The following is a 57,671-nucleotide window of genomic DNA, read 5'->3' as shown; positions in this document are numbered from 1 at the left end:
ATCGGCCTGGAGTGCCCGCGCTCCGGTATCGCCCACAGCATGGAAGAGGCCAATGCGGTCCTCGAGAAGCTCGGCTTCCCATGCATCATCCGCCCGTCGTTCACCATGGGTGGCACTGGCGGTGGTATTGCTTACAACCGTGAAGAGTTCGAAGAAATCTGCACCCGTGGTCTGGACCTGTCGCCGACCAAAGAGCTGCTGATCGACGAATCGCTGATCGGCTGGAAAGAGTACGAGATGGAAGTGGTCCGCGACAAAAAGGACAACTGCATCATCGTCTGCTCCATCGAAAACTTCGACCCGATGGGTGTGCACACCGGTGACTCGATCACTGTCGCTCCGGCACAGACCCTGACCGACAAGGAATACCAGATCATGCGCAACGCCTCGCTGGCGGTGCTGCGTGAAATTGGTGTGGAAACCGGCGGTTCCAACGTGCAGTTCGGTATTTGCCCGAACACTGGCCGTATGGTCGTGATCGAGATGAACCCGCGCGTTTCGCGTTCGTCCGCCCTGGCTTCCAAGGCTACCGGCTTCCCGATCGCCAAGATCGCCGCCAAGCTGGCCATTGGCTACACCCTCGACGAGCTGCAGAACGACATCACTGGCGGCCGCACCCCGGCTTCCTTCGAGCCGTCGATCGACTACGTCGTCACCAAGCTGCCACGCTTCGCCTTCGAGAAATTCCCGAAAGCCGACGCCCGCCTGACCACCCAGATGAAATCCGTGGGTGAAGTCATGGCCATCGGCCGTACCTTCCAGGAATCCCTGCAGAAAGCCCTGCGCGGCCTGGAAGTCGGTGCTTGCGGCCTCGACCCTAAAGTCGACCTGGCCAGCCCGGAAGCTGCCAGCATCCTCAAGCGCGAGCTGACCGTGCCGGGTGCCGAGCGTATCTGGTACGTGGCTGACGCCATGCGTTCGGGCATGACCTGTGAAGAAATCTTCGCCCTGACCGGCATCGACATGTGGTTCCTGGTGCAGATGGAAGATCTGATCAAGGAAGAAGAGAAGGTCAAGACCCTGGCCCTGTCGGCGATCGACAAGGACTACATGCTGCGCCTCAAGCGCAAGGGCTTCTCGGATCAGCGTCTGGCTGTGTTGCTGGGCATCACCGACAAGAACCTGCGCCGTCACCGCCACAAGCTGGAAGTGTTCCCGGTGTACAAGCGCGTCGACACCTGCGCCGCCGAGTTCGCCACCGACACCGCCTACCTGTACTCCACCTATGAGGAAGAGTGCGAGGCCAACCCGTCGACCCGCGACAAGATCATGATCCTGGGTGGCGGCCCTAACCGTATCGGCCAGGGTATCGAGTTCGACTACTGCTGCGTACACGCTGCCCTGGCGCTGCGTGAAGACGGTTACGAGACCATCATGGTCAACTGCAACCCGGAAACCGTCTCTACCGACTACGACACTTCCGACCGTCTGTACTTCGAGCCGCTGACCCTGGAAGACGTGCTGGAAGTCTGCCGCGTCGAGAAGCCGAAAGGCGTGATCGTTCACTACGGCGGCCAGACCCCGCTGAAACTGGCCCGCGCTCTGGAAGAAGCTGGCGTACCGATCATCGGTACCAGTCCTGACGCCATCGACCGCGCCGAAGACCGTGAGCGCTTCCAGCAGATGGTTCAGCGCCTGAGCTTGCTGCAGCCGCCAAACGCCACCGTGCGCAGTGAAGAAGAAGCCATCCGCGCTGCGGGCGGCATCGGTTACCCGCTGGTTGTGCGCCCATCCTACGTACTGGGCGGCCGCGCCATGGAAATCGTCTACGAGCTGGACGAGCTGAAGCGCTACCTGCGTGAAGCGGTTCAGGTGTCGAACGACAGCCCGGTACTGCTCGACCACTTCCTCAACTGCGCCATCGAGATGGACGTGGATGCGGTGTGCGACGGCACCGACGTGGTCATCGGCGCGATCATGCAGCACATCGAACAGGCCGGCGTTCACTCCGGTGACTCGGCGTGCTCGCTGCCTCCTTACTCGCTGAGCAAGGAAGTGCAGGACGAAGTCCGCGTACAGGTCAAGAAAATGGCCCTGGAGCTGGGCGTGGTCGGCCTGATGAACGTGCAGCTGGCCCTGCAGGGCGACAAGATCTACGTGATCGAAGTCAACCCGCGTGCCTCGCGTACCGTGCCGTTCGTGTCCAAGTGCATCGGCACTTCCCTGGCCATGATCGCCGCCCGCGTCATGGCTGGCAAAACCCTGAAAGAGCTGGGCTTCACCCAGGAAATCATCCCGAACTTCTACAGCGTCAAGGAAGCCGTCTTCCCGTTCGCCAAGTTCCCAGGGGTTGACCCGATCCTCGGCCCTGAGATGAAATCGACCGGTGAAGTCATGGGTGTCGGTGACAGCTTCGGTGAAGCCTTCGCCAAGGCTCAGATGGGTGCGAGCGAAGTGCTGCCGACCGGCGGTACCGCGTTCATCAGCGTGCGTGACGACGACAAGCCACAAGTGGCAGGCGTTGCTCGCGACCTGATCGCCCTGGGCTTCGAAGTGGTTGCAACTGCTGGCACCGCCAAGGTTATCGAGGCGGCTGGCCTGAAAGTACGCCGTGTGAACAAGGTGACCGAAGGTCGCCCGCACGTGGTCGACATGATCAAGAACGACGAAGTGTCGCTGATCATCAACACCACCGAAGGCCGCCAGTCGATCGCCGATTCCTACTCGATTCGTCGCAATGCGCTGCAGCACAAGATTTACTGCACCACGACCATTGCGGCCGGTGAAGCCATCTGCGAAGCGCTGAAGTTTGGTCCGGAAAAGACCGTTCGTCGCTTGCAAGATCTGCATGCAGGACTGAAAGCATGAGCATTACCAAGTACCCGATGACCGTCCAGGGCGCTCGCGCCCTGGAAGAGGAGCACCTGTTCCTGAGCAAGACCGAGCGCCCACGCCTGAGCCAGGCGATCGGTGAAGCACGTGAGCTGGGTGACCTCAAGGAAAACGCCGAATACCATGCTGCCCGTGAAGAGCAGGGCATGGTCGAGGCGCGTATCCGCGATATCGAAGGCCGTCTGCAGAATTCGGTCGTGATCGACGTGACCACGATCCCTCACACCGGCAAGGTGATTTTCGGTACCACCGTGGTACTGGCCAACACCGAAACCGATGAAGAGGTGACCTATCAGATCGTCGGCGAGGATGAAGCCGACGTGAAACAGGGCAAGCTCTCAAGCGGTGCGCCGATTGCCCGTGCCATCATCGGCAAGGAAGAAGGTGATACTGTCGTCGTCAAGACGCCTAGCGGCACGGTCGAGTACGAGATTGTCGAAGTCAAGCACATCTGACCGGCGCCTGCGGGCGCCATCCCTCGAGGGGATCCTCTGGCAATTGGCCCAGGTGTTCTGGGTCGGTGGCCTGTGGGTGTTCCATGTGGGGCTGGTGCCTGCGCTCAAGGTCAGTGGCCTGGCGCCGCTGCTGGTGCAGGATATCGCCGGGCAGATCGACCGCTGGTTGATCGGCGTGGCGTTGCTTGGTTTGTTGACCCAGCTTGCGGTGCTGGCGAGGGTGGACGGCCTGGCGGCCTGGTGGCGGCAGTTTCGTGGCCAGATGTTGTTGCTCGGTTTCGGTGCGTGCGTGGGGTATTACACCTTGCGCTACGGTATTTCCGTAGGCGAGCGCTGGCAGATGTTCTGTTTCCTGGTGCTGGGTTTTTCCGGCATCGTGCTGGTGGCCCAACCGGTCCCGGTCAGGGCGCGTTCACCGCGCCACTGATCGGAGCTACCGTTACTTGTAACGGTGGATGTTGGACAGCTGCTTGTTCGGCTGTGGGTTCTTGCGGTAGATCAGGGCTTTCTTGCCGATGGTCTGCACCAGCTCGGCACGGCCGGCCTTGCACAGTTCTGCAATGGTTTCGGCACGTTCTTCGCGGTCTTCCGAGCGAATTTCGACCTTGATCAGCTCATGGTCGACCAGCGCGCGCTCCAATTCGGCGATGACGCCTTCATTCAAACCGTTGCCAGCAACGATCAGGACCGGCTTCAGGTCATGACCAATGGACTTGTATTGCTTCTTCTGCTCGTTATTGAGCGGCATAATCTGACCCTTTCCGTCTGATTCTGTAAAATTGACCGGCATTTTACCCGAGGGCCACCGGCTCCGCCCAGTCAATCACGACGCATATCATCGAGGTGCCCCGTGGTACAACGTTCCAAAAGCAGCGCCAACTGGCTGCGAGAGCATTTTAACGACCCTTTTGTGAAGCAGGCGCAGAAGGATGGCTACCGCTCGCGTGCGAGCTACAAACTGCTGGAGATCCAGGAGAAGGACCGTCTGATCCGCCCTGGCATGAGTGTGATCGACCTCGGCGCCGCGCCTGGTGGCTGGTCCCAGGTGACCAGTCGTCTGATTGGTGGCCAGGGTCGCCTGATCGCTTCCGACATTCTGGAAATGGACTCGATCGCTGATGTGACCTTCATTCAGGGTGACTTCACCCACGATGAAGTGCTGCAGCGCATTCTCGAGGCTGTCGGCGATTCGCACGTAGACCTTGTGATTTCCGACATGGCCCCCAATATGAGTGGTACGCCCGCGGTGGACATACCGCGTGCCATGTTCCTCTGTGAGCTGGCCCTCGATCTGGCGACCCGCGTACTCAAGCCCGGCGGCGACTTCCTGATCAAGATTTTCCAGGGCGAAGGTTTTGACGTGTACCTGAAGGACGTGCGCAGCAAGTTCGACAAAGTGCAAATGCGCAAGCCATCTTCGTCGCGGGATCGCTCCCGTGAGCAATACCTGTTGGGCAGAGGCTTCAAAGGGGCATGAAAGGTGTGAAGCGGGGTGGCCGATAGTTAATTCCAATCGGCCACTGCGTCAGGATCGTCCGAACTTCGTGTAGTCTAGCTTTCACAAAGGGTTACAGACGGTGCCTGCGGCTGCGTAGGTAATGTAGTAAGTTAGGGCGATGAATATCATGCGAGGCACGGCTGCGTCGTGCGCCGGCCTCAGAGGGTAGCGAATTGAACGACATGGCAAAGAATCTGATCCTGTGGTTGATCATCGCAGCTGTCCTGGTGACAGTGATGAACAACTTCTCCAGCCCTAACGAGCCGCAGACCCTCAACTACTCCGACTTCATCCAGCAGGTCAAGGATGGCAAGGTCGAGCGTGTGACCGTAGACGGCTACATCATTACCGGCAAGCGCGCCGACGGCGACAGCTTCAAGACCGTGCGTCCGGCCATTACCGACAATGGCCTGATCGGCGACCTGGTCGACAACCATGTGGTTGTCGAAGGCAAGCAGCCTGAGCAGCAGAGCATCTGGACGCAGCTGTTGGTGGCGAGCTTCCCGATCCTGGTGATCATTGCCGTGTTCATGTTCTTCATGCGCCAGATGCAAGGCGGCGCAGGCGGAAAGGGCGGGCCGATGAGCTTTGGCAAGAGCAAGGCGCGCCTGCTGTCCGAAGACCAGGTCAAGACCACGCTGGCCGACGTTGCCGGCTGCGACGAAGCCAAGGAAGAGGTTGGCGAGCTGGTCGAGTTCCTGCGCGATCCAGGCAAGTTCCAGCGCCTGGGTGGCCGCATTCCACGTGGTGTGCTGATGGTTGGCCCGCCCGGTACCGGTAAGACCTTGCTGGCCAAGGCCATTGCTGGCGAAGCGAAAGTGCCGTTCTTCACCATTTCCGGTTCGGACTTCGTGGAGATGTTCGTCGGTGTCGGTGCCAGCCGTGTGCGCGACATGTTCGAGCAGGCCAAGAAGCACGCCCCGTGCATCATCTTCATCGACGAGATCGACGCCGTTGGTCGCCACCGTGGCGCCGGCATGGGCGGCGGTCACGACGAGCGTGAGCAAACCCTCAACCAGTTGCTGGTGGAGATGGACGGCTTCGAGATGAACGATGGCATCATCGTTATCGCTGCTACCAACCGTCCGGACGTACTCGACCCTGCGCTGCTGCGTCCGGGTCGCTTCGACCGCCAGGTGGTGGTCGGCCTGCCGGATATCCGTGGTCGCGAACAGATCCTCAAGGTGCACATGCGCAAAGTACCGGTTGGCGAGAACGTCAACCCGGCGGTCATTGCCCGTGGTACCCAGGCTTCTCCGGTGCCGACCTGGCCAACCTGGTCAACGAGGCTTCGCTGTTTGCCGCACGCTCCAACAAGCGCCTGGTCGAAATGAAAGAGTTCGAACTGGCCAAGGACAAGATCATGATGGGCGCCGAGCGCAAGACCATGGTCATGTCCGAGAAAGAAAAACGTAACACTGCCTACCACGAGGCTGGCCATGCCATCGTTGGTCGCCTGGTGCCAGAGCACGACCCGGTCTACAAGGTTTCGATCATTCCGCGCGGTCGTGCCTTGGGCGTGACCATGTTCCTGCCGGAAGAAGACCGTTACAGCCTGTCCAAGCGCGCGCTCATCAGCCAGATCTGTTCGCTGTACGGTGGTCGTATCGCCGAAGAAATGACCCTGGGCTTCGATGGCGTGACTACCGGTGCGTCCAACGACATCATGCGTGCCAGCCAGATCGCCCGAAACATGGTGACCAAGTGGGGCTTGTCGGAAAAACTCGGCCCGCTGATGTACGCAGAAGAAGAGGGTGAGGTATTCCTCGGTCGTAGCGCCGGCAGCCAGCACGCCAGTGTGTCCGGCGAGACTGCCAAGCTGATCGACTCCGAAGTGCGCAGCATCATCGATCAGTGCTACGCCACTGCCAAGCAGCTGCTGATCGAGAATCGAGACAAGCTTGAAGCGATGACCGAAGCGTTGATGAAGTACGAAACCATCGATGCCGATCAGATCGACGACATCATGGCTGGGCGTACGCCACGCGAGCCGCGTGACTGGGACGATGACAAGGACTCGGGTACGCCTGCGGCCCAGAATGATCGTCCGGAATCGCCAATCGGCGGCCCAGCAGCTCAACACTAAGGGCATCTATGAGCTCAGTGCAGTACCCGACCCGGTTGCCTTGCGGCAACCGGGTTCTTGATTTGTCACGTACCCATGTCATGGGTATTCTCAATATCACCCCCGATTCCTTCTCCGATGGCGGGCGCTTCAGTCAGCGTGACGAGGCCCTGCGCCATGCCGAGGCAATGGTTGCCGCCGGCGCTACGCTGATCGACATCGGCGGCGAGTCCACGCGGCCGGGCGCACGCGCAGTATCGGTGACCGAAGAGCTGGAGCGGGTGGCGCCAATGGTTGAGGCGATCAATAGTCGCCTTGACGTGGTCATCTCGGTCGATACCTCGACGCCTGCCGTCATCCGCGAGTCCGCGCGTCTAGGCGCCGGGCTGATCAATGACGTGCGCGCCCTGGAGCGCGATGGCGCTCTGGACGCCGCGGCCGATACTGGCCTGCCGGTGTGCCTCATGCACATGCGTGGCGAGCCGGGTAACATGCAGGATGACCCGCATTACGAAGATGTGACCGCCGACGTTGCGCGTTATCTTGAGCAGCGGATGGCCGCCTGTTCGGCGGCGGGCATCGATTCAAACAGAATCATTCTTGATCCGGGCTTTGGTTTCGCCAAGACACTGGCGCACAACCTGAGCCTGTTCAAGCACATGGAAGCGCTCTATCGCCTTGGGCGCCCACTGCTGGTGGGTGTTTCACGAAAGAGCATGATCGGCCTGACGCTGGAACGTCCGGTCGGCGAGCGCTTGTACGGCAGCCTTGCGCTGGCGGCGTTGGCCATGACCAAGGGGGCGAGCATACTTCGTGTCCATGATGTGGCCGAAACTGTCGATGTAGTGCGCATGATCGCTGCGGTGCAAAACGCCGAATAAGAACATTGGAGTCCCTATGAGCAGAAAATACTTTGGTACCGACGGCATTCGTGGCCGCGTCGGCGAATACCCGATCACGCCTGACTTCATGCTGAAGCTTGGCTGGGCGGCTGGCATGGCGTTCCGCAAGCAGGGCCATTGCCGGGTGCTGGTGGGCAAGGACACGCGTATCTCTGGTTACATGTTCGAGTCCGCGCTCGAAGCCGGCCTGGCCGCCGCGGGTGCCGATGTCATGCTGCTGGGGCCAATGCCTACACCAGCCATCGCCTACCTGACGCGCACATTCCATGCCCAGGCGGGCATTGTCATCAGTGCCTCGCACAACCCGCACGAAGACAACGGCATCAAGTTCTTCTCCGGTCAGGGCACCAAGCTGCCTGACGAAGTCGAGCTGATGATCGAGGAACTGCTCGACCAGCCGATGACGGTTGTCGATTCGAGCAAGCTGGGCAAGGTGTCGCGCATCAACGACGCGGCGGGCCGCTACATCGAATTCTGCAAGAGCAGCGTGCCGAGCAGCACCAGCTTCGATGGCCTCAAACTGGTGGTCGATTGCGCCCACGGCGCCACCTACAAGGTCGCGCCAAGCGTGTTCCGCGAGTTGGGTGCCGATGTGACCGTGCTGCATGCGCAACCAGACGGCCTGAACATCAACGAAGGCTGCGGCTCGACCCACATCGAATCGCTGCAGGCTGCCGTGCTGGTGGGCCATGCCGACCTTGGCATTGCCTTCGATGGCGACGGTGATCGGGTGCTGATGGTCGACCACACCGGCGCCATCGTCGACGGTGACGAACTGCTGTTCATCATTGCTCGCGACTTGCACGATCGTGGCAAGCTGCAAGGTGGGGTAGTCGGCACGCTGATGAGCAACCTGGGCCTGGAGCTTGCACTGAAAGACCTGGATATCCCGTTCGTGCGGGCCAAGGTCGGCGACCGTTATGTCATGGCTGAGCTGCTGGAGCGCGAGTGGCTGGTTGGTGGCGAAAACTCCGGCCATGTCGTGTGCTGCAACCACACCACCACCGGTGACGCGATCATTGCCGCTTTGCAGGTGCTGATGGCGCTCAAGCGCCGTGGCGAAACCTTGGCGCAGGCCCGTCAGGCGCTGCGCAAGTGCCCGCAGGTGTTGATCAACGTGCGCTTCGGCGCCAGCAAGGTCGACCCGCTGGAGCACCCGGCCGTCAAGGATGCCAGTGCCAAGGTCACTGAAGCGTTGGCCGGTCGCGGTCGTGTGCTGTTGCGCAAGTCTGGTACCGAGCCGCTGGTGCGGGTCATGGTCGAAGGCGAAGACGAAACCCAGGTGCGTGGCCATGCTGAAGCACTGGCCAAACTGGTTGGCGAAGTTTGTGTCTGATGGCGCTTGCCAGCGCAGATCTGGTTGGGTAAGATCTGCGCCCACTTTGACCGACGAGGTAAAGCATGCGTCGCCCTATGGTAGCTGGTAACTGGAAGATGCACGGTACCCGCGCTAGCGTCGCTGAGCTGACCGAAGGCTTGAGCAATCTCGCCTTGCCGAGCGGAGTGGAAGTCGCGGTATTTCCACCAGCCCTGTTCATCAATCAAGTGATCGATGGCTTGGCGGGTAAAGAAATTACTGTCGGCGCACAGAATTCTGCTGTACAACCCGAACAGGGTGCGCTGACCGGGGAAGTTGCTCCGGAGCAGCTGGTTGAAGCAGGTTGCAAGTTGGTGTTGATTGGTCACTCGGAGCGTCGCCAAGTCATTGGTGAAACCGACGAAGTGCTCAATCGCAAGTTTGCAGCGGCCCAGGCCAAAGGTTTGAAGCCAGTGCTTTGCATCGGGGAAACCCTTGAAGAGCGCGAGGCTGGCAAAACGCTTGAAGTTGTCGGGCGTCAACTAAGCAGTATCATCGAAGCATTCGGTGTTAAGGCTTTTGCCAATGCAGTAATCGCCTATGAGCCTGTATGGGCCATCGGCACTGGCCTTACGGCCACGCCACAGCAGGCCCAGGATGTGCACGCCGCCATCCGCGGCCAGCTGGCGGCAGAAGATGCTGAAGTAGCTGCGAAGGTGCAGTTGCTCTACGGCGGCAGCGTGAAGGCGGCCAATGCGGCCGAACTGTTCGGCATGCCGGATATCGATGGGGGTCTCATTGGTGGGGCTTCCCTGAACGCAGACGAATTCGGTGCAATTTGTCGCGCCGCAGGAAACTGAACAAATGCTGGAAACAGTCATCGTTGTTTTTCATCTGTTGGCAGCGCTGTCGCTTGTAGTGCTGGTTCTGTTGCAACAGGGTAAAGGTGCTGAAGCAGGTGCATCTTTCGGCGCGGGTGCCTCAAACACCGTGTTCGGGAGCCAAGGCTCTGCAACGTTCCTAAGTAAATTAACTGCTATACTCGCTGCCACTTTCTTTTTGACAGCACTTGGGTTAGGATACTTCGCGAAGCAACAAGCTCACCAGCTTAGCCAAGCAGGTCTTCCAGATCCAGCAGTGCTAGAAGTGAAAGAGCAGCAAAAACCGGCAGTTAATGATGATGTACCGGTGCTCCAACAGCAGGAGAGCGAAACCACCAATAACACGGGTGATGTACCTCCTCCGGCAGAAGAGCAGAAGTAACGGGTTTCAAGTAGTAGTATTGCCGAGGTGGTGGAATTGGTAGACACGCAACCTTGAGGTGGTTGTGCCCATAGGGTGTAGGGGTTCGAGTCCCCTTCTCGGTACCAATTAAAGCTTGAGAGCCCGCTTTAGCGGGCTTTCTTGTAGGTGAATGTTTGGATTTGACCCTCAGTAGGGTTCGGTCTTATACTTTTGCCCCAGCTTTGTCGCGGGGTGGAGCAGCTTGGTAGCTCGTCGGGCTCATAACCCGAAGGTCGTTGGTTCAAATCCAGCCCCCGCAACCAGCTTCAGCGGAGCCCCTTTTCAGGGGCTTTTTGCTAACCGAACAGTTTTCGGCGTCGTTGTCCAACGGCGCTTTCAGGGATGGGCGCTTCGCCCATTTTTTATTTGCACAGCATGCACGAGGGGGTTCAGGTGTCGAGCAAGCTAGAACAGTTGCAGGCCTTGTTGGCCCCGGTTGTCGAGGGTCTGGGCTATCAGTGCTGGGGGATCGAATACGTTTCCCAGGGTAAGCATTCGGTACTGCGCATCTACATCGACAAGGAAGGCGGCATTCTGGTGGAGGACTGCGAAGCGGTCAGTCGTCAGGCCAGCGCAATCCTCGATGTGGAAGATCCAATCAGCAGTGAGTACACCCTCGAGGTGTCTTCTCCAGGCATGGATCGCCCACTGTTCACTCTGGAACAGTTTGCCTCGCATGCCGGCGAACAAGTGAAGATCAAGCTGCGCTCACCCTTCGAGGGTCGTCGTAACTTCCAGGGCCTTCTCCGTGGTGTGGAGGAGCAGGATGTGGTGGTCCAGGTGGACAACCAAGAGTTCCTGTTACCGATCGACTCGATCGACAAGGCCAATATTATTCCCAGTTTTGACTGAGACGTGCCGGGCCCGGCGGACTATCCGGGCCCAATGGCTTGCGCAAGGCGAGGCGTACGATGAGCAAAGAAGTACTGCTGGTTGTTGAATCGGTATCCAACGAAAAAGGTGTACCGCCCGGCGTCATTTTCGAAGCGCTGGAAGTGGCCCTGGCCACTGCAACCAAAAAACGTTTTGAAGACGAAGTCGACCTGCGTGTGGAAATCAATCGCCACACCGGTAGCTACGAGACTTTCCGTCGTTGGACCGTGGTCGACGAAGCCGATCTTGATGATCCGGCAATCGAGACCTGGCTGGACAAGATCAAGGACACCCACCCTGAAGCCAAGGTCGGTGACGTGATCGAGGAGAAGATCGAGTCCATCGAGTTCGGTCGTATCGCCGCCCAGACCGCCAAGCAGGTCATCGTGCAGAAGGTCCGTGAGGCCGAGCGCGCCCAGGTGGTCGATGCCTACCGCGAACGCGTGGGCGAGATCATCTCCGGTACCGTTAAAAAGGTTACCCGCGACAACGTCATCGTTGACCTGGGCAACAATGCCGAGGCCTTGCTGGCTCGCGAAGACATCATTCCGCGCGAAACCTTCCGTGTTGGCGTGCGCCTGCGTGCGCTGCTCAAGGAAATTCGCACTGAAAACCGTGGCCCACAGCTGATTCTGTCGCGCACCGCGCCGCAGATGCTGATCGAGCTTTTCCGCATTGAAGTGCCGGAAATCGCCGAGGGCCTCATCGAAGTCATGGCTGCTTCCCGTGATCCGGGTTCGCGAGCCAAGATCGCCGTCCGCTCCAAGGACAAGCGTATCGACCCGCAAGGTGCCTGCATCGGCATGCGTGGTTCGCGCGTCCAGGCCGTATCCGGGGAGCTGGGTGGTGAGCGTGTGGATATCGTCCTGTGGGACGATAACCCGGCGCAGTTCGTCATCAACGCCATGTCGCCGGCCGAAGTCGCGGCGATCATCGTTGATGAAGATGCCCATGCCATGGACATCGCCGTCGCCGAGGACAACCTGGCCCAGGCCATTGGCCGTGGCGGTCAGAACGTTCGCCTGGCCAGTCAGTTGACCGGCTGGACCCTGAACGTGATGACCGAGAAGGACATCCAGGCCAAGCAACAGGCCGAAACCGGTGACATCCTGCGCAATTTCATCGATGAACTGGAAGTCGACGAGGAGCTGGCCCAAGTGCTGGTCGACGAAGGCTTCACCAGCCTCGAAGAAATTGCCTACGTACCGTTGGAAGAAATGCTCAACATCGATGGCTTTGACGAAGATATCGTCAATGAGCTCCGCGCTCGAGCCAAGGACCGTTTGTTGACCAAGGCCATCGCTACCGAAGAAAAACTGGCAGACGCCCACCCGGCCGAAGACCTGCTCTCCCTCGAGGGCATGGACAAGGACCTGGCGGCTGAACTGGCGGTGCGCGGCGTGGTTAACCGCGAAGACCTGGCCGAGCAGTCGATCGACGATCTGCTCGACATCGACGGCATCGACGAAGAGCGTGCCGGCAAGTTGATCATGGCCGCCCGAGCCCACTGGTTCGAGTAATTAGGCGCGGCCTGAGGAGAGAAGTGCATGACGCAAGTCACGGTGAAAGAACTGGCCCAAGAGGTCGAGGCACCGGTAGAGCGCCTGCTGCAGCAGATGCGTGAGGCAGGTCTGCCGCACACCGACGCCGGTCAGGTAGTGACCGACAATGAGAAGCAGACCCTGCTGACTCATTTGAAAAGCAGCCACAAGAGCAAGGCGGAAGAGCCGCGCAAGATTACCTTGCAGCGCAAAACCACCAGCACCCTGCGTGTCGCCGGTAGCAAGAGCATCAGCGTAGAAGTACGCAAGAAGAAAGTTTTCGTGCAGCGCAGCCCGGAAGAAATCCAGGCTGAGCAGAAGCGTGAGCTGGATGAGCGCCGCGCGGCTGAAAATGCCGCTCGCGACAAGGTCGAGGCCGAAGTTCGCCAGCGCAACGAAGAGCAAGCCCGTCGTCAGGCGGCCGACTCCGCTGTAGCCGCCCCTGCGCCTGCCGCCAAGCCAGAGCCGGCTCCTGCCGCTGCCCCGGCCCCGGTAGTCGCCGACGCTCCGGCCTCCGAAGACGCTGCAGCCCGTGCTGCCGAGCGCAAGAAGGACGAGACCCGTCGCAACGAAAGCCGTACTCGCGATGACGACCGTCGTCGTGGCGAGGCGCCTCGTGTGTCGATCAAGGTCAAGGTCAAGGAGAAGGAAAAGGCGCCGACTCCGCGTGCTGCTCCGCGCACTACCGACGAAGAGAGCGATGGCGCTCGTCGTGGTCGTGGCGGCAAGGGCAAGCTGAAAAAGCGTAATCAGCACGGCTTCCAGAACCCGACTGGCCCCGTCATCCGTGACGTGACCATCGGCGAGACCATCACGGTCTCCGAGCTGGCCAACCAGATGTCCGTCAAGGGCGCTGAAGTGGTCAAGTTCATGTTCAAGATGGGTACTCCGGTCACCATCAACCAGGTGCTCGACCAGGAAACCGCTCAGCTGATCGCAGAAGAGCTGGGCCACAAGGTCACCCTGGTCAGCGACACCGCGCTGGAAGACTCCCTGGCCGAATCGCTGAAATTCGAAGGCCAGACCGAGTCGCGTGCACCGGTGGTTACTGTCATGGGTCACGTTGACCATGGTAAGACCTCGCTGCTCGACTACATCCGTCGTGCCAAGGTTGCCGCTGGCGAAGCCGGTGGTATCACCCAGCACATCGGTGCCTACCACGTGGAAACCGACCGCGGTATGGTCACCTTCCTCGACACCCCGGGCCACGCAGCTTTCACCCAGATGCGTGCACGCGGTGCCAAGGCGACCGACATCGTCATCCTGGTGGTGGCAGCGGACGACGGCGTGATGCCTCAAACCCGCGAAGCCGTTCAGCATGCCAAGGCAGCTGGCGTTCCGCTGGTGGTTGCGGTGAACAAGATCGACAAGCCAGGTGCTGACCTCGATCGCATCCGCAACGAACTGTCCGTCGAAGGCGTAACCTCCGAGGACTGGGGTGGTGACACTCCGTTCGTTAAGGTTTCGGCGAAGATGGGTACCGGCGTCGACGAACTGCTCGAAGCTGTCCTGCTGCAGGCCGAGATCCTCGAACTGACTGCAACCCCGACCGCTCCAGGTCGTGGCGTGGTCGTCGAATCGCGCCTGGACAAGGGCCGTGGCCCAGTGGCGACCATCCTGGTTCAGGACGGTACCCTGCGTCAGGGCGACATGGTTCTGTGCGGTTCCAACTATGGCCGCGTGCGTGCCATGCTCGACGAGAACGGCAAGCCTGTGAAGGAAGCCGGCCCGTCGATCCCGGTCGAAATCCTCGGCCTGGACGGTACCCCGGAAGCCGGTGACGAGCTGTCCGTGGTTGCCGACGAGAAGAAAGCCCGTGAAGTTGCCCTGTTCCGTCAAGGCAAGTACCGCGAGGTCAAGCTGGCCCGTGCTCACGCCGGCAAGCTGGAAAACATCTTCGAGACCATGGGTCAGGAAGAGAAGAAAACCCTCAACATCGTTCTCAAGACCGATGTGCGTGGTTCTCTGGAAGCACTGCAGGGCTCGCTTGGCGGCCTGGGCAACGACGAAGTGCAGGTGCGTGTGATTGGTGGTGGCGTCGGTGGTATCACCGAAAGCGACGCCAACCTGGCACTGGCTTCGAACGCAGTACTGTTCGGCTTCAACGTGCGTGCCGATGCCGGTGCGCGCAAGATCGTCGAGCAAGAAGGTCTGGATATGCGTTACTACAACGTGATCTACGACATCATCGAAGACGTCAAGAAGGCCCTGACCGGCATGCTCGGCAGCGATGTTCGCGAGAACATCCTGGGTGTCGCCGAAGTGCGTGACGTGTTCCGTTCGCCGAAGTTCGGCGCCATCGCTGGCTGTATGGTCATCGAGGGTACCGTTTACCGCAACCGTCCGATCCGCGTACTGCGCGACGACGTTGTGATCTTCGAAGGCGAGCTGGAATCGCTGCGTCGCTTCAAGGACGACGCCTCCGAAGTGCGTTCGGGCATGGAGTGCGGTATTGGCGTCAAGAGCTACAACGACGTCAAGGTCGGCGACAAGATCGAAGTCTTCGAGAAAGTCCAGGTGGCTCGTACCCTTTAAGGGCGAGCGAGCCGCAAGCGCCCGCTACAGGGCGGCTTGCGGTACCTCTTCAGGTAGCGCCCGGTCAGGCATTCGTCTGTCCGGGCGTTTGCCGCTTTAAGTTACAGGTAGCAAGAATGGCCAAAGAATATAGCCGTACCCAACGTATTGGCGATCAGATGCAGCGCGAGCTGGCCGAACTGATCCGTCGCGAAGTCAAGGACCCACGCGTCGGTCTGGTGACCATCACCGCCGTGGACGTCAGCCGTGACCTGGGCCATGCCAAGGTGTTCATCACCGTCATGGGCGAGGAAACCCCGGACGCCGTGCAGCAGTCGCTCAAGGCATTGAACAGCGCTGCCAGCTTCCTGCGTCTGCACCTGGGGCGTTCGATGCAACTGCGCAGCGTGCCGCAGCTGCACTTCCACTTCGATGAAAGTGTCAGCCGTGGTGTGCACCTGTCGGCGCTGATCGAGCGTGCAGTGGCCGAAGACCGCCTGCACAAGGATGCCGACGAGTCGGGCACCAAGGAGTAAGTGGTGGCCCAGGTCAAACGTATCCGCCGCAATGTCAGCGGCATCATCCTGCTCGACAAGCCGCTGGGCTTCACGTCCAACGCCGCCCTGCAAAAGGTGCGCTGGCTGCTCAATGCGGAAAAGGCCGGCCACACCGGTAGCCTCGATCCGTTGGCAACCGGCGTGCTGCCGCTGTGCTTCGGCGAGGCGACCAAGTTTTCGCAGTACTTGCTCGATTCCGACAAGGGCTACGAAACCGTCATGCAGATGGGGCAGACTACCAACACCGGCGATGCCGAGGGCGAGGTACTGCAGACCCGCGACGTGACCGTTGGTCGCGCCGATATCGAGGCGCTGCTGCCACGTTTTCGTGGCCCCATCAGCCAGATACCGCCCATGTACTCGGCGCTCAAGCGTGATGGCCAGCCGCTGTACAAACTGGCGCGTGCAGGAGAGGTAGTGGAGCGCGAGGCGCGTTCTGTTACTATTAACCGCTTGGAGTTGCTCGAGTGCGAAGGCACCCGTGCACGGTTGAGCGTAGGATGCAGCAAAGGCACCTATATCCGCACCCTGGTGGAGGATATCGGTGAAGCCCTAGGCTGCGGCGCTTATGTCGCCGAGCTGCGCAGGACCCAGGCCGGGCCCTTCGCGCTGGCACAGACGGTTACCCTCGAGGAACTCGAACAGGCCCATGCCGACGGTGGCAACGAAGCGCTCGACCGCTTCCTGATGCCATCTGACAGCGGGCTGCAGGACTGGCCGATGGTCAGCCTGTCGGAACACAGTGCGTTCTACTGGCTGCATGGGCAGGCGGTACGCGCGCCGGACGCGCCACAATTTGGCATGGTCCGGGTACAGGATCATAATGCGCGCTTCATCGGTATCGGTGAAGTGAGCGAAGACGGGCGCATTGCGCCGCGTCGGCTGATTCGGTCGGAATGACCGAAACCGCGGGGCCAGGCTGTTGCCGGGTCTCACGGAATCAAGGGTGGCTGTCAGTAGGCACGGTCACACCTTTTTTATTAATACAGGGATTTGTCCCTGGCCTATTGGACCCCGCATGCGGGATCCGTTATCAGGAGAAGCCAAATGGCCCTCAGCGTTGAAGAAAAAGCTCAAATCGTTACCGACTTCCAGCAAGCCGCTGGCGACACTGGTAGCCCAGAAGTTCAGGTTGCTCTGCTGACCGCGAACATCAACAAGCTGCAAGGCCACTTCAAGGCCAACGGTAAAGACCACCACTCGCGTCGTGGCCTGATCCGTATGGTAAACCAGCGTCGTAAGCTGCTGGACTACCTGAAGGGCAAAGACACCACTCGTTACAGCGCCCTGATCGGTCGCCTGGGCCTGCGTCGCTAATAGCGGCCTGGTCAGTGGTGTGCATGGCGTGTCTCATGCATTGGCAACGCTGCCTGGCAGCGTTGTCTATGAGCATGTCATGCGTATCTCCGAGGTTGGCAGCCTGGTGAAGTTGAGCGGTTTTCCGCTCTTCAGCCAGGCTCCCAACCTCGTGTTGTATCTGGACGGTCAATGGGGCCGATTCCCCGTTCTGCCCAAGAATTCGCAAGAAACCAGTTCCCCCAAGAGCCACTGAAAAAGGTAGGAAACCGTGAACCCGGTAATCAAGACTTTCCAGTTCGGTCAATCGACCGTTACTCTCGAAACGGGCCGTATCGCCCGTCAGGCAACCGGCGCCGTGCTGGTTACCGTCGACAACGACGTCACCGTGCTGGTGACTGTGGTAGGCGCCAAACAGGCTGATCCAGGCAAGGGCTTCTTCCCCCTGTCGGTTCACTACCAGGAAAAGACCTACGCCGCCGGCAAGATCCCGGGTGGCTTCTTCAAGCGTGAAGGCCGTCCTTCCGAGAAAGAGACGCTGACCTCGCGCCTGATCGACCGTCCGATCCGTCCGCTGTTCCCGGAAGGCTTCATGAACGAAGTGCAGGTTGTCTGCACCGTGGTTTCCACCAGCAAGAAGACCGACCCGGACATCGCTGCGATGATCGGTACCTCGGCTGCCCTGGCCATTTCCGGCATCCCGTTCGAAGGCCCGATCGGCGCCGCTCGCGTTGCTTTCCACGAAAGCACCGGCTACCTGCTGAACCCGACCTACGAGCAACTGGCTGCCTCGAGCCTGGACATGGTCGTTGCCGGTACCGCCGACGCCGTACTGATGGTTGAATCGGAAGCTCAAGAGCTGACCGAAGACCAGATGCTGGGCGCTGTACTGTTCGCCCACGACGAATTCCAGGCTGTGATCCAGGCTGTCAAAGAGCTGGCCGCCGAAGCTGCCAAGCCGACCTGGGACTGGAAACCTGCAGTTGCCAACACCGAGCTGTTCAACGCTATCCGCGCCGAGTTCGGCGAAGCGGTTTCGCAGGGCTACACCATCACCGTCAAGGCCGACCGCTATGCGCGTCTGGGCGAGCTGCGCGATCAGGCGATCGCCAAGTTCTCCGGTGAAGAAGGCCAGCCTTCGGCTTCCGAAGTGAAAGAAATCTTCGGCGAAATCGAATACCGCACCGTTCGCGAAAACATCGTAAACGGCAAGCCACGTATCGACGGTCGCGACACCAAGACCGTTCGCCCGCTGAACATCGAAGTCGGCGTGCTGCCGAAGACTCACGGTTCGGCGCTGTTCACCCGTGGCGAAACCCAGGCCCTGGTCGTTGCGACCCTGGGTACTGCCCGTGACGCCCAGCTGCTGGACACCCTCGAAGGCGAGAAGAAAGACCCCTTCATGCTGCACTACAACTTCCCGCCGTTCTCGGTAGGTGAGTGTGGCCGTATGGGCGGTGCTGGCCGTCGCGAAATCGGCCACGGCCGTCTGGCTCGTCGTTCGGTTCAGGCCATGCTGCCTGCCGCTGACGTGTTCCCGTACACCATTCGCGTGGTTTCGGAAATCACCGAATCCAACGGCTCCAGCTCCATGGCTTCGGTCTGTGGTGCTTCCCTGGCGCTGATGGACGCTGGTGTGCCGATGAAGGCACCGGTTGCCGGTATCGCCATGGGCCTGGTCAAGGAAGGCGAGAAGTTCGCGGTCCTGACCGACATCCTGGGTGACGAAGACCACCTGGGCGACATGGACTTCAAGGTAGCCGGTACCGCCAAGGGCGTGACCGCGCTGCAGATGGACATCAAGATCAACGGCATCACTGAAGAGATCATGGAAATCGCCCTGGGCCAAGCCCTGGAAGCGCGCCTGAACATCCTCGGTCAGATGAACCAGATCATTGGCCAGTCGCGTACCGAACTGTCGGCCAACGCCCCGACCATGATCGCGATGAAGATCGATACCGACAAGATTCGTGACGTTATCGGCAAAGGCGGCGCCACCATTCGCGCCATCTGCGAAGAGACCAAGGCCTCGATCGACATCGAAGACGACGGCTCGATCAAGATCTTCGGCGAAACCAAGGAAGCGGCAGAGGCTGCCAAGCAGCGCATCCTGGGCATCACCGCAGAGGCCGAGATCGGCAAGATCTACGTCGGCAAGGTTGAGCGCATCGTCGACTTCGGCGCCTTCGTCAACATCCTGCCTGGCAAGGACGGCCTGGTGCACATCTCCATGCTGAGCGATGCTCGCGTCGAGAAAGTCACCGACATCCTCAAAGAAGGCCAGGAAGTCGAAGTGCTGGTACTGGACGTGGACAACCGCGGCCGTATCAAGCTGTCGATCAAGGACGTAGCTGCGGCCAAGGCCTCGGGCGTTTAAGCGACGGTTGCACGCAACACGGAAAGGGCCCTTCGGGGCCCTTTTTTCATGCGCGACGGGAACCTTTAGCGGACTTGCATCTTGCATGCAGGTTTCCCACGCTGATTGCAAAATGCACGAACGCTCAAGTGATGGCGTTTAGCTAAGTCATTGATTTATAAAGGTTCAAGCGAAGCGGTAAAGCTGGCACAGCACATGCAACTACCCTCATACCTGACGCCAGGACATACGGCGCAGACCTTTCGAAAAACAGGAGTGACCCACATGAAGAAGTTCGCCATTGCTGCCGCTACTGCCACCGCTCTGACCCTGACCATGGCTAACGCGGCATTCGCCCAGCAATCTACCCAGGCGCCGATGACTCTGGCGGCTGGTGAGGTGACCAAAGCCAAGGAAGCTACCTCCGACACCTGGATCACCACCAAGGTGAAGGCTGACCTGATGACCGAGAAAGGTGTGCCTGGCAGCGACATCAAAGTCGAAACCAACAAGGGTGTCGTGTCGCTGTCGTCCGATGTGGCGGTGACCGATGCACAGAAAGAGATGGCTGTTGCCATCGCCAAGAAGATCAAAGGTGTGCAGGCCGTTTCGGCTGATGGCCTGAAATCCGAGTAAGGAATGTCCCGTCGGCCAAACGGATTTGGCCACTTATGCACAAAGCCCCGGCCTGAGCCGGGGCTTTTTCATCTCAGCTAGTACATCGGGTTGCGCGTGATCACATCGCTTTCGAAGCATTCCTGTTTGGCGATCAGGGGCTCGATCAATGGGCGGCTATCGCGGAAATGTGCGGTCTGGGTGTGCGCGTCATACGCCGCATCATCGCGATAGATTTCGTAGAGGTAGATCACGTCTGGGTCGAACCGGTCCTGCGACACATCGAACACCAGGCAGCCTGGTTCGCTGGCGACGGAAGCTGCGGCATTGACTTTGATCGCGGTCAGGAAAGCTTCGGCGCAGCCGGGCTTCACTCGGGTCTTGATGAACAAGCTATACACAAAGCGCTCCTTTTGTTTTAAATTCTGCTTTGAATTGTATACAAAAATGGAGCCCCGCCAATGTCCGAATTGCCTGCACGCCCTGGCCGCCTGAATGGCCTGCGCCACATCGCTTTGCTGGTACCCAACCTTGAAGAGTGTGAGCGTTTCTACGTCGATGTGCTGGGCATGGAAGTGCTGAACCGCGCCAACGAGGACCTGGTGTACCTCACCTGCGGTAACGACAACCTGTCGCTGGGGCGGGGGCCGGGGCGGCCAATGGGTTGCAGACCCTGGATCACTACGGGTTCATCGTGGACAGCGTGGACAGCGTGGAGGAGCTGGAGGCGTGGTACCAGTACTTCAAGGCCCATGGCGTGACCTTGCTGGACCGGCCTTTCAACCATGGTGACGGGGCGCGCAGCTTCCACCTGCTGGACCCGGCGGGGAACAAGGTGCAGCCGCTGTATCACCCGGCGGTGTCGGGGCAGCGGTTGGTGAGTGCCTGAATTGATATCACCTGATCGGGCCCCTTCGCGGGTAAACCCGCTCCCACAAGGACTGTGCAGTACCTGTGGGAGCGGGTTTACCCGCGAAGAGGCCGGGCCTGCCTTAAGCGATTATTCGGCATCCAGATGCATCGGCGTCACCACCCGGCCATCGCTTTCAGGCTGCCCCAGGCTGGTATCGATGAAATACACCCGGTCATCTTCCAGCTTGCCCTTGTCCACTAGGTAATCCTTGATACTGCTGGCCCGCTCCTGGCCCAAGGTACGCAGCAGTGCGGTGCTCTCTGCCCAGGACTTGATCACAGCCTCGCGCAGCTTGGCGGTGCGCTCGTCGCGGCCCAGTTGCTCCCATTCGGCAGGCGGCTGCTGTTTAAGGCGAGTGCGATAGATGCCCTCAAGCATTGCCGGCTTGTCGCTGTCGTCGACTACCAGCATCGAGGCATTGGCCGGTACTTTGTCGCCACGGCGCTGCAGGATCTTGTACCAGGTAGCCTGGTACTCACGCTCCAGGCGTTGCTGGGCGATCAGCGGGCCATCGCTGGCCTGGGCGCTGGTGCCTTCGATTTCCAGACGCAGTTCCGGGCGCTCCTTAAGTGCTGATGCCAGTTTGTCCAGGGACGACTGGGCATCGCCGCTGAGTTCGCTGGAACCCGGGGCGAACGCTACGTTGCCGAGGTCTTCCGCGCCCCCGCCGCTAATCAGCCCACCAATGAACTTGAACGGTGCCTGTGCCGCACGCAGCACCAGGTTACGCAGGGTTTGCCAAACAATCGGCATCACGCTGAACTGCGGGTTGTTGAGGTCGCCGGTGACCGGCAGTTCGATCGAGATCTTGCCCTCGGTATCCTTAAGCAGTGCCACTGCCAGGCGGATCGGCAGGTCGACCGCGTCCGGGCTGTCGACTTTTTCACCCAGTTGCAGCTGCTCCACCACGACCTTGTTCTCGGCCTTGAGCTGGCCGTTGGTGATCAGGTAGTGCAGGTCGAGGCTGAGCCGGCCTTTGCGGATGCGGAAGCCGGCAAATTTACCGGAGTAGGGCGTCAACGTGGTCAGCTCGACGCGCTTGAAGCTGGTGGCGATGTCCAGGCTGGCCAACGGGTTGAACGGGTTGAGAGCGCCCTTGATGGTAACCGGTGCGTAGCGGTCGACCTTGCCCTTGACGTCCACCTTGGCCGGCAGCGGCTTGCGGTTGTCGATGGTGCCGATTTGGCCATTGAGCTGCTGGATGGCCGTGGCGAAGTTGGGGGTGAGCGACAGGTCGGCGAAGTTGGCCGAGCCGTCGTTGATGTCGATCTGGCCGATGTGAATGCCCAGTGGCTTGCCGCTGCTGGCCGAGGCCGGCTTTGACGTGTTGCTCGCCGGGGCGCCGGCCGGTTGTGGGATCAGCAGGTCATTGACGTTGGTGGTGCGGTCTTCGTTGATGATGAAACGCGCATAGGGCTGCAGCAGGGTTACCTTGTCGATCGACAGTGCATCGCCGTGCACGTAGGACAAGCCGTCGACGTTCACTTGCTGCCATTTGACGAAGTCGCGGCTTTTGATGGTGTCGAGGGTGTGCAACTGGCTGACTTGCGCCTTGCCGGTGACATTGAACGCCAGCGGCGCGGTGTTCTTCAGGTCTACCTTGAGGTCGCTGGAAAGCATGCCGCTGCGCAGCTCCAGCAGGATGAACGGGCTGATGTAGGCTTGGGCCACGCGCAGGTCGATGTCACGGGTGCTCACATCCAGCTTGGCCCAAATTGGCGCCAGGTTGACCTGGCCAGCCGCTTGCAGCTTGCCTTGCTTGCCCACGCCGGTGTCGAGCTTGAGGGTGAAGGGCGACTGGTTGAGGCTGTCGAAACCTTGCAGGTCGGCGTTGAGAGGGCCAATGTCCAAGGCTACCGGTTCTTTCTGGCTGCGGTCCGCCAGGTGCACCAGGTAGTTGCGCAGTTGCACATCCTTGAGCAGCACTTGCCAGGGTTTGCTGGGCGCCTTGGCGGCTTTCTCTTCAGGCGTAGGCTCGGCGGCGGCAGGTTCGGCCTTTTCCTTTGGCGTGGCCTTGGCCGGTTGGCTGGCGAACAGCTTCTGCCAGTCGAGTTGGCCGTCCTTTTCCAGTGCGGCCCAGGTTTCCAGTTTTTCGCTGCGGATCTTGCCCACGGTGACCAGTTGCTTGACCAGATCGACAGAGGTTTCGCTCACCTCCAGGCTGGCCAGGCGTGCCAACGGGCGGCCATCCGGCGCCTTGATGGCGAACGGCGCGATGCGCACGGAGGCGTTGTCCAGTTGCAACTCGGTCTGCTGGGCGAGGTTGAGCTTGTAGTGGGTGTCGAGGCTGATCACGCCGTCTTCCAGCACCAGCGGCACGGCGTCACGGACATAGGGCCAGAACGCCTTCATCTTGCCTTCGGTGACCTTCAGCGTGCCTTCGGAGGCGATCGGCGCCAGGCTGAGGGTGCCTTTCCAGTCGATACGCCCGCCGTTGGGGCCGAGGGCCACCAGGGACATGTCGGCATTGTCGTTGGGCAGGGTGCTGAGGTTTTTCAGCTCCAGGTTCATGTTGTCGTAGAGGAATTCGATCGGCTCGCTAGGGCGCTGGTCCTCGAAGTGCAGGTAGCCGTCGACCAGCTTGATGCTGCCAATACGCAACGGGAACGGGTCGCTGGGCGGCTCGTCAGGTTTGGCCTCACTGGCGGGCAGCTTGAACAACCCGGTCAGGTTGAGGGCCCCGTCCTTGGCGAACAGGACTTCGTTGCGTGGTTTGTCGAGTTCGATCGCTTCCAGGTGCAGGGCTTTGGTCCACAGGCTGTCGAGCGAGAGGTTGGCGTACAACCGCTCGAACGCGACTTGCTCTTTGCCCGGCTCGCCGATCTGCAGGCCCCACAGCGTCAGCTCGAGGCTGAAGGGGTTGAGTTCGATCCGCTCGAGGTGGGCCGGCACGGTCGCGTACTGGGCCAACTGCTGGTTGGCGATGCGCAGCGCGACACCGGGAAGAATAAGGAAGCCGAGCAGGCTATAGAGGGCTACCAGGGCCACGATTGCGCCAGCGGCGCGAGTCAATCCTTTGTACATGTGTCGCTTCGTCTGTCTAAGCAGGAGTGCTTGGAGTATGGCACGTTAAATCAGTTCCGCAGGGGCGACCATTTGACCTCACTCAATGCCCATGCGCCGTTTGGCCCGGTGCGCCGAGCCGTCGCGCATTGCCCAGCGCAGTACTGGCGCTGTGCGCCTGAGGCCCAGGCGAATCAGGCGCTGCTGCAAAGGCCCATGTTGCAGGCCGAGCATGGCCTGTGCCCAGCCCGGTAGCAGGTCGATACCGGCGTGCAGCATCAGCTTGCCCACCGGCTGTGCCAGGCGGCTGGGGGCAGGGGCATCGAGCAGGATTCGTATCACTTCATGGCTGCGCGCATCGCAGTGCAGCTGGGGGTGCATGCGTTGCAGATAGTCTTCCACCTGTTGGCACGAACGCGGCACGTCACGGGCGCCAAGGCGCTCGGCGATCAGGGCGATTTCGTTGTAATAGGCATCCTGCTCGGTGCGCGGCAGCTGCGGGTTGCGGTAACGCAGATGAGCGGCGAGGAAACTGCTGACCTCCGCCACATGCACCCAGGTCAGCAGGTCCGGGTCGCTGGCCGCATAGGGGCGGCCGTCCGGCGCGGTGCCGGTAACTCGCAGGTGAATGGTGCGCACTTTGTCGATCAGCCATTCGGCGTCGCCCGTGGCGCCGAACGTGGTGCCGGAAATGAACTGGCTGGTGCGGCGCAGGCGGCCGAGCAGGTCTTCGCGGAAATTGGAGTGGTCCCACACGCCGGCCAGGGCCAACGGATGCAACAGCTGCAGCATCAGGGCGCTGATGCCGCCGACCAGCATGCTCGGGAAGTCGCCATGCACCCGCCAGCTGATGCTGTGCGGGCCGAACAGGCCAGGGTCGCCCTTGGGCGATTCCAGGTCGAGCTGGCCGAGGGCCAGCCCGGTGAGGCTCATGACCTGGGTTTCGATACGGCGACGAAGGGCTTCCATGGGGACCTGCGGTGCGGGGCGGCCATGAACAGCGGCCGCCGGTTACGGGTTAAGGCGTTTGTCGATCAGGCCCTGTACCACGCTGGGGTCGGCAAGGGTCGAGGTATCGCCCAGGTTGTCCAGCTCGTTGCAGGCGATTTTGCGCAGTATACGCCGCATGATCTTGCCTGAGCGCGTCTTGGGTAGCGCCGGCGCCCACTGAATCAGCTCGGGTTTGGCGAAACTGCCGATTTCCTTGCTGACCAGTGCCAGCAGCTCGGCCTTTAGCGTGTCGTCTGGCGTCACGCCATTCATGGTCGTGACGAAGGCGTAGACGCCCTGGCCCTTGAGGTCGTGGGGGTAACCGACCACGGCTGCCTCGGCGACGCTGTCATGCAGCACCAGTGCGCTTTCTACTTCGGCGGTGCCTATGCGGTGCCCGGACACGTTGATCACATCGTCGATGCGCCCGGTGATCCAGTAGTCGCCATCGGCGTCGCGGCGGGCACCGTCGCCGGTGAAGTAGTAGCCGGGCATGGGTTTGAAGTAGGTGTCGACCATGCGCTGATGGTCGCCATAGACGCTACGGATCTGCCCGGGCCAGCTGGCCTTGATGACCAGAAGGCCAGCGCCGGGGCCTTCGATCAGTTTGCCTTTTTCGTCCAGTAGCGCCGGTTGCACGCCAAACATGGGCTGTGTGGCGCAACCGGGTTTGAGTGCCTGCGAGCCGGGCAGCGGGGTGAGCATGATGCCGCCGGTTTCGGTCTGCCACCAGGTATCGACAATGGGGCAGCGCTTCTGCCCGACCGCCTCGAAATACCACTCCCAGGCTTCAGGGTTGATTGGCTCGCCGACGCTGCCCAACAAGCGCAGGCTCTTGCGCGAGGTGCCCTGCAGCGGCGCGGAGCCCTCGCGCATCAATGCGCGCAGGGCGGTCGGGGCGGTGTAGAAAATGTTTACCTGGTGCTTGTCCACCACCTGCCAGAAGCGTGAAGTGTCCGGGTAGTTGGGTACGCCTTCGAACATCAGCGAGATGGCGCCATTGGCCAGCGGGCCATAGACGATGTAGCTGTGGCCGGTAACCCAGCCGACATCGGCGGTGCACCAGAAAACCTCGCCGTCACGGTAGTCGAACACTACCTTGAAGGTCATTGTCGCTTGCAGCAGGTAGCCGCCGGTGGTGTGCAGCACGCCTTTTGGTTTGCCGGTGCTGCCGGAGGTATAGAGGATGAACAGCGGGTCTTCGGCCGCCATCGGCTCGGGGGGCAGTCGTCGCCGGCCTTTTCCGTTACTTCGTGGTACCAGAGGTCGCGGCCTTCGGCCCAGGCGACATCGCCGCCGGTGCGGCGCACCACCAACACGCTGCTGACCGCTGGGCAGCTGGCCAGGGCCTTGTCGACGTTCTGTTTCAGCGGGACACGCTTGCCGCCACGCACGCCCTCATCGGCGGTGATCACGGTGCGGCAGTCGGCGTCGAGAATGCGGTCGCGCAGGGCGTCGGGGAAAAACCGCCGAACACTACCGAATGTATGGCCCCGATGCGGGTGCAGGCGAGCATGGCGAAGGCGGCTTCGGGGATCATCGGCATGTAGATGCACACTCGGTCGCCTTTCTTGACCCCGCGCGCCTTCATTGCATTGGCCAGGCGGCAGACCTGGCGGTGCAGCTCGCGGTAAGTGATGGCCTTGGAGTCTTTTGGGTCGTCACCTTCCCACAGCAGGGCCGTCTGCTCGCCGCGCTGGGCTAGATGGCGGTCGATGCAGTTATAGCTGACGTTGAGCTGTGCACCGTCGAACCAGCGGGCCTTGCCGGTATTCAGGTCGCATTGCTGCACGCTCGACCAGGGCTTGATCCAGTCCAGGCGTTTGGCCTGCTCGGCCCAGAAGGTGTCAGGATCGTCGACCGACTGGCGGTACAGGCGATGGTATTCGTCGGGGGTGAGGGTGGCGGACTGGCTGACGGCCAGGGCCTGGGGATAGTTGCGGATATCGAACATGGCGGGTGGTCCTGCTCTTGTAAGGGGCGATGGACTGCAACGGCTATTCGATAGGACAGTGTAGCTGGGAGAGGTGTTCAACCTTGCAGGCCTCTTCGCGGGATTGCCCGCGAAGAGGTGCGTACAGGCTTTAGATCACCCGCGGTGGCGGCCGCGGAAGTAGTTGATCAGCCCTTGGGTGGAGCCATCTTCGGCGCTTTCTTCCAGGCTGCCGACCAAGCGCTGGTAAACGCCCTTGCCCAGCTCCTTGCCCAGCTCAACGCCCCACTGGTCGAAGGCATTGATACCCCAGATCACGCTCTGCACGAACACCTTGTGCTCGTACATCGCCACCAGAGCGCCCAGGCGGCGAGGGCTGATACGTTCGACCACCAGGGTGTTGCTCGGGCGATTACCCGGGATCACCTTGTGCGGTGCGAGCTTCTCGATATCCGCTTCGTTCAGGCCTTTGCCGCGCAGCTCGGCTTCAGCCTCCTCACGGGTTTTACCCAGCATCAGCGCCTGGCTTTGCGACAGGCAGTTGGCATACAGCCACTGGTGATGGTCGGCCACCGGGTTGAAGCTCACGACCGGCACGATGAAGTCGGCCGGAATCAGCTGGGTGCCCTGGTGCAGCAACTGGTGGTAGGCGTGCTGGCCGTTACAGCCCACGCCACCCCAGATAACCGGGCCGGTGTCGGTCTTCACCGGGGTGCCGTCCTGCAGCACGCTCTTGCCGTTGGACTCCATGTCCAACTGCTGCAAGTGCTTGGTGATGTTGCGCAGGTAGTGGTCGTACGGCAGGATCGCGTGGCTGTTCGCGCCCCAGAAGTTGCCGTACCACACACCTAGCAAGGCCAGTAGCACCGGCATGTTCTTGTCGAAGGGGGCGGTCTGGAAGTGCTGGTCCATGGTGTAGGCACCGGACAGCAGTTCCTTGAAGTTGGCCGTGCCGATGGCCAGGGCGATCGGCAGGCCGATGGCCGACCACAGCGAGTAGCGCCCGCCTACCCAGTCCCACATCGGGAAGATGTTCTCTTCGCGGATACCGAACGCCACCGCAGCGGCCTTGTTGCTGGAAACCGCGATGAAGTGGCGGTACAGCTCGGCTTCCGAGCCGCCCTGGGCCAGGTACCAGGTACGCGCGGCCATGGCGTTTTTCAGGGTCTCGAGGGTATTGAACGACTTTGACGAGACGATGAACAGGGTGGTTTCGGCGCGCAGGTTGGCCGAGAGCTCGTGGAATTCACTGCCGTCGATATTGGCCAGGTAATGGCAGCGCACGCCGCGCTGGGCGTAGGGCAGCAGCGCTTCGGAGACCAGCTCGGGGCCGAGGAACGAGCCGCCGATACCGATATTGACCACGTCGGTAATCGGTTTTTCGCTGTAGCCGCGCCACAGGCCGTCGTGGATGCGCCCGACCAGTTCGGTGATCTGGTTGAGTACCTTGTGCACTTCCGGCATGACATTCACGCCGTTGACGCTGAGCTTGTCGCCTACGGGCCGTCGCAGGGCGGTGTGCAGCACCGGACGGCCTTCGGAGGCATTGATGATTTCGCCGGCGAACATCGATTTGATGGCGTCCTGCAGGCCCACTTCGTTGGCCAGGTTCACCAGCAGGTCGCGGCTTTGTTCGGTGATCAGGTTTTTCGAGTAGTCGAGGAACAGGCCGCAGCAGCTCAGGGAGAACTGGTCGAAGCGTTGGGCATCGGCGGCGAAGGCTTCGCGCATGCTGAAGCCTTGCATGGCGTCGCGGTGTTGCTGAAGCGCCTGCCAGGCGGGCAGGGCCGTCACATCGTGGGGTGTACGGTAATACGCCATTGCGCGGGGTTCCCTTGGTGCGTGGTGAGGCCTTGGACACGGCAGTTATTGCCGGGTTCAGGCTGGCATCATTATAGGCAAAGGCCACTTGCAGGGAATGGGTATGGCGGGGGAATTTGGCGGGCGCCCGTGGGAGCGGGCTTGCCCGCGAATGGGCTGCAAAGCAGCCCAATGCCGTTACGCAGTCTTTTCTTCCAGATGCAGGTACAGGTTGTCGATCAACCGCGTGTTACCCAGGTACGCCGCCGCGATCACCACCAGGTCTCGATCGTCGATCAGTGCCGGGCGCAGGCTCACGGCATGGCGCACTTCCAGGTAATCCGGCCGGAAACCCGCAGCGCTCAGTTGCGCCTGGCCTTCTGCGACCAGCGCGGCAAAGTCGCGCTGGCCACGGCCGATGCCCGCTGCAATGTGCTGCAACGTGCGGTAAAGCGCTGGCGCGGCAGTACGCTGCTCAGGCGTGAGGTAGCCATTGCGCGACGACAGCGCCAGGCCATCGTCGGCACGCACGGTGGGTTCGCCGATGATCTGGATCGGCATGTTCAGGTCGCGCACCATGGCGCGGATCACCGCCAGCTGCTGGAAGTCCTTCTCGCCGAACACGGCAAGGTCTGGCTGAACCATGTTGAACAGTTTGCTGACTACCGTGGCCACGCCTTCGAAATGCCCTGGTCGGCTGGCGCCGCACAGGCCTTCGGAAAGTTGGGGCACGCTGACGCGGGTTTGCACGCTCATGCCGTCGGGGTACATCTCTTCCACGGCGGGCGCGAACAGCAGGTTGCAGCCGGCCTGCAGCAGGCGCTCCTGGTCGGCGGCCAAAGTGCGCGGGTACTTGTCGAGGTCTTCGTTGGCGCCGAACTGCAGCGGGTTGACGAAGATGCTGGCGACCACAAAATCGGCGCGCTGCGCGGCCTTGGTCACCAGCGCCGCGTGGCCGCTGTGCAGGTTGCCCATGGTCGGCACGAAGCCGATACGTTTGCCTTCACCGCGGGCGCGGGCTACTGCCGCGCGCAGTTCGCGGACGGTCTTGACTGTATTCATGCACTGAACCCGTGTTCGCTGCCTGGGAAGCTGACTTGCTTGACGGCCTCGACATAAGCGACGAGGGCGCTGTGGATATCTGGCTGGCCTTGCATGAAGTTTTTCACGAACTTCGGTACCCGGCCACTCAGCGACAAGCCGAGCATGTCGTGCAGCACCAGTACCTGGCCATCGGTGGCGCTGCCCGCGCCAATACCGATTACGGGAATACCCACGGCGTTGGTGATTTCCGCCGCCAGTTCGCTGGGTACGCATTCGAGCAGCAGCATGGCCGCACCGGCCTGCTCCAGGGCAATCGCGTCGGCGCGCATCTGCCGGGCCTGGGCTTCCTGGCGGCCTTGCACTTTGTAGCCGCCCAGCACATTGACGGTTTGCGGGGTCAGGCCCATGTGTGCGCACACCGGCACGCCACGCTCGGCCAGCAGGCGGATGGTTTCGGCAAGCCAGGCTGCGCCTTCGATCTTGATCATGTGGGCGCCGGCTTGCATCAGCGTGGCGCTGTTGGCAAAAGCCTGCTCCGGGGTAGCGTGCGCCATGAAAGGCAGGTCGGCGAGGATCAGCGCACCGTCGTTGCCGCGTTTGACGCAGGCGGTGTGGTAGGCCATGTCTGCCGTGGTTACCGGCAAGGTGCTGTCGTGGCCCTGCAGGACCATCCCCAGTGAGTCGCCCACCAGCAACACTTCAACGCCGGCCTGGCTGGCGGCCTTGGCGAAGGTCGCGTCGTAGCAAGTCAGCATGGTGATTTTTTCACCCTTGGCCTTGAGGCCATTGAGGGTGGTAAGGGTTACTTCAGGCATGTAGGAAATTCCTCGTTCAGGCGCTGTAAAAAACGACTGCATTCAACGCGTGTAGTCATCTTCCGGAGCGGCACATCATCGCGTGTGATGTTCGGGTACAGGTCCGTCCGGGCCTAAATACGGGTATGCGGCACTTTGGTGCCACACGGGACGCCTATAGTCGTGAGCGAGGTAAGGGAAGTCAATCACCCTGTTACCGCATTGTTACGATCAGGGTGTTACTGGCGTTACCGCTGCTGGGCGGCAGGCTGGAACGCCCGGTTTACAGGCGTTCCAGGCCGACGAACGGGCAGCCGTCGAGCAGTTGTGCGAGCGCGCGGCCATCGGCCAGGCGGAAGTCGCCCGGTACCAGTTCGGCCAGCGGGTACAGCACGAAGGGGCGGGCATGCATGTGGTAATGCGGCACTTTCAGGCGTGGCTCGTCGAGTACCTGGTCGCCGAACAGCAGAATGTCCAGGTCCAGCGTGCGCGGGCCCCAGCGTTCCTTGCGCACGCGACCCTGGTCGTTCTCGATGGCCTGCAGGGCATCGAGCAGGGCCAATGGCGCCAAGGTTGTGTCCAGCGCGGCCACGGCGTTGGTATAGCGCGGCTGGCCAGGCAGCAGCGAGTCGCTGGTGTAGAGTGCCGAGGCCGCTACCAGGCGTGTGGCCTCGACCTGGTCGAGCGCCTGCAAGGCGCTACGCAACTGCTCGGCAGGTGCGTCCAGGTTGCTGCCCAGGCCTACATAGGCGCGAATGGTCACTCGAACGCCTCGTCGCCACCGCGTTTGCGTTTGCTGCCGCTGCGCTTGCGTTTGCGTGGGCCGGCGCCGGTGCCTTCGTCACGGTTGCCCAGCTCGCGGATCATCTCGCGGCGCTCGCTGTCGTTGGCATCCTGGTAATCGGTCCACCACTGGCCGAGGTCGTCGGTTTCTTCCCCAGCGCTTTCGCGCAACAGCAGGAAGTCGTAACCGGCGCGGAAGCGCGGGTTGTCCAGCAGCATGTCGGCGCGCTTGCCGCTGCGGCGTGGCAGGCGCTCCTGCATGTCCCAGATCTCGCGGATCGGCAGGGTAAAACGCTTGGGAATGGCGATGCGCGCGCATTGCTCGGCGATCAGGTCGTGAGCCGCACCGTTCATGGCCGGGATCGGCGGCACACCCTGGTTCTGCAGGTGCAGCACGCGGGCTGGCAGGGCTGGCCACAGCAGTGCAGCGAACAGGAAGGCCGGCGTCACCGGTTTGCCCTGCTTCACGCGCAGGTCGGTGTTGTTCAGCGCCTGGCTGATCAGCGTGTGGGTGTAGGTTGGGCGCTCGTCCAGGGCATGGGCGCTGGCAGGGAACAGCGGCTCGAACAACTCCAGGTCGACCAGCATTTCGAAGGCGATAGCACCTTGGCCGCTGAGGAACAGCTTGAGGCACTCTTCGAACAGGCGCGCGGGCGGAATCTCGCGCAGCATCGGGGCCAGGCCGCGGATCGGCTGGAAGGTGTGCTTTTCGATGCCAAAGTCGAGCTTGGCGGCAAAGCGCACCGCACGCAGCATGCGCACCGGGTCTTCCTGGTAACGGTGGGTCGGGTCGCCAATCAGCCGCAGCAGGCGATTGCGCACATCGTGCACACCGTTGGCGTAATCGAGAATGCGCTCGCTGACCGGGTCGTAGTACAGGGCGTTGATGGTGAAGTCGCGGCGTTGCGCGTCCTCTTCCAGGGTGCCGTACACGTTGTCTCGCAAGATGCGACCACTGGCGTTATGCGACGAACGGTGGGCGTCGCCCTGGTCGTCTTCCGAGTGGTGGGCGCGGAAGGTGGCGACTTCAATGATCTCACGGCCAAAATGCACGTGGACCAGCTTGAAGCGGCGACCAATGATGCGCGCGTTGCGGAACTCGGCACGAACCTGTTCGGGGGTGGCGCTGGTGGCGACGTCGAAGTCCTTCGGCGTGATGCCCAGCATCAGGTCGCGGACACAGCCACCGACCAGGTAAGCCTGGTAGCCGGCGCTTTGCAGGCGCTCCACGATGTTCACCGCATGGCGGCTGAACTGGTGGCGCTGCAGCGAGTGCTGGCTCTTGTTGATCACCTCAGGCGTGGTGCGCCTGTGGTGCGGGCCCGGTACGGGCGGGCGGAAAGACTGGAACAGCTTCTTCAGCATGGGATGCACTGTGTGAAGGAATGTTCGGCCAAGAATAGGAGAATGGCCGCATGATGGGCGGGGATTCTAGCATTTACTCGAGGAATGGTGTAGGCGGGTGGCAGGATGCCTGCCAGAAGGGTAGAAACGACAAGGGGAGCCTAAGCTCCCCAAGAAGTCGTTGCGTGCTCTTATTGTTTTTTTTGCTGGGCTTCTTGTTTTTGTTGAGCGCCCTGTCCACAAATCTCGAAGCTTGTGGACGACCCCTAAACCAGGGGTTAAGAGCAAACGGATTGCTTTGGCCGCTGATGTCACGTTGATCTGTCGATCCAACCAGTTCAGGCGCTGCTTTTTAGTGCAGTTTTTGTTGTTCTCTGCCTGGTCGTGGGGCAAGCCCCAAACACGCATCCTCTCCAAAAGAATCAGTTAGCTGCGCCTCCGCCGTCTTGTTTTTATTGTGCGTGAGCCGTTTCGTCTTGTTCTTATTGTAGGTTGCAGTGCTTGTTATTGTTTTTGTACTAAGCATATAGCAGGTGCCGTGCCAACTTTTTGAAACCTAGCAAAATCAAGGGGTTGAGGTGTTCTGGTGATTTTTGTGACGCCGAAAATGTCGAAATTTCGTTACCGTACGCCTCGGGAACTGTTACGGCGGAAAGGTTGGGTAACAGATTTTTGCGGGAACTGATGTGTTACCGGGGGGCTTTGAAGCCAGGTGTGCTCGCCATGGCCCGTTCAGGGCCTATGCGATCGAGCGCCGCCCGCGCGGCGCTCGATCGCATAGGCGCCGCAATTGCTGCGGCGTACCGTGCGCAGGCTGGTTATTCGCTGGTAGCGTTGCTTTTGCGCCGCGGGATGCCCAGGCGCTGACGGCGTTCCCACAGGCACTTGCGGCTGACGCCCAGCTTGCGTGCCAGTTCGGTCTCGGTCATGTGGTCCTGGTGTTCGAGCACGAAGTGCTGGAAGTAGTCTTCCAGCGACAGGTCCTCGGTCGGCTCGTGGCTGGCACTGGCCGCACTGGCCACCACCAGGGCGTTGTCGAGGATGTCGTCTTCTTCCAGGTCGCTCAGCTCGATGTCGATACCCAGCAGGTCGGCGGAAATCTCTGCGCTCTCGCTGAGAATCACCGCGCGCTCCACGGCGTTTTCCAGCTCGCGCACGTTACCCGGCCAGCTGTAGTGTCGAATGGCCTGCTCGGCTTCGGCCGAGAAGTGCAGGTCGTCGCGGCCGATGCGCGCACTCTGGCGAGCGAGGAAGGCGCTGGCGATCTCGTTGACGTCGCTGCCGCGCTCGCGCAGGGCCGGCAGCTTCAGGGCGATCACGTGCAGGCGGTAATCGAGGTCTTCACGGAACTGGCCGGCCTTGGCCAGGTTCTTCAGGTCGCGGTGGGTCGCGGCGATCAGGCGCACATCCACCTTTTGCGACTGTACCGAACCCCACCCGGCGAATCTCTCCTTCCTGCAGCACGCGCAACAGGCGAGCCTGGGCTTCCAGCGGCAGCTCGCCGATTTCATCGAGGAACAGCGTACCGCCATCGGCGGCTTCCACCAGGCCGGCGCGCCCGGCGCTGGCACCGGTGAACGCGCCTTTTTCGTGGCCGAACAGTTCGGACTCGATCAGTGTCTCGGGGATGGCCGCGCAGTTCACTGAAATCATCGGCGCCTTGGCCCGGCGCGACAGGTTGTGCAGGGCGCGGGCCACCAGCTCTTTACCCGTGCCCGACTCACCCTGGATAAGCACATTGGAGTCGGTGGGTGCGACCTTGCGGATCTTGCTGTACATGTCCTGCATGGGCGGGCACGAGCCGATGATGCCGATTTCGCCATTGGCCGCTGCCGCGCTGCTTTTATCGGCTGAGGCAGCCTTGCCATTGCTGGCGCGTGGCTCGGCAGCGGGTGCGGCGGCCGGGGCGTTTTGCCGGTCACGCAGGATGCGCGCCACCGCTTGCAGCATCTCGTCATGGTCGAAGGGCTTGGCGATGTAGTCCACCGCGCCCATTTTCATCGAGTCCACCGCCGAGCGCAGGCTGGCGTAACTGGTCATGATCAGCACCGGGGTGCCCTGGCCGAGCTTGATCAGCTCGGTGCCGGGAGCGCCTGGCAAGCGCAGGTCACTGACGATGAGGTCGAAGGTGGCAATGCTGAAGCGTTCCTGGGCTTCCTGCACCGAGCCGGCTTCGCTGACCTGGTACTGGTTCCGCTCAAGCAGGCGACGCAGGGCCGAGCGGATGATGGTTTCGTCTTCGACGATCAGAATGTGCGGCATTGATTCAATTCTCTCGACGGTCTCGAATTTCAGGGGACGTCGCTACGACATGCCGGGGCAGGGTCACGCGGATCCGGGTGCCACGTTGCCGTTCGATATCGGCCGGGCTGTCGATGGTGATTTGCCCATAATGCTCTTCCACGATGGAATAGACCAGAGCGAGCCCCAGTCCGGTTCCTTCGCCCGGGTCCTTGGTGGTGAAGAAGGGTTCGAACAGGCGGTCCTGGATGTTCTTCGGAATCCCGCTGCCCTCGTCTTCGACGATCAGGTCGACGGTGTGCTCACTGGTCTCGCTACGCACGCGCACGGCACTGCCGGCGGGCGAGGCGTCGCGGGCGTTGGAGAGCAGGTTGATCAGCACCTGGGCCAGGCGCTGCGGGTCCCCTTCGGCCCAGTGGTCTGGGTCGCAGAGGTTGAAGAACTGTACTTCGAAATTGCGCCGGTTCAACGCCAGCAGACCGATGGCATCCTGTGCCACTTCGGCCAGGCACACGGGTTCCTCGCTGTTCTGGTGGCTGCCACCGGCATGGGCGAAGCTCATCAACGACTGGACGATGCGCGACACGCGCTTGGTCTGGTCGAGGATCTGGCTGGACAGCTCGATGATTTCGCCATCGCCTTCGCGTTCTTCACGCAGGTTCTGCGCCAGGCAAGCGATGCCAGTGATCGGGTTGCCGATTTCGTGGGCCACGCCGGCGGCCAGGCGGCCGATACTGGCCAGGCGCTCGGAGTGCACCAGCTTGTCCTCCAGTGCCTGGGTCTCGGTCAGGTCTTCCACCAGCAGCACCAGGCCACTGTTACCGGGGGCCAACGGCTCGTCGATGGCCGCCTTGTGCAGGTTCAGCCAGCGCGGCTGGCCGTCCAGCGCCAGGCGCTGCTTGTGCAGGTGCTCGTCGGGCACGTCGATGAACCCTTGCAGCAGGCCGCGCCAAGGCTCGTCTATGGTGAGCAGGCGCGAACCGACCACATGCTTGGCGGCAATGCCGGTAAGCTCTTCCATGGCCTTGTTCCACATCAGGATTTCCTGGTCCTTGGCCAGCGAGCAGACGCCCATGGGCAGCTCCTGCAGGGTTTGGCGGTGGTAGCGGCGCAGGGCATCGAGCTCGGCGGCCAGGCCGGTCAGACGCGAGTGGTAGTCTTCCAGGCGGCTTTCGATGAAGTGGATGTCTTCGGTCACGTAGTTTTCGTTACCGGACTTGTACGGCAGGAACGTCTCGACCATGTCCTGGGCCACGCTCGGCCCCATCAGGCCGGACAGGTTGGCCTCGATGCGGTCGCGCAGGCGGCGCAGGGCATAGGGGCGGCGCTCGTCGAACGGCAGGTAGAGGTCGCGCAGGGCTTGCTCCACTTCCTTTTGTGCGGCCTTGGCCCCCAGCGGTTTGGCCAGCTGAGTGGCGAACTCCTGGGGCGAGGCGGCGTGCAGCTCGCGGCGTTGCGGGCGGCGCACGTTGTCCACCGCGCAGGCTTCGGCCGCACTGACCTCTTCGTTGCTGGCGTTGGTGAATAGCGAGATCAGGGTGAACAACAGCACGTTTGCCGCCAGCGAGGCGATTGCCGCCATGTGCCAGCTGGTGTCGTCCAGCACATAGATCATGTCCAGCAACGGAATGTAGAAACCCTGCAGGTTGCCCAGCAGCGGCAGCAGCATGGTCACCATCCACACCAAGGTGCCGGCCAGCAGCCCGGCGATGAAGCCGCGGCGGTTGGCGGTCGGCCAGTACAGTACCGACAGCACGCCAGGCAAAAACTGCAAGGTGGCGACGAAGGCGACGATGCCCAGGTTGGCCAGGCTCTGGTGGTTGTTCTGGGTCAGGTAGAACATGAAGCCGGCGGTGATGATGGCGACGATCAGTGCCCGTCGGGTCCACTTCAGCCAGCGGTAGATGTTGCCCTCGGCCGGGGGTTGGTACAGCGGCAGCACCAGGTGGTTCAGGGCCATGCCCGACAGCGCCAGGGTGGTGACGATGATCAGGCCGCTGGCCGCCGACAGGCCGCCAATGTAGGCCAGCAGTGCCAATGCCTGGTTGTTGGCGGCAATCCCCAGGCCCAGGGTGAAGTACTCGGGGTTGGTGCTTGCGCCCAGGCGCAGGCCGGCCCACAGCACCAGCGGTACGGCCAGGCTCATCAGCAGCAGGAACAGCGGCAGTCCCCAGCTGGCGCTGACCAGCGAGCGCGGGTTGAGGTTTTCGGTGAAGGCCATGTGGTACATGTGCGGCATGACGATGGCCGAGGCGAAGAACACCAGCAGCAGGGTGCGCCATGGGCCTTCCTGCAGCGGGGTGTGCAGGGCGGCAAGGGCGGTCTGGTTCTGTAGCAGCCAGACTTCCAGCTCATGCGGGCCGCCGAATACGCCATACAAGGCGTACAGGCCGATACCGCCCAGGGCCAGCAGCTTGATCACCGACTCGAAGGCGATGGCGAAAACCAGCCCTTCATGTTTCTCACGCGTGGCAATGTGCCGCGAGCCGAAGAAAATGGTGAACAGGATGATCAGCGTACAGAAGGCAAACGCTACCCGGGCCTTGACCGGCTCACCGGTAAGGATGCTGATCGAATCGGCCACCGCCTGGATCTGCAGAGCCAGCAACGGCAGCACACCGATGAGCATGATGATGGTGGTCAATGCCCCGGCCCAGGTGCTGCGGAAGCGGAACGCCAGCAGGTCGGCCAGCGATGACAGCTGGTAGGTGCGGGTGATCTTGAGGATCGGGTAGAGCAGCACCGGTGCCAGCAGGAAGGCGCCGGACACCCCCAGGTAACAGGCGAGGAAGCCGTAGCCATACTGGTAGGCCAGGCCCACCGAGCCATAAAAGGCCCAGGCACTGGCGTACACGCCCAGCGACAGGGTGTAGGTAAGCGGGTGGCGAATGATCGAACGCGGGATCAACCCGCGCTCGCTGATCCAGGCCACGCCGAACAGCACCATGAGGTACCCGGCGCTGATCAGGATCATCTGGGTCAGGCTAAAGCTCATCGGCATCTCGTTGGCTCTGCAGGATGAAGGTGACGACGATCAGGATCAGCCAGAGCAGGTAGGGGCGGTACCAGGCTCCGGTCGGCTCGATCCACCAGTCCATGATGGCCGGGGAGAACAGGTAGATCCCCACGACCAGAAGCAGGACCAAACGATAGATGTACATGCTGGCCTCGATGGTTGGGCGCTGCGGGCTTGGACTTATTATTGGCGCAAATGGCGGGGGGGATGCTAGCGGGAATCCACAGTGTTCGCCAAGATTTTGAATTCATTGGGCTTTTGTTTTCGAGAGATGGTTTGCCCGTGCCCGCGAAGGGGCTGGTAGAACCTCAGCGCAAATCAGCCTCTGGCACTGTAGTTTTCTGCGCAATCGCCTCTGGCCGCCACTGTTTACGGGCTACCGCCAGTACCTCAGCCGGCGTTGCCACCAGCAGCTCCGGGTCGGTGTCCTGCCCCAGCGCCCGCAAGGCTCGCAGCAACAACGGCGTTGCATGCTCCACCTGCAGCGGAGGCGAACGGTAGGACTTGCCCAGCTTGTGCCCGTCAGGCTGCACGATCAGCGGAATGTGCAGGTAACGCGGCTGCGAGAAGCCCAGCAGCTCTTGCAGGTACAGCTGGCGCGGGGTGTTGTCGAGCAGGTCGGCGCCGCGCACGATGTCGGTAACACCCTGCCAGGCATCGTCCAGCACCACCGCCAGTTGGTACGCATACAGCCCGTCACGGCGCTGGATGACGAAATCGCCCACCTCACGGCCCAGGTGCTGCTGGTACTCACCCTGCACCCGATCGGTGAAGCGGTAGATCAGTTCTGGCACCCGTAAGCGGATTGCCGCGCCTTCACGGGCATGCCCGGCATTGCGGCACAAGCCGGGGTAGATGCCGTTGTAGCCTTCAAGCTGCTTGCGCGAGCAGGTGCAGGCATAGGCCAGGCCCATGTTGAACAGGCGGTCTACCACGGCGGCATAGGCATCGTGTCGCTGGCTCTGGAACACCACTTCGCCATCCCACTCCAGGCCATAACGCTCCAGGGTCTGCAGGATGGCATCACGGGCGCCAGGCATTTCCCGGGGTGGGTCGGTGTCTTCCATGCGCAGCAGCCAGCGGCCATTGACGGCGCGGGCATCGAGCCAGGAGGCGAGGGCGGCGACCAGCGAGCCAAAATGCAGGAAGCCGCTGGGGGTGGGGGCGAAGCGCCCGATGTAGCTGGAGTTGGTCATGGTCAGGCTGGGCACATAAATGAAACGGGGCGCATCAAGCGCCCCGTTCAGGTGGAAGAAAGATCAGCCTTTGCCGACCGTTTTTTCCTTTTTCTCGGCGATTTCCTTGCAGTCGAAGCACAGGTCTGCGGTAGGACGGGCTTCCAGACGGCGCAGGCCGATTTCGATACCGCACGATTCGCACCAGCCGTATTCATCGGCCTTGATCTTGTCGAGGGTCTTGTCGATTTTCTTGATCAGCTTGCGTTCGCGATCGCGATTACGCAGCTCCAGGGCGAATTCTTCTTCCTGGCTGGCGCGGTCGGCCGGGTCGGGGAAGTTGGCTGCTTCGTCCTTCATGTGGTCCACAGTGCGGTCCACACTGGTCATCAGCTCTTGCTTCCACGCGCCAAGAAGCTTGGTGAAGTGCTTTTTCATGGGCTCGCCCATGTACTCTTCACCCTTGGTTTCTACGTAGGGCTCGACACCGTACATGGTCTGGGCTTTTTGCTTTTCTACGGTGGACATGAATAGACCGCCTCTCACTCATCTGATCCAATGCGCAGGCTGCTCCATCTCCGGCACCCGCCGGCCCTGCGACTGCGAGCCGCCGAACTTACCAGATAGATCGGGGGTGCGCTACCCCGCCTGTTACTGGCAATTGACAGCGGCGCAAGCCACACGTTCGGTGGTGTGCAGAGGTAGAATCTCCAGTTTAGACCCAATTGAGAGAAGGTCATGGCCCACCCCTACAGTGCGCGCAGCCGCGCCATCGAACCCTTCCACGTCATGGCGCTGCTGGCCCGGGCCAACGAGCTGCAGGCGGCCGGGCACGACGTGATCCACCTGGAAATTGGCGAGCCGGACTTCACCACCGCCGCGCCCATCGTCGCCGCCGGCCAGGCCGCACTGGCCGCCGGGCACACCCGTTACACCGCCGCACGCGGCCTGCCGGCACTGCGCGAAGCGATTGCCGGCTTTTATGGCCAGCGCTATGGCCTGAGTATCGATCCGGAGCGCATTCTCATTACCCCAGGTGGCTCTGGCGCGCTGCTTCTGGCCAGCAGCCTGTTGGTCGACCCGGGCAAGCACTGGCTGCTGGCCGACCCGGGTTACCCGTGCAATCGCCACTTCCTGCGCCTGGTAGAGGGTGGGGCGCAGCTGGTGCCGGTGGGCCCGGAGGTGAATTACCAGCTGACCGCTGACCTGGTCGAGCGTTACTGGGACAAGGACTCGGTCGGTGCGCTGGTCGCTTCACCGGCTAACCCGACCGGTACGGTGCTGGGGCGCGAGGCGCTGGCCAGCCTTGCCAAAGCCACCCACGAGCGGCATGGTCACCTGGTGGTGGACGAGATCTACCATGGCCTCACCTATGGCATGGACGCACCTAGCGTGTTGGAAGTGGACGACTCGGCGTTCGTCCTGAATAGTTTTTCCAAGTATTTCGGCATGACCGGTTGGCGCCTTGGCTGGCTGGTGGCCCCACCCGGCGCGGTGGCTGACCTGGAGAAGCTGGCACAAAACCTGTACATCAGTGCACCGAGCATGGCCCAGCATGCCGCGTTGGCGTGCTTCCAGCCCGAAACCCTGGCCATTTTCGAAGAGCGCCGCGCCGAGTTCGCCCGCCGTCGCGACTATTTGCTGCCCGCCCTGCGCGAACTGGGCTTCCGCATTGCCGTCGAGCCGCAGGGCGCGTTCTACCTGTATGCCGACATCAGCGCATTTGGCGGTGACGCGTTCGCCTTTTGCCGACACTTCCTGGAGACCGAGCACCTGGCCTTCACGCCGGGCCTGGACTTCGGCCGCCACCTGGCCGGGCACCATGTGCGCTTTGCCTACACCCAGAGCCTGCCGCGCCTGGAAGAGGCGGTGCAGCGTATTGCCCGTGGCCTGCGGAGCTGGCAAGGCTGATGCGTTTCTTTCCCCCTCTTGAACAGGGCCGCCTGCTGCGCCGCTACAAGCGCTTTCTGGCCGATATCGAACTGACCAGCGGCGAGCAGATGACCATCCACTGCCCGAACACCGGTTCCATGCTGGACTGCATGCGTGAAGGCGGGCTGGTGTGGTTCAGCCGCTCCAACGACCCCAAGCGCAAGCTTCCGGGCACCTGGGAGATCAGCGAAACCCCACAAGGGCGGCTGGCTTGTGTGAATACTGGGCGGGCCAATGCGCTGGTCGAAGAGGCGCTGCGGGCCGGCACCATCGCCGAGTTGGCCGGCTTTACCGCGCTCAAGCGTGAAGTGGCCTATGGCGAGGAAGGCAGCCGCATCGACTTTCGTTTGGAGTTCGACGGGGCCCCGGTTTATGTCGAGGTCAAGAGCGTGACCCTGGGCTACCCCGACACCGCAGTCGCAGCCTTTCCCGATGCGGTGACGCAGCGCGGTGCCAAGCATTTGCGCGAGCTGGCGAAGTTGGCGCGGCAGGGGGTGCGGGCGGTGCAGCTGTATTGTGTGAACCTGACCGATGTAGAAGCGGTGCGCCCGGCCGAGGAAATCGATGCGGCGTATGCCCAGGCGCTGCGTGCCGCAGTGGCGGATGGGGTGGAGGTGCTGGCCTACGGCACCCGGTTGGATGCCGAAGGCATCGTCATCGACCGCCGCTTGCCAGTGCTGCTTAACCCTTGAACCAGATGCCCTGGCTGTCTTCGAGGCAGCCCAGGGCCTGCAGTTGATCACCCTCACAGGGGCCGGCCACGCATTCTCCGCTTTCTATCAGGAACAGCGCGCCATGATGGGCGCAGTGGATGAGGCTGGCGCCGTCGTCCAGAAACGCGTCTTCTGCCCAGTTCAGCGGGATGCCCCGGTGTGGACAGCGGTTGCGGTACAGGTAAACCTGGCCCTGGCGGCGCACGCCGAACAGTTCGAGCCCGTCTACGCTGAAGGCGCGGCTTTGGCCTTCGGCCAGGCCGTGGGAGTTACAAAGGAAATGCATGGCAAGGATGACTCGTGAAACACGTGATGGCTTGACGCTTCAATGCGAATAATTATCAAATTGCCCGCATTCGCTGCGCCCGACTGTCTATGGTGCGCAGTTCCGTCGCTCGCCACAAGGCGCGCGGCCCGCCTTCAGAAGGAACCCGATGATGCGCCGTCCCGCCGCTTTGCTCGCCTTATGCGCAAGCCTTGTGCTTTCTACCCAGGCCTTGGCGGCCGAACTGCCGCAACGCTGGGTCAGCGCGGGTGGCGCCCTGAGCGAGTGGATAGCCGCGCTGGGCGGTGAAGCCCGCCTGGTCGGAGTGGACACGACCAGCCAGCACCCGGCTTCGTTGAAATCGCTGCCTAGCGTGGGTTACCAGCGTCAGTTGTCGGCCGAAGGCATTCTCAGCCTGCGCCCGGATGTGCTGGTGGGCACCGAGGAAATGGGGCCGCCACCGGTACTGGCGCAAATCCGCAAGGCGGGCGTGCGGGTCGAGTTGTTCTCCAGCAAGGCCGAGCTGGCGGCGGTGGACGAAAACCTCAAGCATCTGGGGCAGTTGCTCGGCGCAGAGCAGCAGGCTGCGACGCTGGCGACGGACTACCGCCAGCAGCTTGATGCGTTGCACGCCAAGGTCAAGCAGGCCCAGGCCGGGCAACAGGCGCCTGGGGTGGTGTTGCTGGTCGGCCATGCCGGCGCCAAGCCGCTGATTGCCGGGCAGGGCACGGCGGGTGACTGGCTGTTGGGCCAGGCTGGCGGGCGCAACCTTGCAGAGCACCAGGGCTACAAGAACTTCTCCAACGAAGCACTGGCGGCGCTGGACCCGGATGTGATCGTGTTTTCCGACCGGGCGCTGGCCGATGAGCAGGCCTTGCAGGCGCTGTTGAAAGAAAACCCCGCACTGGCCGCTTCGCGGGCGGTGCGGGAGAAACGCCTGGTGTCACTGGACCCGACGCTGCTGGTCGGCGGGCTCGGGCCTCGCCTGCCAGCGACCTTGCAGTCGCTGGCAGCCACTTTCTACCCGGCAGCCCAGGCTAGCTTTGCGCAATGAAACAGCGGGTCCAGCCACGTACATTGTTCATTAGCCTGAGCCTGCTGTGCCTGTTGGCCGTCTGGCTGTCACTTGCGCTGGGCCCTGTCAGCCTGCCGCTGCTCGACACCCTGCGCGCCGGCCTGCGCCTGTTGGGGCTGCCGATTGCTGCTGATGGCCTGCAGCAGGCCGAGATGATTCTTGGCCAGATCCGCCTGCCGCGTACCCTGCTGGGGTTGGCGGTGGGTGCGGTGCTGGCGCTGTCCGGGGTGGCCATGCAGGGGCTGTTCCGCAACCCGTTGGCCGACCCTGGGCTGGTAGGGGTTGCAGCCGGGGCAGCGATGGGGGCAGCGGTCGCCATTGTCGGCGGCGCCTGGTTTGGTGGCATGCCGGATGCTTTCGCGCCTTATCTGCTGTCGTTCTGCGCTTTTGTCGGGGGCTTGGAGTAACTGCGCTGGTCTACCGTCTGGGCCGCCGCGATGGCCAGACCAACGTCGCCACGATGTTATTGGCCGGTGTGGCCATGACCGCGCTGGGGGGCGCGGCCGTGGGGCTGTTTTCTTACCTGGCCGACGACGCCACCCTGCGCACACTGACCTTCTGGAACCTGGGCAGCCTCAATGGCGCCAGTTACGAACGCTTGTGGCCATTGTTGCTGGTGGCGGCCGGTGTGGCGATGTGGTTGCCACGGCGGGCCAAGGCGCTTAATGCCCTGCTGTTGGGTGAGTCAGAGGCGCGTCACCTGGGCGTTGACGTGGAGCGGCTCAAGCGTGAGCTGGTGTTCTGCACCGCGCTGGGCGTGGGCGCGGCAGTGGCTGCTGCGGGGCTGATCGGTTTTATCGGCCTGGTCGTGCCACACCTGGTACGCCTGCTGGCCGGGCCCGATCACCGCGTGGTGTTGCCGGCCTCGCTGCTGGCCGGCGGTGTGTTGATGTTGTTCGCCGACCTGGCAGCGCGCCTGCTGCTGGCGCCTGCCGAGCTGCCGATTGGCATCGTCACGGCGTTTATCGGTGCGCCTTTCTTTCTGTTCCTGCTGATACGAGGGCGCAGCTGATGTTGCAAGTAGAGGGCCTGTATCTGCGCAGGGGCAGCAATGAGGTACTGCACGACATTCACCTGCAACTGCAGCCAGGGCAAGTAGTGGGCGTGCTTGGCCCCAACGGTGCCGGCAAGAGCAGCCTGCTGGGTGTGCTGTGCGGTGAGCTGGCGCCCGACCATGGGCGGGTGACGCTGCAAGGGCGACCTTTGGCCGATTGGGCTGGGCAGGAACGAGCCAGGCGCCTGGCGGTATTGCCGCAAGTGTCCAGCTTGGGTTTCTCGTTCCGGGTCGAGGAAGTGGTGGCTATGGGGCGTATGCCACATGGCACCGGGCAGCGGCGTGATGCAGAAATTGTCCAGGCAGCCTTGCAGGCGGCAGATGCCTGGCACCTGGTGGCGCGCAGTTACCTGGCGTTGTCTGGCGGCGAGCGGCAGCGGGTGCACCTGGCCCGCGTACTGGCGCAGCTGTGGCCAGGGGAAGAGGGCAGCATATTGCTGCTCGACGAGCCGACCTCGATGCTCGACCCGCTGCATCAGCACACAACCCTGGAAGCCGTGCGCCGCTTCGCCGACAGTGGTGCCGCAGTGCTGGTGATCCTGCATGACCTGAACCTGGCGGCGCGTTACTGTGACCGTATCCTGTTGCTGGAGCAGGGGCGCTGCCATGCGTTTGCCTCCCCTGAAGAAGTGCTGACGCCAACGGCGTTGAGAGCAGTCTACGGTCTCGATGTGCTGGTGCAGGCGCACCCGGAGCGTGGGCATCCGCTGATCATTGCCCGCTAGGAGGCATTGCCGATGCGTCACCTGCTGCTGTCCGGTTTTTCGTTTTGCCTGATGTTGTCATTGGGCGGCTGCCAGGCCAGCTTGCCGCCATTGCCCGCTTGGCAGAGCAGTGAAGGGCGCACGCATGCCGAGTTGGGGCACATCATCGACCTTGCCGATGGCCAGATGATCAGCGCTCGGCAGTTGGTGCAGCGCCTTGCTGTCGCACCCCGTGTGCTGGTTGGCGAAAAACATGACAACCCTGATCATCACGCGCTGCAGCTTTGGCTGCTGCGTGCATTGCAGGGCCAGCGTGCGCAAGGCAGCCTGTTGCTGGAGATGCTGCAGCCCGAGCAGCAACCGCTGGTCGACAAGGTGCAGGGGCAGCCTTTGCCGGCAAACCTGCCCAAGGCGCTGGCCTGGCAGGAGGGCTGGGATTGGCAGATGTACGGGCCGATTGTCAGCGAAGCCTTGCAGCAGCGGGTGCCTTTGCTGGCAGCCAACATTTCACCCGGCGAAATGCGCCAGGCCTATCGACAGCCGGCTCCGCTGCAGGGCGAAAAGTCCAATGCACCGGCGGTAAGGGCCGCCCTGTTGGAGCAGGTGCGCGCCGGGCATTGCGGCATGCTGCCGGAAAGCCAGCTGCCGGCGATGCTGGCCGTGCAGCAGCAGCGCGACCGCCGGATGGCCGAGCGCCTGCTGGCGGCGCCGCAGCCGTCGCTGCTGTTCGCCGGGGCCTATCACGTGCGCAAGGACCTGGGCATACCTTTGCACCTGGCAGACCTGGGGGCGTCGGGGAGAGCAAGGTTTTGCTGCTGGCCGAGGTGGGCGAGCAGGTCGCACCAGGCGAGGCCGATTATGTGTGGTACACGGCAGCGATGCCGGAGCAGGATTACTGCGCGCAGCTGCGGCGGTAGCCCTTAAGAAATCACAGGCAAAAAAAGACCCGGCAAATTGCCGGGTCAATAACCGTGATTAGCCTGATGAGGAGATAATCTGAGAGTCCGAACCAGGGGCTCTTAGCTTATCCAACCAGTCTCGCGACCAGTTGTGATAATCATAACGATTCTCATTTAACAGTCAATCCCCTTACCAGGATTATTTTGGATTTTTTTGCGTAGGGCTTTTCGCGTCCAGTTGTTGGTTTAGCGCTTCCTTACGTTCGAGCGGCAAATCGTTCCAGTGCATGTCCAGCAGGGCGCCTTCGATGGCGTACAACAGCACCTTGGAGGCGCGGAACCCTCGTGTCTTCACGGCCTGGTATGCACCCACCGCACCCAGGCGGCGCAGATCCGATGCGCTGTGGATGCCGGCGGCATGCAGCCACTGCGCAGAGGTCTTGCCAAGGTTCTTCAGGTGCTGCAATTCATCGTTCATCGAGCCTCCTTGCGATGGCTGAACGGGGAATGGGGATAAATCGCGAGCAGGTCAGAAAGGAGTGTAGCGGGGGTTAAGAATTACGCGGCCTTTTGCCATCGGGGGCGATGAGAGGACCTGTACCGGCCGCTACACGGGCTTGCCCGCGAAGTGGCCGGTAAAGGAAAACGGCGAACTTACAGGCCAGGCAAGCGCTGACGAACCTGTTCGATCACCTGGTCCATGCTGCCAGCGTCCTGGGTGTCGACCCGGGTGCTCTGCACCAGCTCCTGCGCATCCAGTGCTTCACGGCTGGCCTGTTGGGCCTTGACCACGTCCAGGGTGGCATCCGACGGGTCGCTGTTTTCGGCCTGACGCTGCTCCAGCCAGCTGGCGATGACCGCCTCTGGTGCATGGCAGTCGAGGATCAGGAACGGTACGCCGGTCTGGCTGGCGACGTCTGCCGCAGCCTGGCGCTGTTCATGCTTGAGGTAGGTGGCATCCAACACCACCGGGAAGCCGGCTCGCAGAATGGTTGCTGCGACTTGATGCAGGCGTTGGTAAGTGGCGGCACTGGCACCCTGGTCATAAATGCCGGAGGCCAGCTGACCGGCGTTCTCTTGTGGCTGTTCGCCGAACAGGCGCTTGCGCTCGACATCGGAGCGCACGCGAATGGCGCCCAAGGCTTCGACCAGGCGCATTGCCACGTGGCTCTTGCCCACTGCCGAGACGCCATGGGTGATAGCCAGCAGCCGCGAAGGGATGGCGCTGTAGCTTTCCGCCAGGTTGGCGTAGTTGCGGTAGGTGCGCAAAGTCGTGGCCCGTTGCACGCCATCGGCATTGGCCGGCATGCTGAACAGTGCGACCTTGGCCCGCACCAGGGCGCGATAGGCTTTATAGAAGTTCAGCACTTCCAGGCCTTCATAATCGCCGGTCAACTCCAGGTATTGGCTGATGAAGCGTCGTGCCAGGCACTTGAGGCCGCGATCTTCCAAGTCCATGGCGAGGAAGCCGGTGTCGGCCCACACATCGGTCATGCGGAACGGTTCGTTGAACTCGATGCAGTCGAAGATCACCACCTGGCCGTTGATCAGGGTGGCGTTGCCCAGGTGGATGTCGCCATGGCACTCGCGGGTGAAGCCATTGGCCTTGCGCGAGGCGAACAGGCCTTGCAGCCGCTCGAAACTGCTCCGCGCCCAAGCTTGCAGGTTGTCCAGTTGCAGCAGGTCGGCCTTGTCGCTCAGGAATGGACGGATCTGCTCGAAGTTCTGCTCGACCGGGGCCATGACGCTTTCAGGCGAGCCGTAGGGCTGTTCGGCAGCTACCTTGGGCGTCTGCAGGTGGAATTCAGCGATCTGCCGGGCCATTTGGTCAATGTGCATGGCGTTCAGCTCGCCATTGGCCTGCAGGGTGCTGAGCATTTGCCCCTGGGGGAACTGGCGCATCTTCAGTGCGTATTCGATAGCTTCGCCGTTACCACCGATCTGCGGTGCATCAACACTGCCGGTGATCGGCAGCACTTCCAGGTACAAGCCTTCGGTCAGGCGCTGGTTCAGGCGCAACTCTTCGTTGCAAAAATGCTGGCGCTGGTCCAAGCCGGTAAAGTCAAGGAAGCCAAAGTTCATCGGTTTCTTGATCTTGTAGGCGTACTCGCCGGTGAGCAGTACCCAGGAGATATGCGTCTCGATGAGCTGGAACCCATCCACGGGGTGAGGGTACAGGGCTGGGTTCTGCAACGCAGTGATAAGAGCTTGGCTCACGGCAAATCCTTCCGGGGCAAGGGAATTCGAATGCGCCATTATGGTCAATGGTGCCGTCCCTGCCTACCGCTGGGCCGTCTGCCCAGCCTTTATAAAGTGCGTATAATCCGCCGCCATGACCCGAACTCGAAATCCCCGCACCCCTCAGAAACGCCCGACCGGCCGCTCCCGCGCCTGGCTGGGCTGGGCTTTGAAGCTCAGCCTGGTAGGCCTGGTGATCGTTGCCGGCTTCGCGGTTTACCTCGATGCCGTCGTCCAGGAGAAGTTCTCCGGCAAGCGCTGGACCATCCCGGCCAAGGTGTATGCCCGGCCGCTGGAGTTGTTCACCGGCCAGAAACTGAGCAAGAACGACTTCCTCACCGAGCTCGATGCACTCGGCTACCGACGCGAAAGCGCGGCCAACGGCCCAGGGGCGGCGGCGGTCAACGGCAATACCGTCGATCTCAATACCCGTGGCTTCCAGTTCTACGAGGGCATGGAGCCGGCGCAGTTCGTTCGCGTGCGTTTCTCAGGGGATTACGTGGCGGGCCTTTCTGCTGCCAATGGCAAGGCGCTTGACGTTGTGCGCCTGGAGCCGCTGATGATCGGCGGCATCTACCCGAAGAACCTTGAAGACCGCATCCTGATCAAGATCGACCAGGTCCCCAAATACCTGCTCGAAACCCTGGTGGCGACGGAGGACCGCGACTTCTACAGCCACTACGGTGTGTCGCCCAAGTCCATCGCCCGGGCCATGTGGGTCAACACGTCGTCCGGCTCGATGCGCCAGGGCGGCAGTACCCTGACCCAGCAGTTGGTGAAGAACTTCTACCTCAGCAGCGAGCGCAGCCTCAGCCGCAAGCTGACCGAGGCGATGATGGCGATGCTGCTCGAACTGCACTACGACAAGCGTGAAATCCTCGAGGCGTACCTCAACGAGGTGTTCGTTGGCCAGGACGGTCAGCGTGCCGTGCACGGCTTTGGCCTGGCCAGTCAGTTCTTCTTCAGCCAACCACTGTCGGAGCTGAAACTGCACCAGATCGCCCTGCTGGTGGGCATGGTCAAAGGCCCGTCCTACTACAACCCGCGGCGTTACCCTGATCGCGCCCTGGCTCGGCGCAACCTGGTGCTCGACCTGGTGGCCGAGCAGGGCGTGGCCAGCCAGGCGGAAGTCGATGCAGCGAAGAAGATGCCGCTGGGTGTGACCAAGCGCGGCAGCCTGGCCGACAGCTCGTTCCCGGCCTTCCTCGACCTGGTCAAGCGTCAATTGCGCCAGGACTACCGCGACGAAGACTTGACCGAAGAAGGCCTGCGCATTTTCACCAGTTTCGACCCGATCCTGCAGATGAAGGCCGAAACCTCGATGAGCGAGACCTTCAAGCGCCTGGCGGGCCGCAAGGGTGCCGACGAAGTGGAGTCGGCAATGGTGGTGACCAACCCTGAGACGGGTGAAGTGCAGGCACTCATCGGCAGCCGTCAGGCAGGTTTTGCCGGCTTCAACCGGGCGATCGACGCCGTGCGGCCGATCGGCTCGCTGGTCAAGCCGTCCGTGTACCTGACAGCGCTGGAGCAGCCAAGCAAATACACCCTCACCAGCTGGGTGCAGGACGAGCCATTCTCGGTCAAGGGCGCCGACGGCCAGGTCTGGCGCCCACAAAACTACGACCGTCGCCCGCATGGCACCATCTACCTGTACCAGGGGCTGGCCAACTCGTACAACCTGTCTACCGCCAAGCTCGGGCTGGAAGTGGGTGTGCCCAATGTGATCAAGACCATTGGCCGGTTGGGGGTGAATGTCGACTGGCCAGCGTTCCCGGCCATGCTGCTGGGGGCCGGCGGCATGTCGCCGATGCAGGTCGCGACCATGTACCAGACCATCGCCAACGGCGGCTTCAACACCCCGATGCGCGGCATCCGCAGTGTGCTTACCGCTGAGGGCGAGCCGCTCAAGCGCTACCCGTTCCAGATCCAGCAAACCTTCGACCCGGGTGCCATCTACCTGGTGCAGAACGCCATGCAACGGGTAATGCGCGAAGGTACCGGGCGCTCGGTGTACAACACCTTGCCACGTTCGCTGACCCTGGCGGGCAAGACCGGCACCAGTAACGATTCGCGTGACAGCTGGTTCTCCGGCTTCAGCCAAGACCTGCTGGCCGTGGTGTGGATGGGGCGTGACGATAACGGCAAAACGCCATTTACCGGCGCCACCGGTGCCCTGCAGGTGTGGACCAGCTTCATGAAGAAAGCCGACCCGCTGCCGCTGGACATGCCGCAACCGGACAACGTGGTGCAGGCCTGGATCGACCCCTACACGGGCCGTGGGTCTGATGGCAGCTGTCCGGGAGCAGTGCAGATGCCGTATATTCGCGGCAGTGAACCGCCCGCCGGCGCGACCTGTGGCGGCGAGGAGAATCCTGCCGAGTCGGTCATGGACTGGGTCAAGGGCTGGATGAATTAAGCACAGGCTGCATTGATGAGGTGTGACGTGAACAAGTGGCTGTTTCCTGCCGTGACGGCGTTGGCTGTGCTCCAGGGGTGCTCCAGCGTCCCGCGCGGCAATATTCCGGTGGTCGATTCGAGCACCCGCGTGTCCAACAGCGAACGCGTGACGGCCAACCGCTCGGCGGGCGGCTATAGCACCGGCACCGCCCAGGCGCAGACGCTTGCGGAGGATTCCGGCGTTACCGTGATGATTCCGCAGGGCGCAGGCGCTTCGGGTATCCAGACGTTCCCGGCGGCCAATGGCGCAGCGCCGATCAGCACCTCGCCGATCACCCCGGGGCCGATCAGCACTGGCCCTGTCAGTTCGGCGCCGATGACCACCAACCCCAACCCGATTGCCGACGAGCCGTTCGACATCGCGGCGATGAACAACGCCCCGCAAAGCACCAGCGCGCCAACCGGTATTCCGCGTAGCACCGCTGCTGCCGGTGGCCTGTCGGCCGACGAGCAGTTGGACGGGCCGGTGCTGGCACTGCTGACCACCGCCAAGACCCAGCAGCGCAGTGGAGACTTCAACGGTGCCGCCTCGAGCCTGGAGCGTGCCCAGCGCATTGCGCCGCGTGAGCCGCAAGTGCTGTACCGCCTGGCCCAGGTGCGCCTTTCGCAAGGTGATGCCGCGCAGGCCGAGCAACTGGCGCGCCGCGCCCTGACTTACGCCAACGGCCGCCCAAGCCTGCAGGCGGAGCTATGGAACACCATCGCCCAGGCCCGTGAAAAGCAGGGTGACAGCGCTGGCGCTGCGCTGGCCCGGCAAAAGGCGCGGGTCAATTCGTGATGATCGAGCAGCGCATTCTGGATATTGCCGACCACCTGCTGCTGATCGAGCGTGAACTGCAGGTGCAAGGCTGGTGGGACGACGAGCCACCAAGCGACGAGGCACTGGCCAGCACAGTACCGTTCGCCGTCGATACCCTCAGTTTCGAGCAGTGGCTGCAATGGATCTTCCTGCCACGCATGAAGATCATTATCGAGTTGGGCCACCCGCTGCCCAATGCCTCGAGCATCCTGGTCATGGCCGAAACCGTGTTTACCGACCGGCCGGAGCAAAGTCGCGAGCTACGCCGTCTGTTGGCAGCTTTTGACCAATTGATCGCTCCTTCCGCCTGATTTCTTCAGTTTTTTCGTCAAGGGCCGCAGATTGTGGCCCTTTTTTTTGGAAATCTTATTAAATCTGCTGCTGAAGCGATTTTTAGTGGTGGCAGGAATTCATCTTGGGGAAAAATTGGCAATAATTTTTCTTGACTTGTTGGCGCCGAATCACAAGAATCCAACTTCCGCTGTAGAGGGACTGCCAGAAGCAGACCCGCTAAGCAGATCATGAGGTGCACACCCGCGCCGACCTGTTACACCCCGCAACGCGTTACCTCGCGCTGGGTGGGAAATCCCCGCAACACTCTGGGGGGCTCCCAATACTTGCTCAGTCAGTGCTGACGTTTTCGCTCATGCTCTGCTTGGCAGTAAACCTATTAAGACCCGTCCACTAGGGACGGTATTCTGGCGTTTTAGAGGTGAACAACGTGGAGCTTTTATCTGGCGCTGAGATGGTCGTCCGCTTCTTGCGTGACGAAGGCGTTAAGCACATCTACGGGTACCCTGGTGGTGCTCTCCTGCATGTTTACGACGCACTGTTCAAAGAACCGGAAGTGGAACACATCCTGGTTCGTCACGAGCAGGCGGCAACCCATATGGCGGACGGCTACGCCCGCGCCACCGGCAAGGCCGGTGTGGTGCTGGTAACCTCCGGCCCAGGCGCGACCAATGCCATCACCGGCATTGCCACCGCCTACATGGACTCGATTCCGATGGTCATCCTGTCCGGCCAGGTGCCTAGCACCATGGTGGGCACCGATGCCTTCCAGGAAACCGACATGATCGGTATCTCGCGGCCGATCGTGAAGCACAGCTTCATGATCAAGAACCCGACCGAGATCCCGGAAGTTCTGAAAAAGGCTTTCTACCTGGCGCAATCCGGTCGCCCAGGTCCAGTCGTGGTCGACATTCCAAAAGATATGACCAACCCGGCTGAGAAGTTTGAATACGTCTACCCGAAAAAGGTCAAACTGCGCTCCTACAGCCCAGCGGTCCGCGGCCACTCCGGCCAGATCCGCAAGGCTGCCGAGATGCTCCTGGCTGCCAAGCGCCCGATCGTCTACTCCGGCGGCGGCGTGATCCTCGGTGGTGGCTCTGAAGCCCTGACCGAAATCGCCAAGTCGCTGAACCTGCCGGTCACCAACACCCTCATGGGGTTGGGTGGCTTCCCGGGTACTGACCGCCAGTTCCTCGGCATGCTCGGCATGCACGGTAGCTACACCGCCAACATGGCCATGCACAATGCCGACGTGATCTTCGCGGTGGGTGCTCGTTTCGACGACCGCGTGGTAAACGGCCCGGCCAAGTTCTGCCCGAATGCCAAGATCATCCATGTCGATATCGACCCAGCGTCGATTTCGAAGATGATCAAGGCCGACGTGCCAATCGTCGGCCCGGTCGACAGCGTGCTCAGCGAAATGCTCGGCATCCTCAAGGAAATCGGCGAGCAGCCCGACAAGGCGGCGCTGGATGCCTGGTGGAAGCAGATCGACGAATGGCGTGGCAATGGTGAGATGTTCCCCTATGACAAGGGCGACGGTAATGTCATCAAGCCGCAGAAAGTCATCGAGACCCTGTGCGAAGTGACCCATGGCGACGCCTTCGTCACCTCCGACGTGGGCCAGCACCAGATGTTCGCGGCGCAGTACTACCGCTTCAACAAGCCAAACCGTTGGATCAACTCCGGCGGCCTGGGCACCATGGGCTTCGGCTTCCCGGCGGCGATGGGCGTCAAGCTCAACTTCCCGGACCAGGACGTGGCCTGCGTGACTGGCGAAGGCAGCATCCAGATGAACATCCAGGAGCTGTCCACCTGCATGCAGTACGGCCTGCCGGTGAAGATCGTCAACCTGAACAACGGTGTGTTGGGCATGGTCCGCCAGTGGCAGGACATGGCTTACAACGGTCGTCACTCGCACTCGTACGTCGAGTCGTTGCCTGACTTCATCAAGCTGGCCGAGGCCTATGGCCATGTGGGCATCCGCATCACCAGCCTGAAGGACCTCAAGCCGAAGCTGGAAGAAGCGTTTGCGATGAAGGACCGCCTGGTGTTCATCGACATCGCGGTTGACCGCAGTGAGCACGTCTATCCGATGCAGATCAAGGACGGCTCGATGCGTGACATGTGGCTGAGCAAGACGGAGCGTACCTGATATGCGGCACATCATTTCCCTGCTGCTGGAAAACGAACCAGGTGCGTTGTCCCGTGTGGTCGGCCTGTTCTCCCAGCGCAACTACAACATTGAAAGCCTGACCGTGGCGCCGACCGAAGACCCGACCCTGTCGCGTCTGACGCTGACCACCGTTGGCCATGACGAAGTGATCGAACAGATCACCAAGAACCTGAACAAGCTGGTCGAAGTGGTCAAGCTTGTCGACCTGTCGGAAAGCGCCCACATCGAGCGCGAACTGATGCTGGTCAAGGTCAAGGCCACCGGTGCCCAGCGTGCCGAGATCAAGCGCACCACGGATATCTTCCGTGGCCAGATCGTCGACGTGACCGCCAGCGTGTACACCGTACAACTGAGCGGTACCAGCGACAAACTGGACAGCTTCATCCAGGCGATCGGCACTGCATCGATTCTCGAAACCGTGCGCAGCGGCGTTACCGGCATTGCCCGTGGCGACAAAGTGCTCAGCATCTAAATTCAAAAATTAGCGATGGCTCCGCAGGGGCCGAGATATAACCAGGGGTATTTTCATGAAAGTTTTCTACGATAAAGACTGCGACCTTTCCATCATCCAGGGCAAGAAAGTCGCCATCATCGGTTATGGCTCCCAGGGCCACGCTCAGGCGTGCAACCTGAAGGACTCCGGTGTAGACGTTACCGTCGGTCTGCGTAAAGGTTCGGCTACCGTTGCCAAGGCTGAAGCCCACGGCCTGAAAGTTGCTGACGTTGCTACCGCTGTCGCTGCGGCTGACCTGGTCATGATCCTGACCCCAGACGAGTTCCAGGGCGCTCTGTACAAGAACGAGATCGAGCCGAACATCAAGAAGGGCGCTACCCTGGCCTTCTCCCACGGCTTCTCGATCCACTACAACCAGGTTGTTCCGCGTGCCGACCTCGACGTGATCATGATCGCGCCGAAAGCCCCGGGCCACACCGTTCGCTCCGAGTTCGTCAAAGGCGGCGGCATCCCTGACCTGATCGCTATCTACCAGGACGCTTCGGGCAACGCCAAGAACGTCGCACTCTCCTACGCTTCGGGCGTGGGCGGCGGCCGCACCGGCATCATCGAAACCACCTTCAAGGACGAGACCGAAACCGACCTGTTCGGTGAGCAGGCTGTTCTGTGCGGCGGTACCGTCGAACTGGTCAAAGCCGGTTTCGAAACCCTGGTCGAAGCTGGCTACGCGCCAGAAATGGCCTACTTCGAGTGCCTGCACGAGCTGAAACTGATCGTAGACCTCATGTACGAAGGCGGCATCGCCAACATGAACTACTCGATCTCCAACAACGCCGAATACGGTGAGTACGTCACTGGCCCGGAAGTCATCAACGAAGAATCCCGCAAGGCCATGCGCAACGCTCTGAAGCGCATCCAGGACGGCGAGTACGCGAAGATGTTCATCTCCGAAGGTGCTACCAACTACCCATCGATGACCGCCAAGCGTCGCAACAACGCCGCTCACGGCATCGAAATCATCGGCGAGCAGCTGCGCTCGATGATGCCTTGGATCTCGGCTAACAAAATCGTCGACAAGACCAAGAACTAAGTCTTATCGAAAGATGAAAAACGCGGCTTCGGCCGCGTTTTTTCGTTCTGGCAGCCCGCTTCTGGTATAAAGCAGACCAGTGGCCTGCTGTCAGAACCTGTTTCGCGGGCCCGTGTCGAACATTTTCCATCCTGTTGCAAGGTACCCTCCATGAGCGAACGTCCCGAAGAGCCGAACAAGCCCTCCGACGCCGAAAGCCTGCTACCTGTCGATGAGCACGTTGAAGAAGGGCATGACGCCGAAGGCCGCAAGGTGCGCCACCGCGGCATCTACCTGTTGCCCAACCTGTTCACCACCGCCAACCTGTTTGCCGGCTTCTATTCCATCATCAGCTCGATGAGCGCACAGAGTGCCCTGAGTGCCGGTGACCCGCGCGAGGCGAGCAAGTACTTCGCCTTTGCCGCCATCGCCATTTTCGTGGCCATGGTGCTCGATGGCCTGGACGGCCGTGTTGCGCGCATGACCAATACTCAGAGTGCCTTCGGTGCCGAGTATGACTCGCTGTCTGACATGGTCGCCTTCGGTGTGGCCCCGGCCTTGCTGGCCTTTGGTTGGGCGCTCGGTGACATGGGCAAGGTTGGCTGGATGGTCGCCTTCATCTATGTAGCCGGTGCCGCGTTGCGCCTGGCGCGCTTCAACACCCAGGTCGGTACTGCCGACAAACGCTACTTCATCGGTTTGGCCAGCCCGGCTGCCGCGGGTGTGGTGGCGGGTACCGTATGGGCGTTCAGCGACTACGGAATCCAGGGGTCCAAGCTGTCTTTCCTGGTGGCGCTGCTGGTGGCTGCTGCCGGTATGCTGATGGTCAGTAATATCAAGTACAACAGCTTCAAGGAGCTGGACCTCAAAGGGCGTGTGCCGTTCGTGGCGATTCTGGCCGTGGTGCTGGTATTTGCCGTGGTATTCAGCGACCCGCCACGCATCCTGCTGCTGATCTTCCTCGCCTACGCGGCATCGGGGCCGATCCAGTTCCTGCTGAAGGCGCGCCGGCGCAAAGCGTGAAAATCGCTTAACGCTGGAATAACCTTCCGGCTCCATAGTCTTACGGGTACATCCGTTACTCAGTGCTATGGAGCCGCCCATGCTCATCAAGCTTCCCAGGTCTTCCGAGTGCAAGGCGTCGGAGATTACCCCCGAAGGCCTCTATCTTTCCCGTCGTACCCTGCTGGGTGGCTCATTGGCCGGCTTGGCGCTGGGCGCGCTGCCGGGCGGGGTGGGGGCTGCGGAAGTTTCGCGTTATGCCGATGTGCAGGCCGGCACCGGGCCGGCCTGGTTCACTGACAAGCTTGCCGCCACGCGCTGGCAGGCGGTGACGGTGAACAATGAGGTGATCACGCCATTCAAAGACGCCACCCACTACAACAACTTTTACGAGTTCGGTCCCGACAAGGGTGACCCGGCTGCCAATGGCGACAGCCTTAAGACCGAGCCGTGGTCGATTGTGGTGGATGGTGAGGTGGGCAAGCCCGGGCGCTATGCACTGGAAGACTTCGTCAAACCTTACCAGCTTGAAGAGCGGATTTACCGTCTGCGTTGCGTAGAGGCGTGGTCGATGGTCATTCCCTGGCTGGGGTTTCCGCTCGCGCAGGTGCTCAAGCAGGTCGAGCCGACTTCCAAGGCGCGTTATGTGCGCTTTGAGACCTTGAAGGATCCCGAACACATGCCGGGGCAGCGTTCAGGGTTTGCCCTGATCGACTGGCCCTATAGAGAAGGTTTGCGTCTGGATGAAGCAATGCACCCATTGGCTATCCTGGCGGTGGGCATGTATGGACGGGAGTTGCCCAACCAGAACGGCGCGCCGCTGCGGTTGGTGGTGCCATGGAAATATGGTTTCAAGAGCATCAAGTCGATCGTGCGTATCAGCCTGGTGGCCGAGCAGCCTGGCACTACCTGGGAAGGGTTGGCGCCGGATGAATATGGTTTCTATGCCAATGTGAATCCGACTGTCGATCACCCGCGCTGGAGCCAGGCGCGCGAACGACGGTTGCCCAGCGGGTTGTTCAGCCCCAATGTGCGGGAGACGCAAATGTTCAATGGCTACGCTGATGAGGTTGCGTCGCTGTATACCGGGCTCGATCTGCGGAAGAACTATTGATGCGCTATCCCTGGTTCCGCCTGGCCATCTTCGTTGTGGGGTGCCTGTTCCCGGCATGGTGGTTATATGAGGCAGCGATGAGCCTGCTGGGGCCTGATCCCGGGAAGATCATGATGGACCGCCTTGGGCTTGGGGCGCTCACCTTCCTGCTGGTGACCTTGTGCATGACCCCGTTGCAGAAGCTGACGGGGTGGTCGGGGTGGATCGTAGTGCGTCGGCAGCTGGGGTTATGGGTGTTTGCTTATATAGTGCTGCACATCCTGGCCTACCTGTTCTTTATCCTGGGGCTGGATTGGGGGCAGTTGGCG

45 protein-coding genes, 2 tRNA genes and 6 pseudogenes (2 of these 53 running past the window's edge) are annotated in these 57,671 nt (G+C 61.7%); 35 read left to right on the top strand and 18 right to left on the bottom strand.

What is annotated here, in order from left to right; translation table 11 throughout:
• The 3 genes in view from carB to AB5975_06435 are tightly spaced (each overlapping or abutting the next) and all read left to right on the top strand, a layout consistent with a single transcriptional unit that may run on beyond the window.
• On the top strand, positions 1 to 2,808 hold the 3' portion of the coding sequence (carB, locus tag AB5975_06445) for a carbamoyl-phosphate synthase large subunit (GenBank protein ID XDR21497.1). It extends 414 nt beyond the left edge of the window; only the last 2,808 of its 3,222 coding nucleotides appear in the window; its start codon lies off the left edge, out of view; it ends in the stop codon at positions 2,806 to 2,808.
• Entirely contained in the window at positions 2,805 to 3,287 is a 483-nt protein-coding gene (gene greA / locus AB5975_06440; GenBank protein ID XDR21496.1) for a transcription elongation factor GreA, read from the top strand. The genes carB and greA overlap by 4 nt, the downstream gene beginning before the upstream one ends.
• Complete coding sequence (locus AB5975_06435; GenBank protein XDR21495.1) at positions 3,265 to 3,714, top strand: MFS transporter; 450 nt, start codon at positions 3,265 to 3,267, stop codon at positions 3,712 to 3,714. Before greA ends, AB5975_06435 begins: the two co-directional genes overlap by 23 nt.
• A 12-nt stretch (positions 3,715 to 3,726) precedes the next feature.
• Here AB5975_06435 and yhbY read toward each other — a convergent pair whose 3' ends face one another.
• Entirely contained in the window at positions 3,727 to 4,035 is a 309-nt protein-coding gene (yhbY, locus tag AB5975_06430) for a ribosome assembly RNA-binding protein YhbY (protein XDR21494.1), read from the bottom strand.
• Positions 4,036 to 4,137: 102 nt separating this feature from the next.
• Between yhbY and rlmE the strand changes: the two genes are divergently transcribed.
• The 16 genes and pseudogenes from rlmE to AB5975_06350 all read left to right on the top strand — a co-directional run bounded on the left by rlmE (position 4,138) and on the right by AB5975_06350 (position 20,106).
• A complete protein-coding gene (gene rlmE, locus AB5975_06425; protein XDR21493.1) occupies positions 4,138 to 4,764 on the top strand; it encodes a 23S rRNA (uridine(2552)-2'-O)-methyltransferase RlmE in 627 nt (208 codons plus the stop codon).
• 203 nt (positions 4,765 to 4,967) lie between these two features.
• Positions 4,968 to 6,871: pseudogene (gene ftsH, locus AB5975_06420) on the top strand (ATP-dependent zinc metalloprotease FtsH).
• An 8-nt stretch (positions 6,872 to 6,879) separates the two neighbouring features.
• A complete protein-coding gene (folP, locus tag AB5975_06415; protein ID XDR21492.1) occupies positions 6,880 to 7,731 on the top strand; it encodes a dihydropteroate synthase in 852 nt (283 codons plus the stop codon).
• Positions 7,732 to 7,747: 16 nt separating this feature from the next.
• Complete coding sequence (gene glmM / locus AB5975_06410) at positions 7,748 to 9,088, top strand: phosphoglucosamine mutase (protein ID XDR21491.1); 1,341 nt, start codon at positions 7,748 to 7,750, stop codon at positions 9,086 to 9,088.
• A gap of 65 nt (positions 9,089 to 9,153) precedes the next feature.
• Positions 9,154 to 9,909 (top strand): triose-phosphate isomerase, encoded by a 756-nt coding sequence (gene tpiA / locus AB5975_06405; protein ID XDR21490.1) that lies wholly within the window; start codon positions 9,154 to 9,156, stop codon positions 9,907 to 9,909.
• A 4-nt stretch (positions 9,910 to 9,913) separates the two neighbouring features.
• Positions 9,914 to 10,312 (top strand): preprotein translocase subunit SecG, encoded by a 399-nt coding sequence (gene secG / locus AB5975_06400; protein XDR21489.1) that lies wholly within the window; start codon positions 9,914 to 9,916, stop codon positions 10,310 to 10,312.
• Positions 10,313 to 10,333: 21 nt separating this feature from the next.
• Positions 10,334 to 10,419 (top strand) — tRNA-Leu (locus tag AB5975_06395).
• Between the two features lie 100 nt (positions 10,420 to 10,519).
• Positions 10,520 to 10,596: transfer RNA gene (locus AB5975_06390), tRNA-Met, on the top strand.
• Positions 10,597 to 10,726: 130 nt separating this feature from the next.
• On the top strand, positions 10,727 to 11,185 hold the full coding sequence (rimP, locus tag AB5975_06385; protein ID XDR21488.1) for a ribosome maturation factor RimP: 459 nt from the start codon (positions 10,727 to 10,729) through the stop codon (positions 11,183 to 11,185).
• 59 nt (positions 11,186 to 11,244) lie between these two features.
• The gene (gene nusA, locus AB5975_06380) at positions 11,245 to 12,726 is read left to right on the top strand and encodes a transcription termination factor NusA (protein XDR21487.1); all 1,482 of its coding nucleotides are present in this window, start codon (positions 11,245 to 11,247) and stop codon (positions 12,724 to 12,726) included.
• Positions 12,727 to 12,753: 27 nt separating this feature from the next.
• Positions 12,754 to 15,282: a translation initiation factor IF-2 gene (gene infB / locus AB5975_06375; protein XDR21486.1), complete on the top strand. Its 2,529-nt coding sequence runs from the start codon at positions 12,754 to 12,756 to the stop codon at positions 15,280 to 15,282.
• A gap of 116 nt (positions 15,283 to 15,398) precedes the next feature.
• Positions 15,399 to 15,797, top strand: a complete 399-nt coding sequence (gene rbfA, locus AB5975_06370; protein ID XDR21485.1) for a 30S ribosome-binding factor RbfA — start codon at positions 15,399 to 15,401, stop codon at positions 15,795 to 15,797.
• 3 nt (positions 15,798 to 15,800) lie between these two features.
• Positions 15,801 to 16,718: a tRNA pseudouridine(55) synthase TruB gene (gene truB, locus AB5975_06365; protein ID XDR21484.1), complete on the top strand. Its 918-nt coding sequence runs from the start codon at positions 15,801 to 15,803 to the stop codon at positions 16,716 to 16,718.
• Positions 16,719 to 16,865: 147 nt separating this feature from the next.
• On the top strand, positions 16,866 to 17,135 hold the full coding sequence (rpsO, locus tag AB5975_06360; protein ID XDR21483.1) for a 30S ribosomal protein S15: 270 nt from the start codon (positions 16,866 to 16,868) through the stop codon (positions 17,133 to 17,135).
• Between the two features lie 250 nt (positions 17,136 to 17,385).
• The gene (pnp, locus tag AB5975_06355; GenBank protein ID XDR21482.1) at positions 17,386 to 19,491 is read left to right on the top strand and encodes a polyribonucleotide nucleotidyltransferase; all 2,106 of its coding nucleotides are present in this window, start codon (positions 17,386 to 17,388) and stop codon (positions 19,489 to 19,491) included.
• Between the two features lie 264 nt (positions 19,492 to 19,755).
• Complete coding sequence (locus AB5975_06350) at positions 19,756 to 20,106, top strand: BON domain-containing protein (GenBank protein XDR21481.1); 351 nt, start codon at positions 19,756 to 19,758, stop codon at positions 20,104 to 20,106.
• 77 nt (positions 20,107 to 20,183) lie between these two features.
• Here the strand turns inward: AB5975_06350 and AB5975_06345 are convergent, their stop codons facing one another.
• Positions 20,184 to 20,486, bottom strand: coding sequence for a putative quinol monooxygenase (locus AB5975_06345; GenBank protein XDR21480.1), 303 nt, complete (start codon positions 20,484 to 20,486; stop codon positions 20,184 to 20,186).
• Positions 20,487 to 20,546: 60 nt separating this feature from the next.
• Between AB5975_06345 and AB5975_06340 the strand changes: the two are divergent.
• Positions 20,547 to 20,974: pseudogene (locus AB5975_06340) on the top strand (VOC family protein).
• Between the two features lie 111 nt (positions 20,975 to 21,085).
• Here AB5975_06340 and AB5975_06335 read toward each other — a convergent pair.
• The 13 genes and pseudogenes from AB5975_06335 to dksA form a co-directional block, all read right to left on the bottom strand.
• Positions 21,086 to 24,022, bottom strand: a complete 2,937-nt coding sequence (locus AB5975_06335; protein XDR21479.1) for a DUF748 domain-containing protein — start codon at positions 24,020 to 24,022, stop codon at positions 21,086 to 21,088.
• A 78-nt stretch (positions 24,023 to 24,100) separates the two neighbouring features.
• A complete protein-coding gene (locus tag AB5975_06330) occupies positions 24,101 to 24,970 on the bottom strand; it encodes an oxygenase MpaB family protein (GenBank protein XDR21478.1) in 870 nt (289 codons plus the stop codon).
• Between the two features lie 42 nt (positions 24,971 to 25,012).
• Positions 25,013 to 26,945: pseudogene (acs, locus tag AB5975_06325) on the bottom strand (acetate--CoA ligase).
• 135 nt (positions 26,946 to 27,080) lie between these two features.
• Positions 27,081 to 28,745 carry a glucose-6-phosphate isomerase gene (gene pgi / locus AB5975_06320; protein XDR21477.1) on the bottom strand — a complete coding sequence of 555 codons (1,665 nt, stop codon included), beginning with the start codon at positions 28,743 to 28,745 and terminating at the stop codon, positions 27,081 to 27,083.
• 177 nt (positions 28,746 to 28,922) lie between these two features.
• The gene (gene panC / locus AB5975_06315) at positions 28,923 to 29,786 is read right to left on the bottom strand and encodes a pantoate--beta-alanine ligase (GenBank protein ID XDR21476.1); all 864 of its coding nucleotides are present in this window, start codon (positions 29,784 to 29,786) and stop codon (positions 28,923 to 28,925) included.
• On the bottom strand, positions 29,783 to 30,583 hold the full coding sequence (gene panB / locus AB5975_06310; protein ID XDR21475.1) for a 3-methyl-2-oxobutanoate hydroxymethyltransferase: 801 nt from the start codon (positions 30,581 to 30,583) through the stop codon (positions 29,783 to 29,785). Before panB ends, panC begins: the two co-directional genes overlap by 4 nt.
• 262 nt (positions 30,584 to 30,845) lie before the next feature.
• Positions 30,846 to 31,325 carry a 2-amino-4-hydroxy-6-hydroxymethyldihydropteridine diphosphokinase gene (folK, locus tag AB5975_06305; protein XDR21474.1) on the bottom strand — a complete coding sequence of 160 codons (480 nt, stop codon included), beginning with the start codon at positions 31,323 to 31,325 and terminating at the stop codon, positions 30,846 to 30,848.
• Positions 31,322 to 32,710: a polynucleotide adenylyltransferase PcnB gene (locus AB5975_06300; GenBank protein XDR21473.1), complete on the bottom strand. Its 1,389-nt coding sequence runs from the start codon at positions 32,708 to 32,710 to the stop codon at positions 31,322 to 31,324. The genes folK and AB5975_06300 overlap by 4 nt, the downstream gene beginning before the upstream one ends.
• A 797-nt stretch (positions 32,711 to 33,507) precedes the next feature.
• Positions 33,508 to 34,951, bottom strand: a pseudogene (locus AB5975_06295) (sigma-54-dependent transcriptional regulator).
• 4 nt (positions 34,952 to 34,955) lie between these two features.
• On the bottom strand, positions 34,956 to 37,931 hold the full coding sequence (locus AB5975_06290) for an ATP-binding protein (protein ID XDR21472.1): 2,976 nt from the start codon (positions 37,929 to 37,931) through the stop codon (positions 34,956 to 34,958).
• Entirely contained in the window at positions 37,915 to 38,091 is a 177-nt protein-coding gene (locus AB5975_06285) for a hypothetical protein (GenBank protein XDR21471.1), read from the bottom strand. The genes AB5975_06290 and AB5975_06285 overlap by 17 nt, the downstream gene beginning before the upstream one ends.
• Positions 38,092 to 38,254: 163 nt before the next feature.
• Complete coding sequence (gene gluQRS / locus AB5975_06280) at positions 38,255 to 39,142, bottom strand: tRNA glutamyl-Q(34) synthetase GluQRS (protein XDR21470.1); 888 nt, start codon at positions 39,140 to 39,142, stop codon at positions 38,255 to 38,257.
• Positions 39,143 to 39,205: 63 nt separating this feature from the next.
• Positions 39,206 to 39,649 carry an RNA polymerase-binding protein DksA gene (dksA, locus tag AB5975_06275; protein XDR21469.1) on the bottom strand — a complete coding sequence of 148 codons (444 nt, stop codon included), beginning with the start codon at positions 39,647 to 39,649 and terminating at the stop codon, positions 39,206 to 39,208.
• 210 nt (positions 39,650 to 39,859) lie between these two features.
• Here dksA and AB5975_06270 point away from each other — a divergent pair, with 210 nt between their 5' ends.
• Together AB5975_06270 and sfsA are read left to right on the top strand one after the other, a co-directional pair.
• A complete protein-coding gene (locus tag AB5975_06270) occupies positions 39,860 to 41,032 on the top strand; it encodes a pyridoxal phosphate-dependent aminotransferase (protein ID XDR21468.1) in 1,173 nt (390 codons plus the stop codon).
• Entirely contained in the window at positions 41,032 to 41,745 is a 714-nt protein-coding gene (gene sfsA, locus AB5975_06265; protein XDR21467.1) for a DNA/RNA nuclease SfsA, read from the top strand. Before AB5975_06270 ends, sfsA begins: the two co-directional genes overlap by 1 nt.
• Here the strand turns inward: sfsA and AB5975_06260 are convergent.
• Positions 41,735 to 42,052 carry a Rieske (2Fe-2S) protein gene (locus tag AB5975_06260; GenBank protein ID XDR21466.1) on the bottom strand — a complete coding sequence of 106 codons (318 nt, stop codon included), beginning with the start codon at positions 42,050 to 42,052 and terminating at the stop codon, positions 41,735 to 41,737. The two genes, sfsA and AB5975_06260, sit on opposite strands and share 11 nt — an antisense overlap.
• Positions 42,053 to 42,200: 148 nt before the next feature.
• Here AB5975_06260 and AB5975_06255 point away from each other — a divergent pair, with 148 nt between their 5' ends.
• The 4 genes and pseudogenes from AB5975_06255 (at position 42,201) to AB5975_06240 (ending at position 45,781) form a co-directional block, all read left to right on the top strand.
• Positions 42,201 to 43,085 (top strand): hemin ABC transporter substrate-binding protein, encoded by an 885-nt coding sequence (locus AB5975_06255; protein ID XDR21465.1) that lies wholly within the window; start codon positions 42,201 to 42,203, stop codon positions 43,083 to 43,085.
• Positions 43,086 to 43,135: 50 nt separating this feature from the next.
• Positions 43,136 to 44,118: pseudogene (locus AB5975_06250) on the top strand (FecCD family ABC transporter permease).
• A complete protein-coding gene (locus tag AB5975_06245; GenBank protein ID XDR21464.1) occupies positions 44,118 to 44,885 on the top strand; it encodes a heme ABC transporter ATP-binding protein in 768 nt (255 codons plus the stop codon). The pseudogene AB5975_06250 and the gene AB5975_06245 overlap by 1 nt, the downstream one beginning before the upstream one ends.
• A 12-nt stretch (positions 44,886 to 44,897) precedes the next feature.
• Positions 44,898 to 45,781: pseudogene (locus AB5975_06240) on the top strand (ChaN family lipoprotein).
• A gap of 181 nt (positions 45,782 to 45,962) precedes the next feature.
• Here the strand turns inward: AB5975_06240 and AB5975_06235 are convergent.
• Positions 45,963 to 46,241, bottom strand: coding sequence for a TfoX/Sxy family protein (locus AB5975_06235; GenBank protein ID XDR21463.1), 279 nt, complete (start codon positions 46,239 to 46,241; stop codon positions 45,963 to 45,965).
• A 176-nt stretch (positions 46,242 to 46,417) separates the two neighbouring features.
• Positions 46,418 to 47,980 carry an AAA family ATPase gene (locus AB5975_06230; protein ID XDR21462.1) on the bottom strand — a complete coding sequence of 521 codons (1,563 nt, stop codon included), beginning with the start codon at positions 47,978 to 47,980 and terminating at the stop codon, positions 46,418 to 46,420.
• Between the two features lie 115 nt (positions 47,981 to 48,095).
• Here AB5975_06230 and mrcB point away from each other — a divergent pair, with 115 nt between their 5' ends.
• The 9 genes from mrcB to msrQ all read left to right on the top strand — a co-directional run.
• The gene (gene mrcB / locus AB5975_06225) at positions 48,096 to 50,417 is read left to right on the top strand and encodes a penicillin-binding protein 1B (GenBank protein XDR21461.1); all 2,322 of its coding nucleotides are present in this window, start codon (positions 48,096 to 48,098) and stop codon (positions 50,415 to 50,417) included.
• Between the two features lie 15 nt (positions 50,418 to 50,432).
• Positions 50,433 to 51,236 carry a tetratricopeptide repeat protein gene (locus AB5975_06220; protein XDR21460.1) on the top strand — a complete coding sequence of 268 codons (804 nt, stop codon included), beginning with the start codon at positions 50,433 to 50,435 and terminating at the stop codon, positions 51,234 to 51,236.
• Positions 51,236 to 51,568: a YqcC family protein gene (locus AB5975_06215; GenBank protein ID XDR21459.1), complete on the top strand. Its 333-nt coding sequence runs from the start codon at positions 51,236 to 51,238 to the stop codon at positions 51,566 to 51,568. Before AB5975_06220 ends, AB5975_06215 begins: the two co-directional genes overlap by 1 nt.
• Positions 51,569 to 51,978: 410 nt before the next feature.
• On the top strand, positions 51,979 to 53,703 hold the full coding sequence (locus AB5975_06210) for an acetolactate synthase 3 large subunit (protein ID XDR21458.1): 1,725 nt from the start codon (positions 51,979 to 51,981) through the stop codon (positions 53,701 to 53,703).
• 1 nt (position 53,704) lies between these two features.
• On the top strand, positions 53,705 to 54,196 hold the full coding sequence (ilvN, locus tag AB5975_06205) for an acetolactate synthase small subunit (GenBank protein ID XDR21457.1): 492 nt from the start codon (positions 53,705 to 53,707) through the stop codon (positions 54,194 to 54,196).
• A gap of 55 nt (positions 54,197 to 54,251) precedes the next feature.
• Positions 54,252 to 55,268, top strand: coding sequence for a ketol-acid reductoisomerase (gene ilvC / locus AB5975_06200; GenBank protein ID XDR21456.1), 1,017 nt, complete (start codon positions 54,252 to 54,254; stop codon positions 55,266 to 55,268).
• Positions 55,269 to 55,418: 150 nt separating this feature from the next.
• Complete coding sequence (gene pssA / locus AB5975_06195) at positions 55,419 to 56,270, top strand: CDP-diacylglycerol--serine O-phosphatidyltransferase (protein ID XDR21455.1); 852 nt, start codon at positions 55,419 to 55,421, stop codon at positions 56,268 to 56,270.
• 79 nt (positions 56,271 to 56,349) lie between these two features.
• A complete protein-coding gene (msrP, locus tag AB5975_06190) occupies positions 56,350 to 57,363 on the top strand; it encodes a protein-methionine-sulfoxide reductase catalytic subunit MsrP (protein ID XDR21454.1) in 1,014 nt (337 codons plus the stop codon).
• Positions 57,363 to 57,671, top strand: partial view of a protein-methionine-sulfoxide reductase heme-binding subunit MsrQ gene (gene msrQ, locus AB5975_06185; protein ID XDR21453.1) — the 5' portion only. The gene runs 303 nt beyond the window's last position; 309 of the gene's 612 nt are visible here — the first part of the coding sequence; it begins with the start codon at positions 57,363 to 57,365; its stop codon lies off the right edge, out of view. Before msrP ends, msrQ begins: the two co-directional genes overlap by 1 nt.

Origin of the sequence: Pseudomonas putida (genome assembly GCA_041071465.1) — a bacterium.
Classification (GTDB): Bacteria; Pseudomonadota; Gammaproteobacteria; order Pseudomonadales; family Pseudomonadaceae; genus Aquipseudomonas; species Aquipseudomonas putida_P.
This window is presented reverse-complemented; position numbering and strand designations above follow the sequence as displayed.

Excerpts from the sequence above, each read along its gene's own strand:
- greA (XDR21496.1), top strand. The coding sequence starts at position 2,805 with ATGAGCATTACCAAGTACCCGATGACCGTCCAGGGCGCTCGCGCCCTG.
- yhbY (XDR21494.1), bottom strand. The coding sequence starts at position 4,035 with ATGCCGCTCAATAACGAGCAGAAGAAGCAATACAAGTCCATTGGTCAT.
- folP (XDR21492.1), top strand. The coding sequence starts at position 6,880 with ATGAGCTCAGTGCAGTACCCGACCCGGTTGCCTTGCGGCAACCGGGTT.
- glmM (XDR21491.1), top strand. The coding sequence starts at position 7,748 with ATGAGCAGAAAATACTTTGGTACCGACGGCATTCGTGGCCGCGTCGGC.
- tpiA (XDR21490.1), top strand. The coding sequence starts at position 9,154 with ATGCGTCGCCCTATGGTAGCTGGTAACTGGAAGATGCACGGTACCCGC.
- secG (XDR21489.1), top strand. The coding sequence starts at position 9,914 with ATGCTGGAAACAGTCATCGTTGTTTTTCATCTGTTGGCAGCGCTGTCG.
- nusA (XDR21487.1), top strand. The coding sequence starts at position 11,245 with ATGAGCAAAGAAGTACTGCTGGTTGTTGAATCGGTATCCAACGAAAAA.
- infB (XDR21486.1), top strand. The coding sequence starts at position 12,754 with ATGACGCAAGTCACGGTGAAAGAACTGGCCCAAGAGGTCGAGGCACCG.
- rbfA (XDR21485.1), top strand. The coding sequence starts at position 15,399 with ATGGCCAAAGAATATAGCCGTACCCAACGTATTGGCGATCAGATGCAG.
- rpsO (XDR21483.1), top strand. The coding sequence starts at position 16,866 with ATGGCCCTCAGCGTTGAAGAAAAAGCTCAAATCGTTACCGACTTCCAG.
- AB5975_06350 (XDR21481.1), top strand. The coding sequence starts at position 19,756 with ATGAAGAAGTTCGCCATTGCTGCCGCTACTGCCACCGCTCTGACCCTG.
- AB5975_06335 (XDR21479.1), bottom strand. The coding sequence starts at position 24,022 with ATGTACAAAGGATTGACTCGCGCCGCTGGCGCAATCGTGGCCCTGGTA.
- AB5975_06330 (XDR21478.1), bottom strand. The coding sequence starts at position 24,970 with ATGGAAGCCCTTCGTCGCCGTATCGAAACCCAGGTCATGAGCCTCACC.
- pgi (XDR21477.1), bottom strand. The coding sequence starts at position 28,745 with ATGGCGTATTACCGTACACCCCACGATGTGACGGCCCTGCCCGCCTGG.
- panC (XDR21476.1), bottom strand. The coding sequence starts at position 29,786 with ATGAATACAGTCAAGACCGTCCGCGAACTGCGCGCGGCAGTAGCCCGC.
- panB (XDR21475.1), bottom strand. The coding sequence starts at position 30,583 with ATGCCTGAAGTAACCCTTACCACCCTCAATGGCCTCAAGGCCAAGGGT.
- AB5975_06300 (XDR21473.1), bottom strand. The coding sequence starts at position 32,710 with ATGCTGAAGAAGCTGTTCCAGTCTTTCCGCCCGCCCGTACCGGGCCCG.
- AB5975_06290 (XDR21472.1), bottom strand. The coding sequence starts at position 37,931 with ATGCCGATGAGCTTTAGCCTGACCCAGATGATCCTGATCAGCGCCGGG.
- AB5975_06285 (XDR21471.1), bottom strand. The coding sequence starts at position 38,091 with ATGTACATCTATCGTTTGGTCCTGCTTCTGGTCGTGGGGATCTACCTG.
- gluQRS (XDR21470.1), bottom strand. The coding sequence starts at position 39,142 with ATGACCAACTCCAGCTACATCGGGCGCTTCGCCCCCACCCCCAGCGGC.
- dksA (XDR21469.1), bottom strand. The coding sequence starts at position 39,649 with ATGTCCACCGTAGAAAAGCAAAAAGCCCAGACCATGTACGGTGTCGAG.
- AB5975_06270 (XDR21468.1), top strand. The coding sequence starts at position 39,860 with ATGGCCCACCCCTACAGTGCGCGCAGCCGCGCCATCGAACCCTTCCAC.
- sfsA (XDR21467.1), top strand. The coding sequence starts at position 41,032 with ATGCGTTTCTTTCCCCCTCTTGAACAGGGCCGCCTGCTGCGCCGCTAC.
- AB5975_06260 (XDR21466.1), bottom strand. The coding sequence starts at position 42,052 with ATGCATTTCCTTTGTAACTCCCACGGCCTGGCCGAAGGCCAAAGCCGC.
- AB5975_06255 (XDR21465.1), top strand. The coding sequence starts at position 42,201 with ATGATGCGCCGTCCCGCCGCTTTGCTCGCCTTATGCGCAAGCCTTGTG.
- AB5975_06245 (XDR21464.1), top strand. The coding sequence starts at position 44,118 with ATGTTGCAAGTAGAGGGCCTGTATCTGCGCAGGGGCAGCAATGAGGTA.
- AB5975_06235 (XDR21463.1), bottom strand. The coding sequence starts at position 46,241 with ATGAACGATGAATTGCAGCACCTGAAGAACCTTGGCAAGACCTCTGCG.
- mrcB (XDR21461.1), top strand. The coding sequence starts at position 48,096 with ATGACCCGAACTCGAAATCCCCGCACCCCTCAGAAACGCCCGACCGGC.
- AB5975_06220 (XDR21460.1), top strand. The coding sequence starts at position 50,433 with ATGAGGTGTGACGTGAACAAGTGGCTGTTTCCTGCCGTGACGGCGTTG.
- AB5975_06215 (XDR21459.1), top strand. The coding sequence starts at position 51,236 with ATGATCGAGCAGCGCATTCTGGATATTGCCGACCACCTGCTGCTGATC.
- ilvN (XDR21457.1), top strand. The coding sequence starts at position 53,705 with ATGCGGCACATCATTTCCCTGCTGCTGGAAAACGAACCAGGTGCGTTG.
- ilvC (XDR21456.1), top strand. The coding sequence starts at position 54,252 with ATGAAAGTTTTCTACGATAAAGACTGCGACCTTTCCATCATCCAGGGC.
- pssA (XDR21455.1), top strand. The coding sequence starts at position 55,419 with ATGAGCGAACGTCCCGAAGAGCCGAACAAGCCCTCCGACGCCGAAAGC.
- msrP (XDR21454.1), top strand. The coding sequence starts at position 56,350 with ATGCTCATCAAGCTTCCCAGGTCTTCCGAGTGCAAGGCGTCGGAGATT.